Source organism: Microbacterium sp. NPDC089320 (assembly GCF_040684875.1).
In the GTDB taxonomy this organism is placed as follows: Bacteria; Actinomycetota; Actinomycetes; order Actinomycetales; family Microbacteriaceae; genus Microbacterium.
The window spans coordinates 167518-223376 of record NZ_JBFBGY010000004.1 but is presented as its reverse complement, the minus strand read 5'-3'; the positions used below and the strand labels follow the sequence as shown (position 1 = coordinate 223376).

The 55859-nt window shown below is 68.6% G+C and carries 59 protein-coding genes (1 of these 59 running past the window's edge); 40 read left to right on the top strand and 19 right to left on the bottom strand.

Annotation, left to right across the window (positions count from 1 at the left end; translation table 11 throughout):
• Positions 1–1129, top strand: partial view of an adenylosuccinate lyase gene (gene purB, locus AB0N61_RS12875; RefSeq protein ID WP_363364987.1) — the 3' portion only. Its footprint begins 254 nt before the window's first position; 1129 of the gene's 1383 nt are visible here — the last part of the coding sequence; its start codon lies off the left edge, out of view; the stop codon is at positions 1127–1129.
• On the opposite strand, the gene AB0N61_RS12870 is transcribed toward purB, so the two are convergent.
• The 3 genes from AB0N61_RS12870 to AB0N61_RS12860 all read right to left on the bottom strand — a co-directional run bounded on the left by AB0N61_RS12870 (position 1126) and on the right by AB0N61_RS12860 (position 3624).
• Entirely contained in the window at positions 1126–2559 is a 1434-nt protein-coding gene (locus AB0N61_RS12870; RefSeq protein ID WP_363364601.1) for an MFS transporter, read from the bottom strand. The genes purB and AB0N61_RS12870 overlap by 4 nt on opposite strands.
• A 64-nt stretch (positions 2560–2623) precedes the next feature.
• Entirely contained in the window at positions 2624–2977 is a 354-nt protein-coding gene (locus AB0N61_RS12865) for a hypothetical protein (protein WP_167948142.1), read from the bottom strand.
• The gene (locus tag AB0N61_RS12860) at positions 2974–3624 is read right to left on the bottom strand and encodes an acyl-CoA synthetase (RefSeq protein WP_363364599.1); all 651 of its coding nucleotides are present in this window, start codon (positions 3622–3624) and stop codon (positions 2974–2976) included. The genes AB0N61_RS12865 and AB0N61_RS12860 overlap by 4 nt, the downstream gene beginning before the upstream one ends.
• Positions 3625–3927: 303 nt before the next feature.
• On the opposite strand from AB0N61_RS12860, the gene AB0N61_RS12855 reads away from it, so the two are divergent.
• Positions 3928–4836 (top strand): hypothetical protein, encoded by a 909-nt coding sequence (locus AB0N61_RS12855; protein WP_167948140.1) that lies wholly within the window; start codon positions 3928–3930, stop codon positions 4834–4836.
• A gap of 18 nt (positions 4837–4854) precedes the next feature.
• Here AB0N61_RS12855 and AB0N61_RS12850 read toward each other — a convergent pair whose 3' ends face one another.
• Positions 4855–5691: a sulfurtransferase gene (locus AB0N61_RS12850; RefSeq protein ID WP_363364597.1), complete on the bottom strand. Its 837-nt coding sequence runs from the start codon at positions 5689–5691 to the stop codon at positions 4855–4857.
• 134 nt (positions 5692–5825) lie between these two features.
• On the opposite strand from AB0N61_RS12850, the gene AB0N61_RS12845 reads away from it, so the two are divergent.
• The 4 genes from AB0N61_RS12845 to AB0N61_RS12830 all read left to right on the top strand — a co-directional run bounded on the left by AB0N61_RS12845 (position 5826) and on the right by AB0N61_RS12830 (position 8378).
• Positions 5826–6713 carry a DMT family transporter gene (locus AB0N61_RS12845; protein WP_363364594.1) on the top strand — a complete coding sequence of 296 codons (888 nt, stop codon included), beginning with the start codon at positions 5826–5828 and terminating at the stop codon, positions 6711–6713.
• Positions 6714–6757: 44 nt separating this feature from the next.
• Complete coding sequence (gene ribA, locus AB0N61_RS12840) at positions 6758–7417, top strand: GTP cyclohydrolase II (RefSeq protein ID WP_363364592.1); 660 nt, start codon at positions 6758–6760, stop codon at positions 7415–7417.
• Positions 7418–7431: 14 nt separating this feature from the next.
• A complete protein-coding gene (locus AB0N61_RS12835) occupies positions 7432–7905 on the top strand; it encodes a MarR family transcriptional regulator (protein WP_363364591.1) in 474 nt (157 codons plus the stop codon).
• A gap of 107 nt (positions 7906–8012) precedes the next feature.
• On the top strand, positions 8013–8378 hold the full coding sequence (locus tag AB0N61_RS12830; RefSeq protein ID WP_167948136.1) for a helix-turn-helix transcriptional regulator: 366 nt from the start codon (positions 8013–8015) through the stop codon (positions 8376–8378).
• A gap of 173 nt (positions 8379–8551) precedes the next feature.
• Here the strand turns inward: AB0N61_RS12830 and AB0N61_RS12825 are convergent, their stop codons facing one another.
• Both AB0N61_RS12825 and AB0N61_RS12820 read right to left on the bottom strand, forming a co-directional pair.
• Entirely contained in the window at positions 8552–9145 is a 594-nt protein-coding gene (locus AB0N61_RS12825; protein WP_363364589.1) for an ATP-dependent Clp protease proteolytic subunit, read from the bottom strand.
• Complete coding sequence (locus tag AB0N61_RS12820) at positions 9142–9759, bottom strand: ATP-dependent Clp protease proteolytic subunit (RefSeq protein WP_167948134.1); 618 nt, start codon at positions 9757–9759, stop codon at positions 9142–9144. Before AB0N61_RS12820 ends, AB0N61_RS12825 begins: the two co-directional genes overlap by 4 nt.
• Positions 9760–9896: 137 nt before the next feature.
• Between AB0N61_RS12820 and AB0N61_RS12815 the strand changes: the two genes are divergently transcribed.
• Positions 9897–10364, top strand: a complete 468-nt coding sequence (locus AB0N61_RS12815; protein WP_167948133.1) for a hotdog domain-containing protein — start codon at positions 9897–9899, stop codon at positions 10362–10364.
• Positions 10365–10489: 125 nt separating this feature from the next.
• The gene (gene ccsB / locus AB0N61_RS12810; protein ID WP_363364585.1) at positions 10490–11377 is read left to right on the top strand and encodes a c-type cytochrome biogenesis protein CcsB; all 888 of its coding nucleotides are present in this window, start codon (positions 10490–10492) and stop codon (positions 11375–11377) included.
• 65 nt (positions 11378–11442) lie between these two features.
• Here the strand turns inward: ccsB and AB0N61_RS12805 are convergent, their stop codons facing one another.
• Both AB0N61_RS12805 and AB0N61_RS12800 read right to left on the bottom strand, forming a co-directional pair.
• The gene (locus tag AB0N61_RS12805; RefSeq protein WP_363364583.1) at positions 11443–11961 is read right to left on the bottom strand and encodes a hypothetical protein; all 519 of its coding nucleotides are present in this window, start codon (positions 11959–11961) and stop codon (positions 11443–11445) included.
• Positions 11962–12092: 131 nt separating this feature from the next.
• Positions 12093–13892: a hypothetical protein gene (locus tag AB0N61_RS12800; RefSeq protein ID WP_363364581.1), complete on the bottom strand. Its 1800-nt coding sequence runs from the start codon at positions 13890–13892 to the stop codon at positions 12093–12095.
• 184 nt (positions 13893–14076) lie between these two features.
• Between AB0N61_RS12800 and AB0N61_RS12795 the strand changes: the two genes are divergently transcribed.
• Entirely contained in the window at positions 14077–15786 is a 1710-nt protein-coding gene (locus AB0N61_RS12795; protein ID WP_363364579.1) for an AMP-binding protein, read from the top strand.
• A 76-nt stretch (positions 15787–15862) separates the two neighbouring features.
• Here the strand turns inward: AB0N61_RS12795 and AB0N61_RS12790 are convergent, their stop codons facing one another.
• Together AB0N61_RS12790 and AB0N61_RS12785 are read right to left on the bottom strand one after the other, a co-directional pair.
• Positions 15863–16255, bottom strand: coding sequence for a hypothetical protein (locus AB0N61_RS12790; RefSeq protein ID WP_363364577.1), 393 nt, complete (start codon positions 16253–16255; stop codon positions 15863–15865).
• A gap of 119 nt (positions 16256–16374) precedes the next feature.
• Positions 16375–17853 (bottom strand): MATE family efflux transporter, encoded by a 1479-nt coding sequence (locus AB0N61_RS12785; RefSeq protein ID WP_363364574.1) that lies wholly within the window; start codon positions 17851–17853, stop codon positions 16375–16377.
• Between the two features lie 146 nt (positions 17854–17999).
• Here AB0N61_RS12785 and cycA point away from each other — a divergent pair, with 146 nt between their 5' ends.
• The 9 genes from cycA to AB0N61_RS12740 all read left to right on the top strand — a co-directional run bounded on the left by cycA (position 18000) and on the right by AB0N61_RS12740 (position 28511).
• Complete coding sequence (cycA, locus tag AB0N61_RS12780; protein WP_363364571.1) at positions 18000–19460, top strand: D-serine/D-alanine/glycine transporter; 1461 nt, start codon at positions 18000–18002, stop codon at positions 19458–19460.
• Complete coding sequence (locus AB0N61_RS12775) at positions 19457–20107, top strand: YigZ family protein (protein WP_363364569.1); 651 nt, start codon at positions 19457–19459, stop codon at positions 20105–20107. Before cycA ends, AB0N61_RS12775 begins: the two co-directional genes overlap by 4 nt.
• A gap of 51 nt (positions 20108–20158) precedes the next feature.
• Positions 20159–21088 (top strand): DnaJ domain-containing protein, encoded by a 930-nt coding sequence (locus AB0N61_RS12770; protein ID WP_363364567.1) that lies wholly within the window; start codon positions 20159–20161, stop codon positions 21086–21088.
• A 203-nt stretch (positions 21089–21291) separates the two neighbouring features.
• Positions 21292–22284 (top strand): LacI family DNA-binding transcriptional regulator, encoded by a 993-nt coding sequence (locus AB0N61_RS12765; RefSeq protein WP_363364565.1) that lies wholly within the window; start codon positions 21292–21294, stop codon positions 22282–22284.
• A 35-nt stretch (positions 22285–22319) separates the two neighbouring features.
• Complete coding sequence (locus AB0N61_RS12760; RefSeq protein WP_363364564.1) at positions 22320–23588, top strand: extracellular solute-binding protein; 1269 nt, start codon at positions 22320–22322, stop codon at positions 23586–23588.
• Between the two features lie 91 nt (positions 23589–23679).
• Positions 23680–24558 carry a sugar ABC transporter permease gene (locus AB0N61_RS12755; protein ID WP_167948440.1) on the top strand — a complete coding sequence of 293 codons (879 nt, stop codon included), beginning with the start codon at positions 23680–23682 and terminating at the stop codon, positions 24556–24558.
• Positions 24559–24560: 2 nt separating this feature from the next.
• Positions 24561–25400: a carbohydrate ABC transporter permease gene (locus AB0N61_RS12750; RefSeq protein ID WP_363364563.1), complete on the top strand. Its 840-nt coding sequence runs from the start codon at positions 24561–24563 to the stop codon at positions 25398–25400.
• Between the two features lie 32 nt (positions 25401–25432).
• The gene (locus AB0N61_RS12745) at positions 25433–26458 is read left to right on the top strand and encodes a glycoside hydrolase family 130 protein (RefSeq protein ID WP_363364562.1); all 1026 of its coding nucleotides are present in this window, start codon (positions 25433–25435) and stop codon (positions 26456–26458) included.
• 4 nt (positions 26459–26462) lie between these two features.
• Entirely contained in the window at positions 26463–28511 is a 2049-nt protein-coding gene (locus AB0N61_RS12740) for a hypothetical protein (protein ID WP_363364560.1), read from the top strand.
• On the opposite strand, the gene AB0N61_RS12735 is transcribed toward AB0N61_RS12740, so the two are convergent.
• Positions 28498–29190, bottom strand: a complete 693-nt coding sequence (locus AB0N61_RS12735; protein ID WP_363364558.1) for a flavin reductase family protein — start codon at positions 29188–29190, stop codon at positions 28498–28500. The genes AB0N61_RS12740 and AB0N61_RS12735 overlap by 14 nt on opposite strands.
• Before the next feature lie 81 nt (positions 29191–29271).
• Here AB0N61_RS12735 and AB0N61_RS12730 point away from each other — a divergent pair, with 81 nt between their 5' ends.
• The 5 genes from AB0N61_RS12730 (at position 29272) to AB0N61_RS12710 (ending at position 33645) form a co-directional block, all read left to right on the top strand.
• Positions 29272–29973, top strand: coding sequence for a helix-turn-helix domain-containing protein (locus AB0N61_RS12730; protein WP_363364556.1), 702 nt, complete (start codon positions 29272–29274; stop codon positions 29971–29973).
• Between the two features lie 111 nt (positions 29974–30084).
• Entirely contained in the window at positions 30085–30744 is a 660-nt protein-coding gene (locus AB0N61_RS12725) for a histidine phosphatase family protein (RefSeq protein WP_363364554.1), read from the top strand.
• A gap of 69 nt (positions 30745–30813) precedes the next feature.
• Positions 30814–31236 carry a Fur family transcriptional regulator gene (locus AB0N61_RS12720; protein WP_167948120.1) on the top strand — a complete coding sequence of 141 codons (423 nt, stop codon included), beginning with the start codon at positions 30814–30816 and terminating at the stop codon, positions 31234–31236.
• A 64-nt stretch (positions 31237–31300) separates the two neighbouring features.
• Positions 31301–32752 carry a catalase gene (locus AB0N61_RS12715; protein WP_363364551.1) on the top strand — a complete coding sequence of 484 codons (1452 nt, stop codon included), beginning with the start codon at positions 31301–31303 and terminating at the stop codon, positions 32750–32752.
• A 92-nt stretch (positions 32753–32844) separates the two neighbouring features.
• Complete coding sequence (locus AB0N61_RS12710; protein WP_363364549.1) at positions 32845–33645, top strand: alpha/beta hydrolase; 801 nt, start codon at positions 32845–32847, stop codon at positions 33643–33645.
• Positions 33646–33703: 58 nt separating this feature from the next.
• On the opposite strand, the gene msrA is transcribed toward AB0N61_RS12710, so the two are convergent.
• Positions 33704–34249: a peptide-methionine (S)-S-oxide reductase MsrA gene (gene msrA, locus AB0N61_RS12705; RefSeq protein WP_363364547.1), complete on the bottom strand. Its 546-nt coding sequence runs from the start codon at positions 34247–34249 to the stop codon at positions 33704–33706.
• Positions 34246–34713 carry a peptide-methionine (R)-S-oxide reductase MsrB gene (msrB, locus tag AB0N61_RS12700; protein ID WP_167948116.1) on the bottom strand — a complete coding sequence of 156 codons (468 nt, stop codon included), beginning with the start codon at positions 34711–34713 and terminating at the stop codon, positions 34246–34248. Before msrB ends, msrA begins: the two co-directional genes overlap by 4 nt.
• Positions 34714–34864: 151 nt before the next feature.
• On the opposite strand from msrB, the gene AB0N61_RS12695 reads away from it, so the two are divergent.
• Complete coding sequence (locus AB0N61_RS12695) at positions 34865–35782, top strand: DUF808 domain-containing protein (protein ID WP_363364545.1); 918 nt, start codon at positions 34865–34867, stop codon at positions 35780–35782.
• Positions 35783–35794: 12 nt separating this feature from the next.
• Here AB0N61_RS12695 and AB0N61_RS12690 read toward each other — a convergent pair whose 3' ends face one another.
• Positions 35795–36535, bottom strand: coding sequence for a 3-beta hydroxysteroid dehydrogenase (locus tag AB0N61_RS12690; RefSeq protein ID WP_363364543.1), 741 nt, complete (start codon positions 36533–36535; stop codon positions 35795–35797).
• 158 nt (positions 36536–36693) lie between these two features.
• On the opposite strand from AB0N61_RS12690, the gene sigJ reads away from it, so the two are divergent.
• The 4 genes from sigJ to AB0N61_RS12670 all read left to right on the top strand — a co-directional run bounded on the left by sigJ (position 36694) and on the right by AB0N61_RS12670 (position 40588).
• Positions 36694–37638 carry an RNA polymerase sigma factor SigJ gene (sigJ, locus tag AB0N61_RS12685; RefSeq protein WP_363364541.1) on the top strand — a complete coding sequence of 315 codons (945 nt, stop codon included), beginning with the start codon at positions 36694–36696 and terminating at the stop codon, positions 37636–37638.
• 160 nt (positions 37639–37798) lie between these two features.
• The gene (locus AB0N61_RS12680; RefSeq protein ID WP_363364539.1) at positions 37799–38326 is read left to right on the top strand and encodes an N-acetyltransferase family protein; all 528 of its coding nucleotides are present in this window, start codon (positions 37799–37801) and stop codon (positions 38324–38326) included.
• Complete coding sequence (gene pnuC / locus AB0N61_RS12675) at positions 38323–39054, top strand: nicotinamide riboside transporter PnuC (protein ID WP_363364537.1); 732 nt, start codon at positions 38323–38325, stop codon at positions 39052–39054. The genes AB0N61_RS12680 and pnuC overlap by 4 nt, the downstream gene beginning before the upstream one ends.
• A gap of 148 nt (positions 39055–39202) precedes the next feature.
• Positions 39203–40588: an LLM class flavin-dependent oxidoreductase gene (locus AB0N61_RS12670; RefSeq protein WP_363364534.1), complete on the top strand. Its 1386-nt coding sequence runs from the start codon at positions 39203–39205 to the stop codon at positions 40586–40588.
• 19 nt (positions 40589–40607) lie between these two features.
• Here the strand turns inward: AB0N61_RS12670 and AB0N61_RS12665 are convergent, their stop codons facing one another.
• Entirely contained in the window at positions 40608–40787 is a 180-nt protein-coding gene (locus tag AB0N61_RS12665; RefSeq protein WP_363364532.1) for a hypothetical protein, read from the bottom strand.
• A gap of 146 nt (positions 40788–40933) precedes the next feature.
• Here AB0N61_RS12665 and AB0N61_RS12660 point away from each other — a divergent pair, with 146 nt between their 5' ends.
• Entirely contained in the window at positions 40934–41974 is a 1041-nt protein-coding gene (locus AB0N61_RS12660; protein ID WP_363364530.1) for an iron-containing redox enzyme family protein, read from the top strand.
• On the top strand, positions 41971–42177 hold the full coding sequence (locus AB0N61_RS12655; RefSeq protein ID WP_167948108.1) for a CDGSH iron-sulfur domain-containing protein: 207 nt from the start codon (positions 41971–41973) through the stop codon (positions 42175–42177). Before AB0N61_RS12660 ends, AB0N61_RS12655 begins: the two co-directional genes overlap by 4 nt.
• A gap of 16 nt (positions 42178–42193) precedes the next feature.
• Here the strand turns inward: AB0N61_RS12655 and AB0N61_RS12650 are convergent, their stop codons facing one another.
• Entirely contained in the window at positions 42194–42691 is a 498-nt protein-coding gene (locus AB0N61_RS12650) for a hypothetical protein (RefSeq protein ID WP_363364528.1), read from the bottom strand.
• A gap of 263 nt (positions 42692–42954) precedes the next feature.
• On the opposite strand from AB0N61_RS12650, the gene AB0N61_RS12645 reads away from it, so the two are divergent.
• From AB0N61_RS12645 to AB0N61_RS12620, 6 genes are all read left to right on the top strand, one after another.
• Positions 42955–43632, top strand: a complete 678-nt coding sequence (locus AB0N61_RS12645) for a response regulator transcription factor (RefSeq protein WP_167948106.1) — start codon at positions 42955–42957, stop codon at positions 43630–43632.
• 16 nt (positions 43633–43648) lie between these two features.
• Entirely contained in the window at positions 43649–44956 is a 1308-nt protein-coding gene (locus AB0N61_RS12640) for a HAMP domain-containing sensor histidine kinase (protein ID WP_363364525.1), read from the top strand.
• A gap of 23 nt (positions 44957–44979) precedes the next feature.
• Entirely contained in the window at positions 44980–46263 is a 1284-nt protein-coding gene (locus AB0N61_RS12635; RefSeq protein WP_363364523.1) for a glutaminase, read from the top strand.
• Between the two features lie 74 nt (positions 46264–46337).
• A complete protein-coding gene (locus tag AB0N61_RS12630) occupies positions 46338–47162 on the top strand; it encodes a hypothetical protein (protein WP_363364521.1) in 825 nt (274 codons plus the stop codon).
• A 191-nt stretch (positions 47163–47353) separates the two neighbouring features.
• Positions 47354–47671: a hypothetical protein gene (locus tag AB0N61_RS12625; RefSeq protein ID WP_363364520.1), complete on the top strand. Its 318-nt coding sequence runs from the start codon at positions 47354–47356 to the stop codon at positions 47669–47671.
• 33 nt (positions 47672–47704) lie between these two features.
• The gene (locus AB0N61_RS12620) at positions 47705–47932 is read left to right on the top strand and encodes an RNA-binding S4 domain-containing protein (protein WP_053098195.1); all 228 of its coding nucleotides are present in this window, start codon (positions 47705–47707) and stop codon (positions 47930–47932) included.
• Between the two features lie 18 nt (positions 47933–47950).
• Here the strand turns inward: AB0N61_RS12620 and AB0N61_RS12615 are convergent, their stop codons facing one another.
• Positions 47951–48508, bottom strand: coding sequence for a dihydrofolate reductase family protein (locus AB0N61_RS12615; RefSeq protein ID WP_363364518.1), 558 nt, complete (start codon positions 48506–48508; stop codon positions 47951–47953).
• Positions 48509–48660: 152 nt separating this feature from the next.
• Here AB0N61_RS12615 and AB0N61_RS12610 point away from each other — a divergent pair, with 152 nt between their 5' ends.
• Complete coding sequence (locus AB0N61_RS12610) at positions 48661–49557, top strand: SDR family oxidoreductase (RefSeq protein ID WP_363364516.1); 897 nt, start codon at positions 48661–48663, stop codon at positions 49555–49557.
• A 102-nt stretch (positions 49558–49659) separates the two neighbouring features.
• Complete coding sequence (locus AB0N61_RS12605) at positions 49660–50445, top strand: DNA/RNA non-specific endonuclease (protein ID WP_363364514.1); 786 nt, start codon at positions 49660–49662, stop codon at positions 50443–50445.
• A 214-nt stretch (positions 50446–50659) separates the two neighbouring features.
• On the opposite strand, the gene AB0N61_RS12600 is transcribed toward AB0N61_RS12605, so the two are convergent.
• Both AB0N61_RS12600 and dnaB read right to left on the bottom strand, forming a co-directional pair.
• Positions 50660–51574, bottom strand: coding sequence for a Fic family protein (locus AB0N61_RS12600; RefSeq protein ID WP_363364512.1), 915 nt, complete (start codon positions 51572–51574; stop codon positions 50660–50662).
• Between the two features lie 114 nt (positions 51575–51688).
• A complete protein-coding gene (gene dnaB, locus AB0N61_RS12595; RefSeq protein ID WP_363364510.1) occupies positions 51689–53062 on the bottom strand; it encodes a replicative DNA helicase in 1374 nt (457 codons plus the stop codon).
• 554 nt (positions 53063–53616) lie between these two features.
• Between dnaB and AB0N61_RS12590 the strand changes: the two genes are divergently transcribed.
• Complete coding sequence (locus AB0N61_RS12590) at positions 53617–54753, top strand: hypothetical protein (RefSeq protein ID WP_363364508.1); 1137 nt, start codon at positions 53617–53619, stop codon at positions 54751–54753.
• A gap of 109 nt (positions 54754–54862) precedes the next feature.
• Positions 54863–55859 (top strand): chaplin family protein (locus tag AB0N61_RS12585; protein ID WP_363364506.1); only part of this gene is annotated, 997 nt, incomplete at its 3' end.

Below are 55859 nucleotides of genomic sequence, written 5' to 3'. Positions count from 1 at the left end.
CGAGAAGGAAGCCGTCACGCAGCACGATGTGAAGGCCGTCGAGTACCTCGTGCGCGACCGCCTCAGCGCTCTGGGTCTCGACTCGATCGCCGAGCTGACGCACTTCGCGTGCACGAGCGAGGACATCAACTCGGCGTCCTACGCCCTGACCGTGAAGCGTGCGGTCGAGGAGGTCTGGCTGCCGGGTCTCGACGTCGTGATCACGAAGCTCCGCGAGCTGGCCGCCGAGCACGCCGACGCCGCGATGCTCTCCCGCACCCACGGACAGCCGGCGACCCCGTCGACCATGGGCAAGGAACTCGCCGTCTTCGCATGGCGTCTCGAGCGCGTGCGCGCGCAGATCGCGGCATCCGACTACCTCGCCAAGTTCTCGGGTGCGACCGGCACCTGGTCTGCGCACCTCGCCGCCGACCCCGACGCCGACTGGCCCACGATCTCGCGCGAGTACATCGAGGGTCTGGGCCTCGGTTTCAACCTGCTGACCACGCAGATCGAGTCGCACGACTGGCAGGTCGAGCTCTACGACCGCATCCGTCACGCGGGCGGGATCCTGCACAACCTCGCGACCGACATCTGGACCTACATCTCGCTCGGCTACTTCGCGCAGATCCCCGTCGCGGGTGCGACCGGGTCGTCGACGATGCCGCACAAGATCAACCCGATCCGGTTCGAGAACGCCGAGGCGAACCTCGAGATCTCGGGTGCCCTGCTCGCGTCCCTGGGTCAGACGCTCGTGACGAGCCGCCTGCAGCGCGACCTCACCGACTCGACGACGCAGCGCAACATCGGCGTCGCGTTCGGACACTCGCTGCTCGCGATCGACAACCTGCGTCGCGGCCTGAACGCCATCTCGCTCTCGCGCGATGTGCTGCTCGCCGACCTCGACGTGAACTGGGAGGTCCTCGCCGAGGCGATCCAGACCGTCATCCGCGCCGAGGTCGTCGCCGGCCGTTCCTCGATCACCGACCCCTACGCGCTGCTCAAGGAGCTCACCCGTGGGCACCGTGTCGGCGCCGCGGACCTGGCGTCCTTCGTCGAGGGACTCGAGATCGGGGATGCCGCGAAGCATCGCCTGCTCGCACTGACGCCCGCCTCGTACACCGGCATCGCCGAGCAGCTGGCGCGCTAGGGGCGCGATCCGCCCGAGTGCGCGCCGGCCGGATCGCGCGGCATGAAGGCCGCAGCGATCAACGTCAGCACCGCCACGATCGCGGCGGCGATGAAGACCCAGACGGATGCCGAGATGATGGTCGCCGGGTCCTCGGGACCCGCGCCCTGTGCGATGACCGAATTCGAGATGGCGCCGAACACGGCCACCCCGAGCGCGCTGCCGGCAGACCGGGCGAAGGCGTTCATGCCGGTCACGGCACCACGCTCGCCCCAGCCGACCGAGGCCTGAGCCGCGATCAGCGTCGGGGCAGCGCTCCATCCGAGGCCGAAGCCGAGCACGAACGCGACGGCCGCGATCATGAACGGGTTGGGCCAGGGCGAGACGACCGCCAGCGCGACAGCCGCGACGGCCGTGATCGACATCCCGGTGAGCGCCGTGCGACGGAATCCGATCCGCATGTAGAGCCGACCCGCATTCGCGGCGGCGAGCGGCCAGCCGAGGGTGAGGGCGGCGACCGCCAGACCCGACAGCAGCGGCGCGATGCCGATGGACCCCTCGAGATACGCGGGCGCGAAGCTCGTCACTCCGGTCATCAGAGCGCCGATGCCCAGCGAGACGATCGTCGTGGTGAGGATCAGCGGGCGCGCAGCGAGGCGCAGGTCCACGATCGGCTCCGCGGCTCGGCGCTCGACGAGTCCGAAGGCGACGAGCGCTGCGGCGCCGACCCCGAAGCAGACGGCACTGGGGATCGAGAGCCACGCCCAGGCGTTGCCGCCCTCCAGCATCCCGAGGATCAGCCCCGTGAGACCGAGCGTGAGCAACACGGCGCCGGCGTAGTCGATGCGATGACGCTGCGTCTGCTTCTCTTCGTGATAGCGCCGCAGCAGCATCCACCCCGCGATCAGACACAGCGGGATGTTGACCCAGAAGATCCACCGCCAGGCGTCGAGCTGGGCGAAGACGCCGCCGAGCGCCGGGCCGACGACCGACGAGATCGCCCACACGGATGCGATGTAGCCCTGCACCTTGGCGCGCTCCGCGACCGTGTAGATGTCGCCGACGATCGTCATCGACATCGGCGCGACGGCGCCGGCGCCGAGACCCTGGATGATGCGGAACACGATCAACGCCGTCATGCTCCAGGCGAAGCCCGACAGCACGGAGCCGAGCAGGAACAACGCGATGCCGAGCAGGATGATCGGCTTGCGGCCGACGGTGTCGGCGAAGCGCGAGTAGATCGGCACGCTGACCGCCTGCGCGAGCAGGTAGACCGAGAAGAGCCAGGGGAACTGCTGATAGCTGCCGAGATCGCGGACGATGCTGGGCACGGCGGTCGCGAGGATGGTCGCGTCGATCGCGATCAGGCCGGTGGCGAGCATGAGAGCCCCGAGCACCGGGCCTCGTTCCGATCTGAGTCCGATGGAGGCGCGGTCGATCGAGGCAGTCACTACAGTCACAAGCCGTCGCAGCTCGGGACTATTCCGATCGCGACGCGGAACCTCGGGGGCCGGATCAGGACGCTGCGGTGCGGCCCGTCTGATCTGCGTCGGGCTCGTCGGGCGTCTCGCGGTCGAACAGCACGGGACGGTCGACCTCCTTGGTGACCTCGGCCGGGTCGACCACGAGGATCAGCATCGCGAGGAACAGCAGGGTGACGATGAACGCGCCGCCTCCCACCACCAGGCCGAGCGCGATGGGCGTCAGACCCTCGTAAGTGCCGTTCGCGATCGCGGTGTTCACCCGCGCGGTGAAGGCGCCCGTCGACACGAGCGTCACCACGGCGGCGAAGACACCGCAGCCGAGGGCGATGCCCAGCAGGTGCAGGGGGCGCAGGATGTCGCGTCGGGTGGGCTTCTCGTCGCTCATCGCTCTCCTCCGTGCCCGGCGGGGGCCGGGTCGTTCTCGGTCGTGTGCCCGGCCTCGACAGCATCCGCTCGCTTCGGGGTGAGTCCGGCGATGCCGAGGAAGACCGCGACGATCGCCGCGTATCCGCCGAACATGCCGACGCCGAGGATGATGCCGGTCAGCTCGAAGGCGCCGGCTCCCTCGATCGCGTACGGCTGCACGAAACCGGCCGGGATCGCGATCAGGAGCACGGCGAGCAGCAGCCCGAAAGCGCCGAGGGTGATCGAGTCGCGCGCGGTCGCCTCGCCGGTTCTGCGCGCGCGGAGTCCGACGACGAGCTCGAGGATGCCGGTCGAGACCGCCCAGGCGATCACGACGACGAAGAAGAGGTCCTCGGTCCGCCACGCGGGAACACCGGCGGTCATGCCGGCGACGAAGCTCAGCAGAGCGAACACGACGGACGGCCAGCGCCCACCGGCCGGATAGACGAGCCATGCGGCGACGATCATCACGAGACCGGTCGTGAGCACGAAGCCGCTGAAGACGGAGAGACCGACGGCCGCCGAGTGGTCGGGCGAGAAGGTGATCATCACGGCAGCGGCGGCGGCGAAGAGCGCGCGCAGCAGCTGAAGGTGACGCACGGTGAACGCGCGGGCGGTGGCAGACATGACGATCGAGGGTCCTCCGGGGGTGTTGTTCCCAGTCTACGCGGGGGCGCTGAGTGGGCGCCGACACCGGAGAGGTGTTCGCGGGGCCTGAAGGATCTCCCCAGATCGATCGTCAGGCCCCGCGACAGAACGCAGCGACGGGGGCGACACTGCGTCGAGCCGAGTGGTCGCGAGATCGGGCACCCTGCCCACGACTGCTCAGCCGATAGACCCCAGAAATAGCACCTCGTCCCCTACGCGATGCTGGTGTGGTCGTATGCTCACTCTAGGGCTCGATTCTTCACATACCGAGGGGGTGCTGTGATGAGTGTCGAAAGTGGCATCCGCCGATATACCGATGTGTTCGCGGGGTCGTTCCGCGATGCGATCAATGCGCGTGGGTTGACTCTGGCGCGACTGCACGAGCAGCTGCGCGCTCGGGGCAACAGCGTGTCGATGGCGACGCTCAGCTATTGGCGCTCCGGAGCGCGTCGCCCCGAGGGAGCGCAGTCGATGGCAGCCCTCGGCGACATCGAGCAGCTGCTGCACCTCGAGCCCGGCTCTCTCACCGCGCTGCTGGGAACGACGAACCGCACCGGTCCGCTCGGACCCAATCTCTTCCCGCTCGACGAACAGGAGCTCGAGGAGGCGGTCAAAGACGCCTTCGCCGCTCTCGGCGCCGAGTATCCCGACACGTCGCGCGAACTGACCACGCACTCCGTGACGGACGTGGATGCCGCGGGCAACGTGTCGTACTCCATCACGCGCAGCATCGTGCAGTCGACGGTGGGGACGGTCACGTCGATCCCGTTCCTCGAGATGACGCCAGGCATCCGCACTCCCGCACCTTTCATCGAGGCCGTGGCCGGAGGGCACATCGCCGCACGGTATTCGCACCCCAACGGAGAGGTGCACGGCGTGCTGTTCGAACTCGACGTTCCGCTGACGGCACCGGCGACCGCGATGGTCGAGTGGTCGGTGTCGTACCCGCCTGACTATCCGCCGCAGCGAGAGACGGGTCACGCCGTCGCCCGACAGGCCAGGGAGCTGCTGGTGTGGACGCGATTCCACCCCGACGCTCTGCCCGACCGCATCGAAGAGCGCGTCGAGACGCCGGACGGCTCGACCCTCACCGAGCTGTCGCTCGAAGGCCGCACGTCGGTGCACCAGGTGCGACGCGCATTCGGCCCCGGACTCCTCAGTGTCGCCTGGAGCTACGCCGACGGGCGCTGAACTCAGGCGCCTGCACGCTCAGCCCGGCTGGTCGCCGACCGCGACCGGACGCCCCGGGGTGTTCGACCACTGACTCCACGAGCCGGGGAACACCTTCGCCTCGATGCCGATCTCCTCCAGCACCAGCGCGGTGTGCGCCGCGGTGATGCCCGAGCCGCAGTAGGCCGCGACGGGCGTCCCCTCCGTCACCCCGACGGCGGCGAAGGTCGCCTGGAGGGTGTGCGTGTCGAGGATCTTCCCCTCGGCATCCAGGTGAGCCGCCATCGGGACGTTGAGCGCCCCCGGGATGTGTCCGGCGATCGGGTCGAGCGGCTCGTTCTCTCCGCGATAGCGATCGGGCGCGCGCACGTCGAGAAGCACACCGGTGTCGGAGAAGGAGGCCGCCTCGTCGATCGAGATCGCATCGCCGCCGATCTCGTCGAGGATGACATCGCCCGGCTCCGCCTGCACATCATCGTCGGCGATCGGAAGCCCGGCGGCCGTCCACGCGCGGATGCCACCGTCGAGCACACGCACGTCGACGCCGCCCTGGCGCAGCAGCCACCAGGCCCGCGATGCGCTGAGCCCCTTCGCGTCGTCGTACGCGACGACGACGTCGCCCCGATTCACACCCCACCGCCGAGCGGCATCCTGCAGCGTCGCTGTGGAGGGCAGAGGATGACGGCCTTCCGTGGGCTCCCCGTGGGTGGCGAGCTCGGTCGCGAGCGGCACGAAGACGGCGCCGGGAATGTGACCGGCGAGGTAGTCCTCGCGGCCATCGGGCCGGTCCAGTCGCCACCGCACGTCGATCAGGCGCACGGGGGCGTCGGACTCCAGCAGGTCGTGCAGTTCGGCGGCGCTCACGAAGTTGCTCATGCTCCGAGGCTATCGAGGCGCCGTTCCCCGCACTCACCCGTCTGTCTTCCATCGACATATCCGGCGGTTCGACGATTCGAAACAGCGGTCGGCGCGGCGCTAGGCTCGACCCGGCCGCGTCGAGAAAGGACAGCATGTCCACTCGATTCCGCTTCATGAGCCTGCGCCCACAGGAGATCGCCCTGATCGCCGTGACGGCCGTCTGGGGCAGCACATTCCTCCTCGTGCACTGGGCGATGCAGCACTCGGGGCCGTGGTTCTTCGTCGGCATCCGATTCCTGGTCGCCGGCGCGATCAGCATCGTCATCTTCCGTCGAGCCCTGCGCGGCATCCGCTGGCGCGACATCGGCGCCGGAGTCGCGATCGGCGTGATGATCTACCTCGGATACGGTCTGCAGACCGTCGGGCTGCAGACCATCGACTCGAGCACCTCGGCATTCATCACCGCGATGTACATCCCTCTCGTGCCGCTCGCGCAGTGGGCGGTGTTCCGCAAGCGTCCTCCGGCCATGGCGTTCGTCGGCGCTGCACTCGCCTTCCTCGGCCTGCTGCTCATCGCCGGACCGGACGCCGTCGCCCTCACTCTCGGATCCGGCGAGATCCTGACGCTCGTCAGCACGCTGCCCATCGCCGCCGAGATCATTCTCATCAGCGTCTTCGCCGGACGGATCGATCTCGGCAGGATCACGATCATCCAGCTCCTCACCGCCGGGGTCCTCGGCATCCTGACCATGCCGGTCGTCGGCGAGAGCGTGCCCGAGTTCTCCTGGATCTGGGTCGGCTGCGCGGTCGGACTCGGCGCGGCGAGCTGCATCATCCAGCTCACGATGAACTGGGCGCAGAAGTCCGTCTCGCCGACTCGCGCGACGATCATCTACGCCGGCGAGCCGGTGTGGGCGGCCGCGATCGGGCGCGTCGCCGGCGAGCGCCTGCCCGTCGCCGCGCTCATCGGCGGAGCACTCGTCGTGCTCGGCATCCTGGCCAGCGAGCTCAAGCTCGTGCGCCGTCCCTCCTCGGACTAGTGCGCCGCAGGGAATACCGGCGGCGACGGCGCGTTGCACCCCACATGATTGAAACTTCAACCGTCGTTCCGGTCGCCTCAGAGCGCACGCGCGTGCGCGTGCCGATGCGCTTCGCGGACGGATTCTCGACCACGGCGGATGTCGTCACGTTCGACGGCCTGGTCGATGGCCGTGAGCACCTGCTGCTCGGGCTCGGCGACTGGAAGGCCGCCATGCAACGCGCGGCGAACGGCGGTGACGCACCCCTCGTGCGCCCGCACAGCGAGTGCCTCACCGGTGACGTGTTCGGCTCGGAACGCTGCGACTGCGGCCCGCAGCTGCGCGAGGCGGTCGAGCGCATCGCGGAAGACGGCGGGTTCCTCCTCTACCTGCGTCAGGAAGGTCGCGGCATCGGCCTCTACGCCAAGCTCGACGCGTATGCGCTGCAGGATGCCGGCCTCGACACCTATGAGGCGAACGTCGCGCTCGGTCGTGGTGAGGACGAGCGCGACTACACCGTGGCCGCGCAGATGCTCCAGGCGCTCGGTGTCGACAGCATCCGCCTGCTGAGCAACAACCCCGACAAGGGGGCGCAGCTCGAGGCGCTCGGCATCCGCGTCACCGAACAGGTGCGCACCGGCGTGCACCTGTCGGACGCGAACCACCGCTACCTCGAGGCCAAGCGCGACCACACCTCGCACACGCTCGACCTGTCTGCGGCGTGAGCGGAGCGGGCGTGATGAGCGAAGGGGCGATGAGCGATCGGCGGCTCGACGACGCCGAGATGCAGACGTGGCTTCCCGCCATCCGCTTCGTGCAGCTGCTGCCGCAGGTGCTCGATCGCACGTTGAAGGCCGAGACAGGTCTCAAGCACTCGCACTACGCGATCCTGGTGACGCTCGCGGGCCAGGGCGATCGCGCGATCCCGATGACCGAGCTCGCGCAGATAGCCGGGCTCAGCCGCTCGAGGCTCAGTCATGCGATCGATTCGCTGGAGGACCGCGGCTGGGTGACGCGCACCTCATGCAGCAGCGACAAGCGCACGCTGACGGCCGCACTGACGGATGCCGGTCGTGACCTGCTGCGGGCGGCGGCGCCCGTGCATGTGGCCCAGATCAGAGAACTGATCCTCGATCCGCTCACGCCCGACGAACAGCAGCAGCTCGGCACGATCCTCACCAAGCTGCTCCCCGGCGTCACCGCGGCCCTCTGAGTCAGCCGACGCCCCCGATCCGCACCCCGTCCGAACCCGCCGAGTCCCGTTTTCTGCTCTGAGCAGAACGCCTCGAGTCCGCCGTCGGCGTCGGATTATCGTGAGGCATGGCCGACCTCGTCCCGTTCCCCCGTGCACCTCGTCCTGCCCGACCTGCTCGCCCTCGTCGGAACGATCCCGAGCCCCTGTGGCGCCAGATGGTCGGCGACCAGCTGCGGCGTCGACGACACGACCGAGACGAGACCCTGACCGAGACCGCGGGGAACGCCGGAGTATCGCCGCAGTATCTGTCCGAGGTCGAGCGGGGACTCAAGGAGCCGTCGAGCGAGATGATCGCCGCGATCGCCGGCGCCCTCGACACCTCGCTGATCGAGCTGACGAGCGCCGTGGCCGACGAGCTGCGACGGTCGACGGCGGCTCCGGCATCCGCTGCGGTGTCCCTGGCCCGCGGGGCCTTCGCCCTCGCCGCCTGACGAGTCGTCCCGTCCGTCTGTCCGTCTGTCCGCCTGTCCGCCTGTCCGTCTGTCTGTCGGTCTGTCCGTCTGCAGGACCTCGGCACGGATGCCGGACCAGAACGGCCGAATCATCCCGCATCCGTGCCCCGATCCTGCAGACGTGCAAAGACCGAGACGAACACCGGGCCCGTTCAGGCAGCCCGCTCCCCCAGCAAGGTGTCGATCAGGCCGTAGTCACGGGCGGCGGATGCCGTGAACACGCGGTCACGGTCGGTGTCGGCGCGCAGCTCGATGAGCGCGCGTCCGGTATGCCTGGCGAGGATCGACTCCATGTCGGAGCGCACGCGCACGACCTCGTCGGCCGCGAGGATGAGATCGGGGATCGCACCGCGCGACTGACCCGCCGGCTGATGCAGCACGATTCGGGCATGAGCGAGAGCAGAACGCTGCCCCGGTGCTCCCGCCGCGACGAGCAGGGCCGCCGGGCCGATCGCCTGGCCGACGCAGGTCGTCGCGACCGCCGGACGCACGTGCTGCATCGTGTCGTAGATCGCGAGCGCCGCCCCCGGGTCACCGCCCTCGCTGTTGATGTAGAACTGGATGCCGGACTCCTGACTGTCGGCATCGAGATGCAGCAGCTGTGCGATCAGCGCATTCGCCACCCCCGCGTCGATGCCCGTGCCGAGATAGATGACCCGCTCGGCGAGCAGGTGGGAGTAGACGTCCATCACGCGTTCACCGCGCGGATGCTGGGCGATGACATTCGGGATCGTGTAGCCGCTCATGCGCTCGCCCCCAGTCCGACGCGGGCCCGCCGACGCGGCATGAGGTCGGCGAGCGAGTCGACGATCTCGTCGATGAAGCCGTACTCCTTCGCCTGCACCGCCGTGTACCAGCGGTCGTGCAGCGAATCGTCGAAGATGCGCTGCACGGGCTGGCCGGTGTCGGCGGCGATCAGCCCGAGCACCGTGTCGCGCATGTGACGCAGGTCGTCGGCCTGCGTCTCGAGCTCACCGGCCGAGCCGCCGATCCCCGCAGACCCCTGATGCATGAGGATGCGCGCGTGCGGAAGCGCCCTGCGCTTGCCCCTCGCGCCGGCCGAGAGCAGGAACTGCCCGGCGCTGCAGGCGAGTCCGAGAGCCAGGGTCGAGACGTCGTTGGGCACCAGCGACATGAGGTCGCGGATCGCGAGCATCGACGGCACCGAGCCGCCGGGCGAGTGGATCCACAGGGCGATGTCGGTCGTCGGATCCTCCGCCGAGAGGGTCAGCAGCTGCGTCATCAGCAGTGTGCCGTTGTCGTCGTCGAGGGCGCCGTCGAGCACGAGCACCCGTTCATGGAACAGTGCGCGACGCGCCTCGGGTCCGAACTGCGGGATGGGGTTGTTGTCTTCGCTCATGGCCCCAGCATCCGTCGTTCGGCGGCGGGCCGGGGGCCGATCCGCCCTGGGCAGATCAGCCCACGGCAGACGACGGATCGGCTGCACGGATGTGCATCCGTAACACCGCCGACTCACGAGGCTCCTACCCTCGAAGCATGGCGAAGCAGAAGACACCCGAGTGGCAGTGGTCCGAAGACGGCATCAACTTCCGCACCCGCAAATGGGTGAAGCCGGAAGACCTCAACGCGAACGGGACCCTGTTCGGGGGCAGTCTCCTGAAGTGGATCGACGAGGAGGCGGCGATCTACGCGATCGTGCAGCTGGGCAACTATCGCGCCGTGACGAAGCACATCTCGGAGATCAACTTCGAGGCCTCGGCCGTGCAGGGCGACCTGATCGAGATCGGCCTGCAGGCCACGCATTTCGGCACCACGTCTCTCACCATGCGCGCCGTCGCCCGCAACATGATCACCCGCAAGCGCATCCTCACGATCGAGAAGATCGTCTTCGTGAGCCTGGACGAAGACGGCACGCCGACGCCTCACGGCTACGAGGAGATCACCTACAACCGCGACCGGATGCCGACCGAGCGCATCGCCACGGGTACCATCCGCCTGCCCTAGCGCTGAACGCACCGAAGCCGACAGACAGCGCAACTTATCGTTTCACGAACGCATTCCGGAATACCGCGCGAGATAACCCCTGATCGGGGAAATCAGCCGTGACGTGATCCTAGGCTGGCCGAATCATGGTCGCCGAAAACCTGTCTCTTCTCTGCGTGTGGACGGCGATCGCAATCTATGTCATTGCATTTCTCTTCTACGGCGCGGACCTCGCGCGACGTGCTGATTCGAGCGCTCTCCGTTCTCTCGCGCTTTCGACGCCTGCAAGGATCGGGACCTCACTCACGGGGCTCGCTTTCCTGTGCCATGTCGCTGGAACCGTCCTTCGGGGGGTCGCCAGCGGCCGCGTACCCTGGGCGAACCTCTACGAGTTTGCGATGACGGGGACGCTCCTGCTGGTGCTGGTCTACCTCGTGAGTCTCACCCGAATGGATCTGCGATTCCTCGGCACCTTCATCACCGGATCGGTGGTGGCCCTGCTCGGCCTCGCGACCTCTGGGTTCTATGTCGAGGCCGGACCGCTCGCCGAACCGCTGAAGTCGGTGTGGCTCGTCATTCACGTGCTCGTCGCGTCTCTCGCGACCGCCATGTTCGCCATTGCCGCGTCATTGTCGGTCGTTCAGCTGCTCCAAGCTCGGCGCGAGACTGCCTTGTCCGCCGCCAACGGGCTCCTGGCGCGAGCGCTGCGAAGCGTACCGTCGAGCGCACGAATCGAGGGGCTCGCTTACCGGTGGACCGCCTACGGCTTCGTTCTCTGGACCTTCACTCTGATCGCCGGCGCGATCTGGGCGCAGAGCGCATGGACCCGGTATTGGGGCTTTGACGTGAAGGAGACCTGGACGTTCATCATCTGGGTGCTGTACGCCGGATACATTCATGCTCGATCGACTCGCGGATGGCGCGGCAGGCGGTCGTCATGGCTGTCGATCGTCGGCTTCAGCGCTGTTCTCTTCAACTACACGGTGGTGAATATCTTCTTCAAGGGTCTCCACGCCTACTCGGGTCTTTCGTGAATGTCAGACCCACGGAAGTATCAAGCAGGGTCCTCCGAGCAAATGCCCGGAGGACCCCTCAGAAGCTACGACCCGTTCGCCCACCCGCTGCAGGTCTTGGCTCCGCCACCCCCGAGGTCTTGAACACAGGCCCGGATCTGGTACGAGGCAGGCATCGACACAGTCTTCACGGATTGGTTGTTCACGCCTCGCGACTCTGTGACGGAATAGACCGTGCTACCCGCTGATGCCCTGATCTCGGCGATCGCGGACTTGCCGTCGGATTGCGTATCCGAGACCGAGAGTCGGTCGGAGCTCGTAATGTAGTAGGCCTGAGCTCCCACGATCGCATTCCCCTGATCGGCGGCCGCCGTCATCGCTGGCGCAACAATCAGCACGGCAATTGCACCGACGGCGACCAGGACATTTCTAATCGTCTTCATTTCTTCATCCTCTGTTCGATTCGCCCGAATGAGCGTGGTCGAATCATCAATCGAGGCATCCATAATGGCGATATGATTTCGATTTGCTTCCATACGAGGAACTAATGCACGCTGATCTACTGCCACATTGAGATATCGCCACACCTCACGGCTGCGGCGCACACAGCGAAGGAGACCTCCCGTATCGAAGGACCATCCGACGGATCGGGTCCTTCTGAACGAGAGATCTCCTTCTCAGCGCGCGTGATTCGTGCGGCGCCACGGCAGCGCTGCTGCGCCGCGGCGGGGCCGACTCAGTCCGTCGCGCGGCTGTGGCTGACCCGGTGGCCGATCCAGAAGCCCAGGGCGATGAGTCCGGCCAGAGCGATGCCGAGCATCCAGGGCAGCATCGAGGGCGCCGCCCCCGCCGTGGCGGTCGCGAGCGTGCCCGATCCATCGGCGATCAGGCCGTTGCCGTCAGCAAGGTCTGCGGCCCCCGCCTCCAGCGTGTCGCCGCCCGCGGCGAGATCGCCGGTGCCGGCAGCGACAGTCGCTGCGCCTTCCGAGAGTTCGCCGACGCCGGCGCTCAGATCGGATGCGCCGCGCGTCAGTGTGTGGGTGCCCTCAGCCAGGGCGGTCGCACCCTCGTCGAGGCTCGACGCGCCCGCACTGAGCCGCACCGAACCGTCCTGCAGCGTCACGGCGCCGTCGGCGAGGGTGTCGAGACCGGCGGCGAGCCGATCCGCACCGGCCCACAGCTCGGCGGTGCCCGACTTCAGGGGCTGCAGACCGGTGGCCAGCGCCAGCGCCCCGCCCGAGAGCTGGGACGCGCCCTCACTCAATGGCTGGACGCCGTCCGCCAGCTTCAGCGCCCCGGCGGAGACCGCCGAGGTGCCCGCCTTGAGCGCGCCGACGCCCGACTCCAGCGTCGACGCACCGGCGGCGAGACCCGAGGTGCCGGCCTTCAGCTTCTGCACGCCGGCGACGAATGCCGGGGCACCTGCGGCTGGGTCGGCGAGGGCGACCGTGCCGGGCCACCCCTGCGCGGGGTCGCCGTGGACCAGCGCGTTCGCACCGCCCGCGACGAGCTGCGCACCGGCCGCGGCCTGGATGGTCCCCTGCGCGAGAACGGGCGCTGCCGCGGCCGCTCCGGCGATCCCGTCGACCTGCGCGTCGACGCCGGCGGCGAGGGCCGCGAGCTGCTGCAGCTGGGCGTTCGCCGGCTCGGCGGCGGCGAGCTGCGCCAGCGCGTCGGCCAGCTGCTGGGCATTGGCCGGTGCGCCGTTCGCCGCCGCGGTGATCGCCGACACCGTCGCGGGGTCGGCGAGGGCCTGGAGCTGCGGGGTCACGGCACCGCTGATCGTCGAGCTGAGCCGGTTCGCCCCCTCGGAGACCTGTCCCGCGACCTGGTGGGCGCCGACGACCCCGGCGGCGAGGCTGGTCGCACCGTCGAGCACCGACTGAGCCCCCGCGTCGACCTGCTGCGCCCCGTTCGTGAGGTCCTGTGCGCCGACGACGAGCGTCTGGGCTCCGCCGTCGACCTGCTGAGTGCCCGCCGACACCTGCTGCGCACCGTCGAGCGCGGCCTGCGCACCGGAGTCGATCTGCTGGGCGCCCGCCGAGACACGCTGCGCACCGTCCAGGGCCGACTGCACGCCGGCATCCGCGGTCGCGAGCCCGGACTCGAGACGCTCGGCACCCGACAGTGCCGACAGAGAACCGGCGCTGAGTCGTGCGGCACCCGCCGCGGCGTTGGATGCGCCGATCGCGAGGGTGTCGGCGCCTTCGGCGAGCGCGGCGGCTCCGGTGGATGCGCTCAACGCGCCGGTGGCGAGCTTCTCGGAGCCGGCATGAGCGCTCGTGGCGCCGGCGGCGAGCCGCTCCGTGCCTGCGGCGAGTTCGTCGGCACCCGCCGAGAGTTCTCCGGCGCCGGCGGCGAGCTCGGTCGAGCCGTCACGGGCGGTCGTCGTTCCGTCGGCGAGCTCCGCGGCACCGGCCGCGATCTTGCCTGTGGTCAGGAAGAACAGGATCACCATCGCGGCCAGCAGCAGGCTGAGCACGATGACGGCGATGCGCATGCCGATTCCGTGCGCGTGGGGTTTTGCACTCGTCATTGAGGACTCCCGGGGTCAGTGGCGTCGTTGCCACCGGCGAGTGTATGGGCCGGTTCTCAGGTGCTACACAGGTTTGACGTGTGAAACCAGGTTCCAGCGATGGTGGCATCGAGTTTCTTGTCGGGTTCGCACAATCGCTGCCGGTGCGAAGATGGAACCCGTCTGTCGAGCAGAGGAGCCCAGAATGAGCCGCAGCGCCACCGCAGCCACGACCGCGATCAGAGAGATGCGTGACTTCCTCTTCGCGAACGCGACGGACTACGCCGCGGCACGCGAGGGGTTCGCCTGGCCGAGACCGGCGGAGTTCAACTTCGCGCTCGAATGGTTCGACGTGATCGCCGGCGAGAGTCCCGACCGCCCGGCCGTGCAGATCGTCTCGGCCGATCTGAGCCTGCAGTCGTGGACCTACGGAGAGCTGTCCAGCCGCTCCGACCAGGTCGCTGCCTGGTTGACGGACCTCGGCATCGGCCGCGGCGACCACGTCATCGTGATGCTCGGCAACACCATCGAGCTGTGGGAGGTGATGCTCGCCATCACCAAGATCGGCGCGGTGTCGATCCCGACCTCGACCCTGCTCTCGGCATCCGACCTGGCCTACCGCGTCGAGCACGGCCGCGCACGCGCCATCGTGACGCTCGGGAGCCTCGCCGAGCGCATCGTCGACATCGACCCCGGCGTGCTGCGCATCGGGGTGGGTGACGGCATCCCCACCGGGTGGACGCGCTTCGCCGACTCCGACCACGCCCCGACGACCTTCGAGCCGGATGCCGCCACGCCCGCCGACGACACGGCCCTGCTCTATTTCACGAGCGGCACGACCAGCCGCCCGAAACTCGTGCAGCACACCCACGTGTCGTATCCGATCGGCCACCTGTCGACCCTGTGGTGGCTGGGCGTGCGCCCCGACGACGTGCACCTGAACATCTCGTCGCCGGGGTGGGCGAAGCATGCGTGGTCGAGCTTCTACTCGCCGTTCCTCGCCGAGGCGACCGTGTTCGTCTACAACTACGACCGGTTCGACGCGAACACCCTGATGCAGGTCATGGACACGCATCACGTGTCGACCTTCTGCGCTCCTCCGACGGTGTGGCGGATGCTGATCCAGGCCGACCTCGGCCGGCTCACCCATCCGCCGCGCGAGCTCGTCGGAGCGGGCGAACCGCTGAACCCCGAGGTCATCGACCGGGTGCGCGAGGCGTGGGGCGGCACGATCCGCGACGGCTTCGGTCAGACCGAGATGACCGCGTGCGTGGGCAACTCGCCCGGTCAGGTCGTCAAGGTCGGATCCATGGGGCGACCTCTGCCCGGATACCCCGTCGTGCTGCTCGACCCCACCACCGGCGAGCTGGCCGAGCACGAGGGGGAGATCGCGCTCGACCTCGCGCACGCTCCCGTCGGGCTCATGGCCGGGTATTACGACGACCCCGAGAAGACCGCCGAGTCGCGCGCCGGCGGATACCACCACACGGGCGACATCGCTCAGCGGGATGCCGAGGGCTATCTCACCTACATCGGCCGCGCCGACGACGTCTTCAAGGCCTCGGACTACAAGATCTCGCCGTTCGAGCTCGAATCAGTGCTGCTCGAGCACGACCTGGTGATCGAGGCGGCGGTGATCCCCAGCCCCGATCCGATTCGACTCTCGGTGCCCAAGGCGTACGTATGCCTGCGACCCGACGCAGTCGACTCCGACGCCGAAGCCGCCCGCTCGATCTTCGCGTACGCCCACGACCGGCTGTCATCGCACCTGTGGGTGCGCATCATCGAATTCGTGCCCGAGCTGCCGAAGACGATCTCGGGCAAGATCCGCCGCGTCGAGCTGCGCGCCAGGGAGGCCGAGCGGGTCGCGTCCGGAGACGAGGCCGCCCAGCATCGCGACCGCGACTACCGCTGAGCGACCGCGACTACCGCTGAGCGACCGCGACTACCGCTGAGCGGCGGCGAATCGCCCCTCGGCTCGGCCGGGTCGCTCAGCCCGCGAGCGCGGGCAGGCTGCCGGTGCTCGGCGCCTTCGTGGCCTTCGGAGCGACGGCCGGTTCCGGGGCGTCGACGAGCGCCTGGATCCGCGCCGCTCGGGCGGACTCGCGCGCCGGTTCACCCGCGTTCACGACCCCGCGCACCACCGCTCCGATCACCAGCATCGCGACGAGCACGACGCCGGAGACGAGCAGCGGCGTCCACTGGTTCGCGAACGATGCGGTGAAGCTGAGCATCGCGCTCGGGATCCACAGACCCACCGCTCCGCCTGCGAGTCCTGCCGCTCCCCGCATGATCGCGACGCCGGCCACGATCGCGCACAGCGCCGCGAGCACGGCCCCCACCACTCCGATCGGCACCAGTATCGATGCCAGTTCGTTTGCCATCCTTGACGATGTCATGACGACCCCCCGGTCCGCGGAATCTCCGCATCACCAAGATTACGAAGTGGTGGCATTCCGGGCATCCATCTGAAGGATGATGTTCCCCAACCGTGACGCGTTGTTCAGCGGCGCGTCAGCCGCGCGAACCGCGACCTCCTGACCACTCGCACCGGCTGGGTGACGACCGCGTCGACGACCATCGAGCCGTCGGTCGGACCGATGATCGCCATCGCCGACGTCTCGGTCGACTCCACGGGGTCGACCGGCATCCGGGCGAGATCGCGGTGGGCGCGCACATAAGCCGGCACGAGCAGCACGATCGCGCCGAGCCAGGCCAGAGGGTTGCTGAGCGCGACGCCCTCGAATCCGATGAGGGCTCCGAGCACGACCGCGGCGCCCACGCGCATCACGAGCTCGATCACGCCCGTGACGGTGGGGATGAGGGTGTGTCCGAGACCCTGCAGCGCGCCGCGGAGCACGAACAGCACCCCGAGGGCCCAGTATCCGCATCCGTTGATGATCAGCATGAGGTGCGCGAGTCGCACGACCTCATCCGCTTCGGCCCCGTCGCCGACGAACAGCCGCACCAGCGGCGAGCCGAACGCGACGATGATGACGCCGAGTGCGATGCCCGCGGCGATCGCCATCCAGGTGGCCTCGACGACCCCCCGGCGGATGCGGTCAGGGCGGCGACCACCCAGGTTCTGCGCCGTGTACATCGACGACGCGAGACCGAGAGACGAGAGGAACGCGACCGCAAGGCCGTCGACGCGCGATGCCGTCGTATAGGCCGCGACGGCATCGGAGCCGAGGGTGTTGAGCGCCACCTGCACGACGAGGGTGCCGATCGCGATAATCGATGCCTGGAACCCCATCGGCAGACCGAGGCGCAGGTGCTCCCTGATGTCATCGCGGGTGACGCGCCAGTCGGGGCGACGCAGGTGCAGCATCGGCAGTCTGCGGCGCACGAACTCGAGGCACAGTGCGACCGAGACGGCCTGGGCCACCACGGTCGCGAGGGCCGCGCCGCCGACACCCCACTCGAGCGGGCCGACCATCAGGATCACGAGGCCGACGTTGAGCGCGCACGACACGGTCAGGAAGATGAGCGGCGTGCGAGAGTCGCCGATGGCGCGGATGATCGCCGAGAGGTAGTTGAAGAACATCGTCGCGCTGGCACCGAGGAAGCTGATCTGGGTGAAGACGATCGCCTCGGGCATGAGCTCGGGAGGGGTCTGCAGGAGCGTGAGCACGGGTTCCGCGATGAGCGGCGCGACGATCGTGAGCACGACGCTCGTGATGCCCGTCAGGATCACTCCGGTCGCGACCGAGCGGCGCACGGCCGCGCCGTCACCCGCGCCGAACGCCTGCGCGATGGGGATCGCGAAACCGCTGGTCAGGCCCCAGGCGAAGCCGATCAGTAGGAACAGCAGGCTGCCCGTGGCGCCGACGGCGGCGAGGGATTCGACGCCGAGGTGTCGGCCGACGACGACGGCATCGGCGAACTGGTACATCTGCTGCACGACGTTGCCGAGCAGCAGCGGGATGGAGAACGACAGGATGACACGCCACGGACGGCCCGTGGTGAGAGAGGTGGCCATGAGAGGAGCGGCTCGCAGAACTGGGGGATGATCGGGGGTCGTACCAGGATATCGAATCGATTCGGTTGGGACATAGGTCAGTTTGCGAAGTACCGTCGGAAGGATGCCGCAGCGGGACGCGGCACGGAACACCGGAGGTTCGAGCGATGACGACAGAGAAGACGGGTGGATCCGTCGGGGTGGATGCCACCGCCGACGGCGACGAGCAGCACCTGAAGCGAGCACTGAGCAACCGGCACATCCAGCTGCTCGCGATCGGCGGAGCGATCGGCACGGGCCTCTTCATGGGCAGCGGCAAGACGATCTCTGTCGCGGGCCCCTCGGTGATCTTCGTCTACATGATCATCGGCTTCATGCTCTTCTTCGTCATGCGGGCGATGGGCGAGCTTCTGCTGTCGAACCTCAAGTACAAGTCGTTCAGCGACTTCGCCAGTGATCTGCTCGGTCCGTGGGCGGGGTTCTTCACCGGCTGGACGTACTGGTTCTGCTGGGTCGTGACCGGGGTCGCCGATGTCATCGCGATCGCCGGGTACACGAACGTCCTGATCCCCGGCATCCAGCTGTGGATCCCCGGCGTGCTCGTCGTCGTGATCCTGCTCGCGCTCAACCTGCCCACGGTCGCCGCCTTCGGGGAGATGGAGTTCTGGTTCGCGCTCATCAAGATCGTCGCGATCGTCGCCCTCATCATCACCGGCATCGTGATGATCGTCACCGGCTTCCAGCACGACGCGGGCACCGCGAGCCTGTCGAACCTGTGGGACCACGGCGGGATGTTCCCGCACGGCTTCATGGGCTTCGTGGCCGGATTCCAGATCGCCGTCTTCGCGTTCGTGGGCGTCGAGCTCGTCGGCACCGCCGCGGCCGAGACCAAGGATCCCGAGAAGAACCTGCCCAAGGCGATCAACGCGATCCCCATCCGCATCCTCCTCTTCTACGTGGGCGCCCTGGTGATCCTCATGGCCGTCACCCCGTGGACCGAGTACGTCGCCGACGAGAGTCCCTTCATCGCGATGTTCGCACTCGCGGGTCTGGGCATCGCTGCGACCGTCGTCAACCTCGTCGTGCTGACCTCGGCCATGTCGAGCGCGAACTCCGGCATCTACTCGACCTCGCGCATGGTGTTCGGCCTCGCCCAGGACGGCGACGCGCCGCGCCTCTTCGGTCGCCTGTCCAAGCGCCGCGTGCCGCAGAACGCCCTGTTCCTGTCGTGCATCCTGCTGCTCTCGGGGGTCGTGCTGATCTATGCGGGCGACAACATCATCACCGCGTTCTCGATGGTCACCACGGTCTCGGCGCTCTGCTTCATGTTCGTGTGGACGATCTTCCTGTGCAGCTACCTCGTCTACCGGCGCCGGCGGCCCGAGAAGGTCGCGGCGTCGACCTTCCGGATGCCGGGCGGCATCGTCATGGTCTACGTCGTGCTCGCGTTCTTCGTGTTCATCGTGTGGGCTCTCACGACGCAGCCCGACACGCTCACCGCGCTTCTCGTGACACCGATCTGGTTCGTGCTCCTCCTCGTCGCGTGGCTGTTCGTGCGGAAGTGGCAGAACCACCTGACCCGTCACGCCGCGCACATCGCGTACCTGCGCGACGACTCGACGGAGTGAGCGCGCGAGCCTACCCGGCGACGATCGCGGCGCCCGTGGAGCACGAGCTCGTCATCAAGAAGTCGCGGTTCATCGCGACCGTCGAGCCGGTCTCCTCGGTCGACGACGCGGATGCCGTCATCGCGCGCGTGCGCAAGCAGTGGTGGGATGCCAGGCACCACTGCACCGCGATGGTCACCGGCCTGCTCGGCGATCAGGCACGATCATCCGATGACGGCGAGCCGTCGGGAACCGCGGGGGTGCCGATGCTCGAGGTGTTGCGCCGGCGCGAGCTGACCGACGTGGTGGCGGTGGTGACGCGGTACTTCGGCGGGGTGAAGCTCGGCGCCGGCGGACTCGTGCGCGCGTACTCGACCGCGGTGTCGGAAGCACTCGATCGCGCGGCGGCGGTGCACAGGCGGTCGCTCACCCAGGTGACGTTCGACGTCTCGCACGCGGATGCCGGGCGGTTCGACAACCTGCTGCGCGAGTGGGTGCTGCATCACGGAGCGACGCTCGGCGACCCTCGGTACGGGGCGCTGGTCACACTGGAGGCCTGGGTTCCTGCCGACGAGCTCGGCCGGCTCGCCGACGACATCGCCGCGGCATCCGCCGGGTCGGTGGTGCCCGTGACCGGCGCGGAGCGCATCGTCGACGTCCCCGGCTGATCCACAACAGCGCCCGGATATTCTGGATGCCGCGATCTCGGAAGGAGAGCGATGTTCGACAGCCCGCTCTCGGCCTCCGCCTACGAGATCCTCGGCGTGGACCCGACCGTCGATGACGGCGAACTGCGCCGCGCGTATCGTCTGCGACTGCGCCAGACCCATCCCGACACCGGCGGGGACGCTGCCGTGTTCATCCAGGTGCAGCGCGCGTGGGAGCTGATCGGCACTCCCGAAGGCCGCGCGGCATACGATCGTCGCTCCGGCGCGCACCCCGGCATCCCGGCAGAACCGGCGTGGAACGGCTGGCGGCCGCAATCGGCGACGCGCACCGATACACGGCCCCGGGCGCGCTCGTACGGCCACCCCGGCGGTTGGCGCCGTGAGCGCTACCTGTCGCTGATCCGCGAGTGGGCCGGCCGCGGCGTCGAGGTGCCCGACCCCTACGACCCGGCGCTCGTGCGGTCGGCGCCGCGCGACCTGCGCCGCCTGCTCGCCGACGCTCTCGCCGAAGAGGCGACCGCCCGCACCGTGAGCGCCCTCGGCATGGGCTTCACGGTGTGGCACGACGTCGCGACGGGCGCGGATCCCGACGACAAGCTCGACCATGTCATCCTCAGCCCCTCGGGTCTCTACGGGGCCATGTCCGAGGACTTCGGCGGTGTCGTCGGATTCCGCCGCGGCGAGATCACCGGCCCGAGCCTCGGCACGCGCGCCCCCGTCACCGCGGCGCTCGCCCGCATGCGTGCTGTCGCGAAGGCTGCGAGGGTGAAGTTCGGCGGCCTCATCATGGTGCTGCCCGATGACGACCTCGCGCAGGCCGTGACCCCGCTCGGCAGCAGCCGGGGAGTTCCCGTCGTGGTCGTGCGGCGCAGTGCGCTGGCCATGGTGCTGCGTCAGGGCGTGCCCGGCGCGCGCGCGATCGGCGGCAACGAGCTGTTCGACGTCCGCACCCGGCTGCAGCAGACCGTCTCGTTCGTCTGACGGGAGCTCCCCCCCCGGTTTCAAATCGCGCACTTTGCAAATGCGGGGGCGGGATTTCTGCAAAGTGCGCGATTCGAAAGGCGGGAGGGGCGTTGACGGATGCCGTCAAACCGGTTTACACTCGGTGCACGCGCATTCGTCAAACCGGTTAGATCCGTCATCGCCGAATGCCTACGATGAACGACGTTCCACGAGGAGGTGGCATGAGCCGCACGACGATCGCCGACGTCGCCCGCGAGGCCGGCGTCACCAAGGCCACCGTCTCGCACGCCATGAGCGGCAAGCGGCCCATCTCCGACGACACCCGGGCCAAGGTGCTCGCTGCGGCCGAGAGGCTGAACTGGGTGCCCAGCCAGAGCGCCCGTGCCCTGGCCACCCAGAAGGCCAACGCCCTCGCCGTGGTGCTGGCCCGCGACCCCGAGGTCATCGCCAACGACTCGTTCTTCCCCGCATTCATCGCGGGCGTCGAGTCGGTGCTCGCCGAGACCGAGACGGCCCTGATCCTGCAGGTGGTGCCCGATCGCGCAGCCGAAGAGCGCGCCTATCGCTCGCTCAGCCACGGCCGCGCCGACGGTGCCCTTCTCCTCGATCTGCGCAACGACGACTGGCGCGTGCCGCTGCTCGAAGAGCTCGACCTGCCCGCCGTGCTGGTGGGCGCCTACGAGCAGCCCACCCGGTTCTCGTGCGTGCGCACCGACGACGCCGCACCCGTGCGCGAGATCATCGCCCACCTGCGCGCCGACGGGCACGAGCGCATCGCGCACGTCTCGGGCCCGCTCGACTACGTGCACTCCCGGGTGCGAGCGGATGCCTACACCGACGCCGTGGGCGGTGACGCGCTGCTGCGCGAGGGCGACTTCACCGCATCGAGCGGTCGCGAGCGCACCGCCGAACTGCTCGCGCTGCCCGACCGCCCCACCGCGATCCTCTACTCCAACGACACGATGGCGATCGCCGGCCTGTCGTATGCACGCTCGAGCGGCCTCAGCATCCCCCGCGATCTCGCGATCGCCGGCTTCGATGACGACCATCTCTCCGCCCACCTCTCCCCTGCTCTCACGAGCGTCTCGTCGGGCCCTGCCGCGCGTGGTCGTGCGGCGGCCCGCCTGCTGCAGGCAGACATCCTCGGCGCCGAGCCGCGCACCGAGGTCGTCGACTGCAACGTCGTGCACTTCCGGGAGAGCACCACCCGCTAGACGATCACCCGAACCATCGCGTCAAGGAGGACAACATGAAGAAGCAGATCCGCGCAGCAGCACTCGTGGGAGCCGTCGCGCTCGTCGCCACCGGATGCTCGTCAGGAGGCGGGGGCGGCGACGCCTCGGCCGACGGCACCGGATCCATCGACATCTGGCTGTCGAACAACGAGCAGGAGGTCGCCTGGGGCACCGCCGTCGTCGACGCCTGGAACGCCGAGCACCCCGACGAGAAGGTCAACGCTCAGGAGATCCCCGCGGGCTCGTCGTCGGAGGAGGCCATCACCGCCGCGATCACCGCCGGCACCGCGCCTTGCCTCGTCTACAACGTGGCTCCGGCAGCGGTCTCGGGCTGGGTCAAGCAGGGCGGACTCGTCGACCTCAGCACCATGGAGGGCGGCAGCGACTACATCACCGAGCGCGGGGGCGACGTCGACTCGTATGCGACCGACGGCAGCTTCTACCAGCTGCCGTGGAAGTCGAACCCGGTCATGGTCATGTACAACAAGGCGCTGTTCCAGGCCGCCGGCATCGATCCTGAAGACCCGCAGATGAACACGTACGACGCGTTCCTGGAGGGCTCCCGCAAAATCGTCGACTCCGGCGTGCAGAGCGCGATCTGGCCCGCTCCGACCAGCGAGTTCTACCAGCCGTGGTTCGACTTCTACCCGCTGTACCTCGCCGAGACCGACGGCACGATGCTCGTCGAAGACGGCAAGGCGACGGTCGACTCGGATGCCGGCCGCACGGTCGCCGAGTTCTGGAAGACCTTCTACGACGAGAAGCTCTCGCCGAACGAGGCGTCGACCGACGACGCGATGTCGGCCGGCACCACAGCCATGCAGCTCGCGGGTCCGTGGGCGATCCCCTCGTACGCCGAGACGGTCGACGTCGGCTTCATGCCGGTTCCGACCAGCGACGGCCGCGAGAACCCGACGACCTTCGCCGACTCGAAGAGCGTCTCGATGTTCACCGCGTGCGAGAACCAGGGCACGGCGTGGGAGTTCCTGAAGTTCTCGACGAGCGTCGACAGCGACGGGCAGCTGCTGGAGGCCACAGGACAGATGCCGATGCGCACCGACCTCACCGAGACGTACGCCGACTACTTCGACGCGAACCCGAACTACGTCGCATTCGCCGAGCAGGCCGAAGCGACGGCTGATGTGCCCAGCATCCCGAACTCCGTCGAGGCCTGGCAGGCCTTCCGCGACGAGTACTCCGCCTCGGTGATCTTCGGCAAGGAGTCGATCGACGACTTCCTGAAGACCGCGAGCACGAAGATCGACGACCTCGTCGCCGAGTGACGTCGTGACGCTCCGAGACGACGCGGTCGCGGACGTGGCCGGGGGCACTGCCGCCCCGGCCGCGCCGCCCCCGCGGCCACAGAGGGGTCGGCTGCGCACCCGCATCCTGGGCGCGCAGCCGATCGGCGGCCTGTTCGCGCTGCCGTATCTGGTGTTCGTGCTGGCGATCTTCGCGTTCCCCCTGGGTTTCGCGGTGTACATCGCCTTCCACGATTACTTCTTCACCGCCCCCAACGTCGAGGTCGATCGCCCGTTCGTGGGCTTCGACAACTTCGTCACCGTGCTCACGGATCCTCGCGTGCTCGGGTCGTTCCGCAACACGCTGGTCTTCCTCGTCATCAACGTGCCCCTCACCGCGGTGCTGGCCCTCGTGCTCGCCGCGGCGCTGAACACCGGCATCCGCTGGGTCGCCGCCTACCGCGTGGCGTTCTACGTGCCGTACCTCACGGCGAGCGTCTCGCTCGTCGGCGTGTGGATGCTGCTCTTCTCGGGCAACGGTCTGATCAACACCATCCTCGGCCCGCTCGCCCCCGATCCGTCGTGGCTCGTGAACAGCGGGCTCGCGATGCCGATGATCGCGCTCTACGTCACCTGGAAGCAACTGGGCTTCTACATCCTGCTGTACCTCGCGGCGCTGCAGAACGTGCCGAAGGAGCTGTACGAATCGGCCGAGACCGACGGCGCGGGGGCCTTCTCACGCTTCTGGAACGTGACGGTCCCCGGCGTGCGCAGCGCGACGACGCTGGTGCTGATCCTGTCGATCATCACGGGAGCCAACCTCTTCACCGAACCGTACCTGCTGACGAACGGCGGCGGCCCCGACGGCGCCTCCTCGACACCCGTGCTGCTGATCTATCAGCTCGGCATCCAGCAGCAGAACCCCGACACAGCGGCAGCGATCGGCATGATCCTCGTGGTCCTCGTCGGCCTGCTGTCGCTCGCCGCCAACCGCGCCACCAGGGAGCGATGACCATGAGACGCACGCGTTCACTGCCCCGCATCCTGAGCATCATCCTGCTCACGGTCGCGGCCATCGGCTTCGCCTTCCCGTTCTACTTCATGCTCGTCGGGGCGTTCCAGGCGAACCCGACGAACTCCCCGAGCGAGCTCTTCCCGACGAGCGGGTGGACGGTCGACAACTTCCTCGCGATCGACTCCCGCATCGATCTCGTCGGCTCGCTGCTGAACTCCCTGATCTTCACCGCGGGAGTGCTGCTGGGCACCGTCGTCTTCGGACTGCTCGCCGGCTACGCGATCGCGCGACTCGACTTCCGTGGTCGAGGCGTGATCTGGGTGCTGATGCTGCTCGTGCAGATGGTGCCGTTCCAGCTGCTGATGATCCCGCTCTATGTGCAGATCACCCGCAACTACGGCCTCGGCGACTCGTACATGGGCATGATCCTGCCGTTCCTCATCAACACGACGGCGGTGTTCATCTTCGTGCAGTTCTTCAAGGCGCTGCCCGTCGAGATCTTCGAAGCGGCGCGCATCGACGGCGCCGGCGAGATCCGTCTGCTCACCTCGGTCGCGATCCCGCTGATCAAGCCCGTGCTCGTGACCGTGGTGCTCGTCACGTTCATCGGTCCATGGAACGAGTTCCTCTGGCCGTTCCTCATCACGAAGGATGCGTCGCTGCAGCCGCTGGCCGTGTCGCTCGCGAACTACATCTCCAACGTCGCGCAGTCGACGGCGAACCCCAACGGCGCGATCCTCGCGGGGGCCACGGCACTCGCGTTCCCCGTCGTGATCCTGTTCATCGTGTTCCAGCGCTTCTTCCAGGCCACCGACCTCGGCGCAGCCGTCAAGGGCTGACCCGACCCCTCAGACCACTCGAAAGGACCCCCATGTTCACCGGAGCATCCTTCCCCCTCGGACCCTTCACGCCCTACGAGGGCAACCCGATCCTGCGTCCCAAGGGCGACAGCTGGGAATCCGCGAACCTCTACAACCCGGCAGCTCTCGTCGACGGAGACGAGGTCGTGCTGCTGTACCGCGCGCACGCCGACGACATCGTGTCGCACATCGGCATTGCGCGGTCCCGCGACGGCGTGAACTTCGAACGCGAGGACGCGCCGATTCTCTCGCCGTCAGAGGACTACGAGACCTTCGGATGCGAGGACCCGCGCATCGCCCTGATCGACGGCACGTACTACCTGACCTACACCGGGTGGGATCGCCGCAGCGCGCAGCTGTGCCTCGCCACCTCGACCGACCTGCGCACCTGGACCAAGCACGGCCCGCTGTTCGACGACTTCGACACGTTCAAGACCATGGACCCGCGCGGTTTCAACTGGTCGAAGGCCGGGGTCATCGTGCCGCAGAAGATGCACGGAAAGTGGTGGATGTACTTCGGCGAGGGCGGCATCTACTGGGCGACCAGCGACGACCTCATCCACTGGACGCCGGGCACGCCCGACACCGAGCCGATGTACTCCCCCACCCCCGGCACCTGGGACGAAGCCCTCGTCGAGATCGGCACCTCGCCTGTGGTCACCGACAACGGGCTGCTCGTGATGCTGACGAACGGGGCGACGCGGACGATCAACGACGACGGCTCGGTCGACGTCGACTACCGGTGCGGTCAGATCGCGATCGACCCGGACGAGCCGACGAAGGTGATCGCGCGACTGCAGGAGCCCTGGCTGCGGCCGCAAACGTTCGAGGACCTCAACGGACTCGTCTCGAACGTGACGTTCGTCGAGGGTCTCGTGAAGTTCCGCGGCAAGTGGTTCGCGTACTACGGGCAGTCCGACACGACGCTGGCTGTCGCGATCCACGACCCCGCAGAGCCGTGGGGCCGGGCGCTACGGGATGCCGGCGGCTCGGGCGCCGGCTCGGGCGCCGTCGATCCGGGCGCCCGCGAGGAGTGATGACATGGCCATCTCGCGTCGCACGTTCCTGACCGCCGCGGCCGCCACGTCCGCACTCGCCCTGCTGCCGACGGATGCCGCGGTCGGCCAGGCCGCCGCATCCGCGCGACCGCTCGGCCTGTCCGGCTGGCCGAGCGCCACCGGATCGACGGGTGCGCGGCTCACGAACCTCGCCCATCTGCGGTTCCTGCTCGCGGAAGTGCCCGTGGTCGCCTCGCCCACGCACACGACGTTCGCGATCGAGACCTCGCCGACCGTGCGGGCTCCGTGGACGTATGCCGACACCGACGGCGCCGGCGGCTACCGACCGGTCGGCGGCGGAACCCGTGACGCCGCGACCGGGCACTGGACCCAGGGCGCCTACAACGCCGACGACATCGCCCGCGCGGCCGTCGTGTTCCTCCGAGAATGGACGGCGACCGGTGACGTGCAGTCCCGCGATGAGGCGCGCGATGTGCTGAGGTCGCTGGCCTTCCTACAGACCACGAGCGGACCGAATGCCGGCCGCGTGGTGCTGTGGCAGCAGGAGGACGGCACCCTGAATCCCAGCGCGATACCCGTCGAGCTGCCCGACCCGTCGGACTCCGCGGAGTCGTACTGGCTCGCCCGCTCGGTCTGGGCGTTCGGCGAGGGATACGCGGCGTTCCGCCGGGAGGACGCCGAGTTCGCGGCATTCCTGCTCGGGCGGCTGCACCTGGCCCTCGATGCGCTCGGACGCGAATCGCTGTCCCGGGCCGGACAGCGGGTGCGCAGCGACGGACGCGACCTGCCCTCCTGGTTGATCGCCGGCGGAGCAGATGCCACGGCCGAGGCCATGCTCGGGCTCGCCGCCGCGACGGAGGCCGGCGACGCGCGCAGCCGTTCGGCGCTGCAGACCTATGGCGAGGGGGTCGCCGCGATGGCCACCGACCCGACGAAGGGCTGGCCGTTCGGCGCCGTGCTGCCGTGGACGGGGTCGCTCGGCTTCTGGCACGCCTGGGGCGCTGCCGCGCCGGAAGCCCTGGGTCGCGCGGGTGCGCTGCTGGGTCGTCGAGAGTGGACGGCGGCGGCGATCGCGGATGCCGGGACGTTCACGCCGCAGGTGCTCGCCTCGGGCGGACCGCACAACGCGTGGGCGCCACTGCCCGCCGAGGCGCAGATCGCGTACGGCGCGCATGGACGGGTGGCGGGGGCCGTCGCCGCGGCTGCGGTGGGCGGCGAAGGGCTGCGTGTGCTCGCGGGGCTCGCCGCCGGCTGGTTCTTCGGCGCGAACACCGCCGGGATCCCCGTCTACGATCCAGCGACCGGCGTGACGTTCGACGGCGTCGAGACCGATGGTCGGGTGAACCGCAATTCGGGAGCCGAGTCCACGATCCACGGCCTGCTCACGATGCAGCTGCTCGACGCGAACCGCGACATCGCACGCATCGCGACGTCGATCACCGGACTGCCGTCGTTCGCGGGACTGCGGGTCATCGACGCCGAAGGCGCGCGACTCTCGGCGGGCTGCGAGGTCGTGCGGCCCGAGGGCGGCGCGTGGACCGGCGAGGGCAACCTCTCGGGCGGCGCGTACGTGCACGTGCCTGCGGGCGAGTCGGTGGAGTTCGACGTGACCGAGGCCGGCGGCATCCTGCACGGTCTCGTCTGGAGGCAGAAGCCGGATGCCGGGGACGCGGTGTGGGAGGTGTTCCGGGGTCGCAAGCGCCTGTGGAGCACACGCACCTGTTCGGGCGGAACCGGCGATCGCGGGCTCACCGAGGCCGACGGGATGCTGGTGCCGCAGCTGCTCGGCGGCGACCTGCCCGCCGACGCAGTGACCGTCCGGTGTACGAGCACCGGCGATGTACGACTCGACGCCCTCGTGATCCAGCCGGCGGTGTCGACCGCCGTGTATGCCACGGCATCCGGCTCGGCCGTGCTCTATGCGAACGGCACGCGGCGCGATCAGAGGGTGGCGGCGCTCGCGCCCGGTTCCGGCCGCGCGTACGAGGCCGACGGCTCGCAGCGCGGTCAGGCGGTGGGCGGCGGGAAGGTGCGGGTGCGAGGCGGCGGGTTCACGATCACCCGGGCGTGAGCGGCTCTTCCTCTCGTTTCGAATGGCGCACTTTGCAGTTTTCGGGTTCCGATTTCTGCAAAGTGCGCGATTCGAAAGCCGAGGGGACGTCCGCGTGAGGCGCCACACCCCGGCGGACACCCAGCCCGAAGTAGTGACGGAAGCTGTAGATCAGCGGCCGCCAGAGCTGAGGGTCGACATGCGAGGTGCCCTCGACGACGATCCGCTCGTCCGCGTGGACGACTCCGGCACGGGCACGCACCACGACCAGACCTCCCTGCTCCTCGTCGATGGCCGAGACGGATGCGGCGATGTGCACCGACGCTTCGGCGATGCGCGCGGGTCGGCCCGGGGATGCCTCCACCGGCTTCCACCCGACCGCGGCGAACTTGTCGGCCTCGAACCGGCAGTCCGGGCGCTTGTCCGCCGGAACGGGATGGGTTCCGGTCAGGCGTCCCAGCGCGTCGATCTGCTGCCACGCGTCGTCCTCGAAGAGGTTCACGATGAGGTCCGGACGCTCACGCAGGTTGCGCGCTGTCTGCCCTGACGCGCCGAGACCGATCACAACCAGGTCGTCGAGCGCCCAGTAGGAGGAGATCGGGGCGAGGTTCGTTGAACCGTCGCCGTTGACCGACGAGACGACCGCGACGGGGGTGCCGAAGTAGAGCACGGAAGGGGTGATAACCCGGTGTTCACGCATCGTCCGATCCTCCCGCTCGGACGCTTCGGCGACGACCGAACGATGCGGCCCGTATCGTGAGGAGGTGAGGTGTGTGCGCGCGTGAACGACAGAGCCAATGGCGCCGTCCTGGCGTCGCGGGCGGCGGCTCTCGCAGACACGAGCCGGGCGACCATGCTGCTCGGCATGCTCGACGGGCGCGCCTGGACGGCGACCGAGCTGGCCGCGCACGCAGGGATCTCCCGATCGACCGCTACGGAGCACCTGCACGTTCTGCGCAGCGCGGACCTCGTCGAGGATCGGCACCAGGGTCGGCACCGCTATGTCCGCATCCGCGATGAGCATACTGCGCACCTCGTCGAGACGCTGGCGGCGCTGGGGATGCCGGCTGCACCGCAGGCGAGCTGGCGGGCGGTCGACGCGGATCGTGCGCTCGCCTTCGCCCGCACCTGCTACGACCACCTGGCGGGTCGCGTCGGTGTGCGCGTCGCCGAGGAATTCACCGAGCGCGGCCTGATCGACCCGAGTGAGCCGACCAGGCTGACGTCCGCCGGAGAGAAGTGGTGCGAGGAGTTCGGCATCGATCTCGTCGCGCTCCGGCGGTCGGCACGGCACGAGATCGTGCCGTGCCTCGACTGGACGCAGCGCCGAGATCACCTCGCCGGCGGCCTGGGCGCGGCCTTGCTCGACCGCTGTGTCGACCTCGGGTGGATCGTGCGCCGCGACGGCACCCGTGCCGTGCGCTTGACCTCCGAGGGTCGCACCGGACTCGAGGCGGTTCTCGGCATCCGGGATCTGGCCTGACAGCATCCACCGCCGCTCCGCCCCTCGTTTCAAATCGCGCACTTTGCAACTTCGGTAGCCACATTTCTGCAAGGTGCGCGATTCGAAAGCCCGGGGGCATACGGTTGCGGTGTGCCCGCGATCAACGACCCACTGCCCGACCGCCCTGCGCCCGACAACCCGTCGGGCAAGCTCGTCCTGCTGCGCCACGGCGAGACCGAGTGGTCGCGCGAAGGTCTGCACACGGGGCTCACCGACGTGCCCCTCACGGCACGGGGCGAAGACCTCGCACGCGGAGCCGGCCGACTGGTCGCGGATTACGACTTCTCGCTCGTGCTCTGCTCGCCCCTTGAACGCGCTCGGCGCACCGCCGAGCTCGCCGGCCTGCACGCCGAGGTCGATCCGCTACTCGTCGAGTGGGACTACGGCGGATACGAGGGGCGCACCACGAAGGACATCCGCGCCGAGCTCGGCTACGACTGGAGCGCTTTCACGCACGGCGTCATCCGCGGTGAGACGCCGGGTGAGACCGTCGAGGAGGTCGCGGCCCGCGCCTCACGGGTGCTGACGCGCGTGCTGCCGGTCCTGACGGAGGGCGATGTGGCGCTCGTCGCCCACGGCCACTTCCTCCGCATCCTCACCGCCGTGTACCTGCGACTCGCACCGCGCTTCGGGGCGCAGATCTCGCTCGACGCCGGATCCGTCTCGGTGCTGAGCTTCTACCGCGAGCAGCCCGCCATCCTGTCGTGGAACTACGGCCTCGAACTGCCTCTCGCACCGTCGGAGTCCTGAGACCCCACCGCGAAACGCCCACTGACCACCGCTCTTTTGAATAACTCAAAACAAGGGTATGGTGGAAGCATGGACACCGACTTCGACACCGCGCTTCGTGGTGCCGGACTGAAGGCGACCGCGGGCCGCGTCGCCGTTCTCGAGGCGATGGAGTCCATGGCCCACACGGATGCGGAGCGGGTCTACCGTGCTGTGTCCGAGGTGCTTCCGACGACGTCGATCCAGTCGGTGCACAACATCCTCGCGGACCTGACGACGGCGGGGCTGCTGCGCCGGATCGAACCGGCAGGCTCCGCGGCGCTCTACGAACGGCGCATCGGCGACAACCACCACCACATCGTCTGCACCGCCTGCGGTGCGATCGGCGATGTGGACTGCGTGGTCGGCGAAGCGCCGTGCCTCACCCCGTCTTCGACCGGGGGATTCACCGTCCAGACAGCCGAAGTCACCTTCTGGGGCCTGTGCCCCAGTTGCCAGAACGCCGCGCAATAGCATCCGCCGTGCGATCCCGGGCACCCGGGATGATCGTCGTGCCTGCGCGCAGAAGGAGAAGAACATGACCGACCCATCGACCACCACCCAGACGGGCACGCCCGTCGCGAGCGACGCCCACTCGCTCACCGTCGGCGCGGACGGGCCCACCGTCCTGCACGACCGCTATCTCGTCGAGAAGCTGGCCTCGTTCAACCGCGAGCGCGTGCCGGAGCGCAACCCGCACGCGAAGGGCGGCGGAGCCTTCGGAACCTTCACCGTCACCGAGGACGTGTCGGCCTACACGCGCGCGGCGGCCTTCCAGCCGGGCGCTCAGAGCGAGACGCTGCTGCGCTTCTCGTCGGTCGCCGGCGAGCAGGGCTCCCCCGACACGTGGCGTGACGTGCGCGGCTTCGCGCTGCGTTTCTACACCTCTGAGGGCAACCTCGACATCGTCGGCAACAACACCCCGACCTTCTTCCTGCGCGATGCCATGAAGTTCCCCGACTTCATCCACTCGCAGAAGCGCCTCGGCGACTCGGGTCTGCGCGACGCCGACATGCAGTGGGACTTCTGGACCCTCTCCCCCGAGTCCGCGCACCAGGTCACCTACCTGATGGGCGACCGCGGCCTGCCGCGCAGCTGGCGCCACATGAACGGCTACGGCTCGCACACGTACCAGTGGGTCAACGCCGCCGGCGAGCGCTTCTGGGTGCAGTACCACTTCCTCTCGAAGCAGGGCGTCGAGGCGATGAGCGCCGAAGAGGCCGAGAAGCTCGCAGGGTCGGACGCCGACTACTACCGTCGCGACCTGTTCGACGCGATCGCCAGCGGCAACGCCCCCTCGTGGGACGTCTACGTGCAGGTCATGCCCTACGACGAGGGCAAGACCTACCGCTTCAACCCGTTCGACCTGACCAAGACGTGGTCGAAGAAGGACTACCCGCGCATCAAGGTCGGCACGTTCACGCTCGACCGCAACCCGCAGAACTTCTTCGCCGAGATCGAGCAGGCCGCCTTCTCGCCCGGCAACCAGGTTCCCGGCACGGGCATCTCGCCCGACAAGATGCTCATGGCCCGCGTGTTCGCCTACTCGGATGCGCAGCGCTACCGCATCGGCGCGAACTACAACCAGCTGCCGGTCAACCAGCCGCACGCGGCCGAGGTGCGCAACTACATGCACGAAGGCCAGATGCAGTACAGGTTCAACCCGGCTGAGCACCGCGTCTACACGCCGAACTCCTTCGGCCCTGCAGGCGGACCCACGGCTGACCCGGCTACCGGTGTCGAGGCGAGCTGGGAGTCGGACGGCGAGCTGATCCGCGCCGCGGCGACCCTGCACCTCGATGACGACGACTTCGGCCAGGCCGGAACCCTGTACCGCACGGTCTTCGACGACGAGCAGCGCGCGCGCTTCCTCGACACGCTGACCGGTCAGGGCCAGGGCATCACGATCGACGCGATCCGTGAGCGCTTCTTCCAGTACTGGACCAACGTCGACGCGTCGCTCGGCGACGCACTGCGCGCTCGCTTCTGAGTCGCCGTCCCTGACGACCGAGACCCACCGTCCCCTCGCGGCCGGTGGGTCTCGGCGTCTCCGGGCACCGCAGGGGGAGCACAATGGATGCCGTGGCTGTTCCTCTCTCCGACCTCACCAACATGCCCGAACCCCAGCAGGTGCATGCCGCCGACGGCACTCGCCTCGCGACCTACACGTGGGGCGACGTCGACGCTCCCGTGGCGGTGATCGTGCACGGATTCGCGTCGAGCGCCCGTGACACCTGGGTGCTCACTGGGTGGGTGCGTGAGCTCACCAGGGCCGGATACCGGGTGCTCGCCCTCGATCAGCGCGGTCATGGGCTCAGTGAGAAGCCGCATCAGGCCGATGCTTACGGCATCCGCACTCTCGCGACAGACGTCGAGACGGTCATGGACATGTACCTCGTCGACGAAGCCGTCTACGTGGGGTACTCGCTCGGCGCCAGGGTCGGATGGGAGGTCGTGCGCGATCTTCCGCACCGCATCGGTCGCGCGGTGCTCGGCGGGGTGCCGGACGGCATCCCTCTGGCGCGACTCGATCTCGATCAGGTGCGCGCCTATCTCTCCGACGGCACTCCTGTCGCCGATCCGACGACGCAGAACTACATCGCACTCACCGAACGCGTGCCGGGCAACGACCTGGGGGCGCTGGTCGCGCTGGCCGAGGGGATGCGGTCGTCGCGGACGATCGACCCGGATCCGTCGAACGCACCGGCGAGTCCCATCCTGTTCGCGACGGGGTCGAAGGACGCGATCATCGAGGGCTCTCGGGCCCTGGCGTCGGCTGCCCCGCAGGGACGGTTCTTCGAGATCCCCGACCGCAACCACTTCAACGCACCGGGATCCCGCGCCTTCAAAGAGGCCGCGCTCGCCTTCCTGTCGGAGGACTGACCGCAGACACGAGAAGAGCCCTCCGTCTCAGGGAGACGAAGGGCTCTCGGCGTGACGGTCAGACCGTCGCGTTCTCTTCGCGCTTCGGCAGCACCCATCCCGCACGCGGGAAGTGGCAGGTGTAGCCGTTGGGGTACTTGATCAGGTAGTCCTGGTGCTCCTCCTCGGCCTGCCAGAACGGACCCGCGGGCTCGATCGTGGTCACGGCCTTGCCCGGCCACAGACCGGAGGCGTCGACGTCGGCGATGGTGTCGCGCGCGACGGTCTCCTGCTCGGGGCTGAGCGGGAAGATCGCCGAGCGGTAGCTCGAGCCGATGTCGTTGCCCTGACGGTCCTTGGTCGACGGGTCGTGGATCTGGAAGAAGAACGCGAGGATGTCGCGATACGTCGTCTTCGCGGGGTCGAACACGATCTCCACAGCCTCGGCGTGACCCGGGTGGTTGCGGTACGTGGCGTGGTCGTTGCTGCCACCGGTGTAGCCGACACGGGTGTCGAGCACGCCCGGCTGGCGGCGGATGAGGTCTTCCATGCCCCAGAAGCAGCCGCCGGCGAGCACGGCCGTCTCGGTGCCGGGGGTGCGGGTGATGGTTCCGGTGTCGGTCATGACTGCTCCTCAGAGGTGTTGATCGGGAAGAGGTGACGGTAGCGACCGTACCCCTCATCTTCCAGGCTGTCAGCCGGGATGAAGCGCAGGGCGGCGGAGTTCATGCAGTAGCGCAGCCCACCGGCGTCTCGGGGTCCGTCGTCGAAGATGTGCCCGAGGTGGCTGTCGGCACCGCTCGATCGCGCCTCGGTGCGCTTCATCCACAGCGTGCGGTCGGTGCGCGTGGTCACCGCATCCGCCTCGATGGGCTTGGTGAAGCTCGGCCACCCGGTGCCGCTGTCGAACTTGTCGGTGGACGCGAAAAGCGGCTGGCCCGAGACGACGTCGACGTAGATGCCGTCGTCGTGGTTGTTCCAGTACGCGTTGCGGAAGGGCGGCTCGGTCGCATCCTCCTGCGTGACCTCGTACTGCAGATGCGTGAGGTCGCTGACGGCCTCGGGGGTCTTGCTGTACTCGTTCGACATGGTCTGTCTCCTTGTCCGACGCGGCTGGCTGCAGCGTCATAGGGGAGAACCAGGAGGATGCCGGATTTGGTCCCGTGGGACTGTGAGCGCGCTGTGAGTTTGTGCGAAGTCGATAGAGTTGCTCCGCTACATACACACCAGGGAGACGCACATGTCGGTTGGACTGCTCGCCGTCGTCGATGACATCCTCAGCGCGGCGATGAAGGCCTCGGCCAAGGCCGCCGGCGTCGTGATCGACGATGCCGCCGTCACCCCGCAGTACGTGCAGGGCATCACACCCGCGCGCGAGCTGCCCGTCGTGGCGAAGATCGCCGTCGGATCTCTGGCGAACAAGTTCGTGATCATCATCCCGATCGCTCTGCTGCTCACCGCCTTCGCACCGTGGGTGCTGCCGTATCTGCTGATCCTCGGCGGCGCGTACCTGTGCTTCGAGGGCGCCGAGAAGGTGCTCGAGTGGTTCGGGGTGCAGCACGGCCACGCCGACGAAGGTGCCCGCAACGAGAACAAGCTCGTGTGGGGGGCGGTGCGCACCGACCTGATCCTGTCGACGGAGATCATGCTGATCTCGCTGGCGAACCTCGAGGCGGGTCTCGACATCTGGACCACCCTCGCGATCCTCGCCGTGATCGCCCTCATCATGACCGGTGTCGTCTACGGCGCGGTGGCCCTGCTGGTCAAGATCGACGACATCGGCCTGAAGATGGCCAAGAACCCCTCGCAGCGCGTGCGCCACACGGGCACCCGGATCGTTCGGTCGATGCCCGCGGTCTTCCGATTCATCAGCATCCTCGGCACGGTCGCGATGCTGTGGGTCGGTGGCCACCTGCTGCTGGTGAACCTCGGCGAGGTCGGCGTGCACTTCGGTGCCGACATCCTGCACGGCATCGAGCACGTCCTCGAGCCGGCCGGCGGCGTGATCGTCTGGATCGGCGACACCCTGTTCTCGGCCATCGCGGGCCTCGTCGCGGGTCTGATCATCGTCGGGATCATCCTCGGCATCGGTCGCCTGGTGGGCAAGAAGCCCAGCTTCCACGAGGGCGAGGAATCGCCCGCCGACGTGCACGTCTGACGCGAACGCGCCCTACGCCGGCGTGTGGTCCCCGCTGCGGAGCCATTCGTCGAACGTGACCTCACCCTGCAGCGCATCCGCTCCCCCGCGCAGCGACCCCGACGCCAGCCCGCGCCCGTACGCCCCCGGCAGGCGCACCGCCAGCACCCGCCGTCGCACTCCGTCGAACGCCAGCTGCCTGCGCGCGGCATCCGCGAGGACCTCGTCTCGCGGCCCGACGAGGTCGCGTGCACGTCCGACCGCCGCGCCCGCGGCGACCCGCACCAGATGGGCACCCACCTCCCGAGCGGCCACGGGCCGCATGAGCAGCTTCGGCATCACCGCCACCGGACCGCGCATGCCTGACAGCAGCTGCCCGGCGAACTCGTGGAACTGCGCGGCCCTCGCGACCGTGAACGGCACCGGCCCGGCAGCCACGGCTCTCTCCTGCGCGAGCTTGCCCGCGTAATAGGAGGCGTCGATCCCGTCGATCCCCACGATCGACAGGGCGACATGATGACCCACTCCGGCGGCCTCCTCCGCCGCGAGCAGAGTGCGCGTCGCGGTCTCGAAGAACTCGATCGCCTTCGCGGCCGATAGGGTGGTCGTGTTCGTCACGTCGATCACGGCATCCACGCCCTGCAGCGCCCCGGCGAGCCCGACACCCGTCAGCACGTCGACGCCCGCCGAACGCGAGAGCACGACGACATCATGCCCCGCGTCGCGTGCGGCCGTGACCGTGTGCCGGCCGACCACGCCCGTTCCTCCTGCCACTGCGATCCTCATCCGGTTCCCTCTCGACTCCGCGGGCGCTTCTGCACCTCTGAACATGATGACGAGACAGCCGGCGAAAGTGTGAGGCCTCACACGCCGGGGGCGCTGCGTCGTCGTATTCTGCGAAGGCATCCACGCATCATCGGAGGGGACATCCCATGGACGACGACCTCGACGACGTCTTCCGCGAGCGGCGACGCCTCCTCGCTCTCGGCTACCGGATGACGGGCACGCTGGCGGATGCCGAGGATGTCGTGCAGGAGACCTACCTGCGGTGGTATCGACTCACCGAGGCGGAGCGCGATGCGATCGCGAACCCCGCGGGCTGGCTCACCACTGTCGCCGGGCGTGTGGCACTCGACCTCCTGGGTTCCGCGCGGCGCCGGCGCGAACAGTACGTCGGTCAGTGGCTGCCCGAACCGGTGCCGTCCGATGTCTTCGCCGGAGCACTCGCTTCGCGTGGGACACAGGCGCCTGAGGACCCGCTCGATCGCATCACCCTCGACGAGGACGTCTCGACGGCACTCCTCGTCGTGCTCGAGGCGATGACCCCGGCTGAGCGCGTGGCGTTCGTGCTGCACGACGTCTTCGCCGTGCCGTTCGACGAGATCGCTCGGGCGGTCGGGCGCTCCTCGGCCGCGGTGCGACAGCTCGCGGCATCCGCGCGTCGTCGCGTGCGCGAGAACCGCGCCGCCGTCGTGCCCCGCGCCGAGCACGACCGCGTCGTCCGCGCCTTCCAGCAGGCGACGCGCACAGGTGATGTCGTGTCACTCGCGCGGTTCCTCGCGCCTGATGTCGAACTGCGCAGCGATGGCGGCGGCGTGGTCAGCGCGGCCCGCAACGTCGTGAGCGGCGCCGACAACGTGGCGCGCTTCCTGCTCGGAATCGCCGCCAAGCGTCCCGACATGAGCATGGAGGAGCAGCAGTTCGGCGACGGCCTCGGCTTCGTCTTCCGCGAAGGCGACGACGTCGTCTCGGTCATGAACCTGCACGTCGAACGCGGGGCGATCACACAGCTGTGGATCGTCCTCAACCCCGCCAAGCTCACATCCTGGCGATCCACCTCTGATCCGACGTGGATGCCCGAGGCCGGGGCCCGCTGAACCCGCACCGTGTGCAGGATCGACGCACGGATGTCGGAGGACCCGGGGGATCCGGTCCTGCAGACGTGCCTCGGTCCTGCAAGCGACACGCGAACGACGCCCTGCCGGCATCCTGCTACCGTCGTCCAGTGCGCACCCGAGCGCGGATGCAGGAGACCTGATGAGCGACCACCAGATCCGGGATGCCGAGACCGCCGACGTGCCGGCGATCACGGCGATCTACAACGATGCGGTGCTGACCACGACCGCCATCTGGAACGAGGAGGCGGTGACGGTCGACGACCGCACCTCCTGGCTGGCTGAGCGCATCGAGCGCGGCTACCCGGTGCTCGTCGCCGTCGATGACACCGGCGTGCTCGGATACGCGACATTCAGCGACTGGCGCCCGCACAGCGGGTACCGCCACACGGTCGAGCACTCGGTCTATGTGCGTGACGGGCAGCGCGGGCGCGGCATCGGCAAGGCGCTCATGATCGAGCTCATCGACCGCGCGCGCAGACTCGGCAAGCACGTCATGGTCGCGGCGATCGAGAGCAGCAACACGGGGTCGATCATCATGCACAAGCGCCTCGATTTCATGCAGGTCGGCCGGATGCCGCAGGTCGGCGCCAAGTTCGATCGCTGGCTCGATCTCACCTTCCTGCAGCTGGTGCTCGACGAGCGCCCCTTCCCCGACGAGATCCGATGAACCCGCTGCTCTGGCTCGCCGACGCGTTCAACTCGCAGTGGGTGCTCCCCGGCGGCCAGGTGCTGCTGATCCGGGAGGTGGTCGGCAATGCGTTCGGTCTGGCGAGCGCCCTCGGCGGCATGCAGCGCAAGATCTGGGCGTGGCCTGTCGGCATCATCGGCAACCTGCTGCTGCTCACGGTGTTCCTCGGGTCGATCCTGAACCCCGACCACGAGCTTCCGCATCTGCTCGGTCAGGCGGGCCGGCAGGTCATGTTCATCGTCGTCGCGATCTACGGCTGGGTGCGCTGGCGGCAGGCCGCGGCCGACGGCGGGCGAGTGACCCCGCGGTGGGCGCCGAACAGCGCACGAGTCGGCCTGGTGCTCGCGATGGTGATCGGCACGATCGCGCTGACTCCCCTCTTCCGTGCCCTCGGCTCGTGGGAGCCGGTCTGGGCCGACGCGTGGACCTTCGTCGGCTCGCTGCTCGCCACCTACGGCATGGCGAAGGGCTGGACCGAGTTCTGGCTCATCTGGATAGCCGTCGATGTCGTCGGCGTGCCCTTGCTGTTCAGCTCGGGCTTCTACGCGACCGGGCTGATGTACGTGTTCTACGGCGTGTTCACCGCGGTCGGGTTCGTGGTCTGGTGCCGCGCGCAGGCGAACGCCAAACCGCAGGTCGACACGATCATGCCCGATCCTCGGCCGATCACCTCGACCGTGAGGACGGTCGAGGGCGACCGCCCCTGACCCTTTAGAATCGCGCACTTTGCAGGTCCAGCCCCGCCAAAACTGCAAAGTGCGCGATTCGAAAGCCGGGGGACGGCGGCGCCCGAATGTGTCGGCGCATGTCAGCGAGGGTGGCCGCGACCGGCGCCGACGGGTTTTGCTTGACGGCATGACCCGTCAGATCCGCTTCAACGCCTTCGACATGAACTGCGTCGCTCACCAGTCGTCCGGGCTGTGGCGGCATCCTGACGACCGGTCGCGCCAGTACAACACCATCTCGTACTGGACCGACCTCGCGAAGCTGCTCGAGAGCGCCACCTTCGACGGCATCTTCATCGCCGATGTGCTCGGCACCTACGACGTCTACGGCGGCACGAACGAGGCGGCGATCCGCAACGGCGCTCAGGTTCCCGTGAACGACCCGATCCTGCTGGTGAGCGCGATGGCGGCTGTCACCGAGCACCTCGGATTCGGCATCACGGCGGGCACAGCCTTCGAGCACCCCTACCCGTTCGCGCGCAGACTGAGCACTCTCGACCACCTCACGAACGGGCGCATCGGCTGGAACGTCGTCACCGGCTACCTGCCCAGCGCCGCACGCAACATGGGCCAGGAAGACCAGCTCGCGCACGACGACCGCTACGACCACGCCGACGAGTACGTCGAGGTGCTCTACAAGCTGTGGGAGGGGTCGTGGGAAGACGACGCCGTCGTCGAGGACCGCGAGCGCGGAATCTTCACCGACCCGTCGAAGGTGCACCCGATCGGCCACGAGGGAAAGCACTTCAGCGTTCCCGGCATCCACATCTCCGAGCCGTCGCCGCAGCGGACTCCCGTCATCTACCAGGCCGGTGCCAGCCCCCGTGGCGTGAAGTTCGCGGCCGAGAACGCCGAGGCGATCTTCGTCGCGGCGCCGTCGAAAGAGGTGCTCGCCGGCACGGTGAAGCGCATCCGCGACGCGCTCGAAGAGGCCGGACGCGACCGCTACGACGCGAAGATCTACACGCTGCTCACGGTGATCACCGGAGCGACGAGTGAGGATGCGGCGGCGAAGCACGCCGAATACCTCTCCTATGCCAGCCCCGAGGGCGCACTCACGTTCATGTCGGGCTGGATGGGCGTCGACCTGTCGCAGTATGCCGAGGACGAGCCGGTCGGAAACGTCGAGTCGAACGCCATCCAGTCGGTGCTGCAGCACCTGAAGGAGGAGGCCGACCTCGGACGCGAGTGGACCGTCGGCGACTTCGGACGCCACAACGCGATCGGCGGCCTGGGCCCCACCATCATCGGTTCGGGCGTCGAGATCGCCGACGAGCTGCAGTCGTGGGTCGAGGAGACCGACATCGACGGGTTCAACCTCGCCTACGCGGTCACCCCCGGCACCTGGCAGGACGTCATCGAGCACGTCATCCCCGTGCTGCGCGAGCGCGGCGTCTACCCGGAGGAGTACGCGCCCGGGACTCTCCGCAACAAGCTGCAGGGCAAGGGCGACCGCGTGCAGGACACGCATCGCGCCGCACGGTATCGGATCGGGGTTAGCGTCTCGGTCGCCTGATCCGCGGCCGGCGTGCGTGTCAGTCGGCCTTCGAGGTGAACAGTCCCCGCAGCACGAGGAACACGATGACCGCGACGACGAGCACGATCGCGAGCTTCGCGATGAACCACAGGATCGAGAACAGCGCGCTGACGATCCACCAGGCGATCACCACGGCGAGGACGACGCCGACGATGGTCCAGAGCGAGTTCTTGTTCATGGTTCCAGCCTAGGCGGCGCGGCGACGTCGCAGATCCGGATGCCGCGGCATGCGCCCTTCCGCATCCGGTGCGTCGCGTCAAGTCCCTTTCCGTGCGCTGACCGCCGGGGTGAGACTGCGAGCATCCGATCTTTGGGAGCATCTCCATGTCTGCGCCAGCACTCACTCCGTCCGCCGTCCACGGCATCACAGCGAGAGGTCCACTCAGCGACGCCGTCATCCGTCGACTGACCGGCGACGACGCCGACGACCTCGGTGCCAGGGCCGAGGCGGCGCTCGCCTCGACCGACGATGTCGTGCGCGACGACGACGTCCAGCTCGCGCTCTTCGTGCTCTATGCCTCGTCGTACGGGTCGCTTCCCGAACTCGACCCGGCCCTCGAGTGGGACGCGGCGTTGATCACCACGCGGGGAATCCTCGAGCACGCGTTCGAGCGCGCGCTGCGGGCGTCCGTGCCGATGCCTGAGCTTCCCGAGCCGACCGTCGACGCCGTCGGCCGCTCTCTCTTCGCCCTGGCCGAGGCCGACACGGGTCCCAGCCTGTCGCGCTACGTCGCCAAGAAGGCGACGGAGGAGCAGATGCACGAGTTCTTCATGCAGCGCTCGATCTACACGCTGCGCGAGGCCGATCCGCACTCATGGGCGATCCCCCGCCTGCACGGACGCGCGAAGGCCGCACTCGTCGAGATCCAGTCCGACGAGTACGGCGGCGGCAGGCCCGACCGCGTGCACGCGACGATCTTCGCTCGCGCGATGCGCGGCGCCGGGCTCGACGACACCTACGGCGGGTACGTCGACGACGTGCCGGCCATCACGCTCGCCTCACTGAACTCGATGTCGATGTTCGGACTGAACCGGCGCCTCCTCGGCGCCATCGTCGGTCATCTCGCCGCGTTCGAGATGACGTCGTCGATCCCGAACCGGCTCTACGCCGACGGCCTCCGGCGACTCGGCTTCGGTGAGGACGTGACCGACTACTTCGACGAGCACGTCGAGGCGGATGCCGTGCACGAGCAGATCGCGGCGCGCGACCTCGCCGGAGGGCTGGCCGAGGATCACCCCGAGCTGCTGCCCGACATCATGTTCGGAGCGGCGGCCTGCCTGACGGTCGACGGCTGGGCAGCGGGACACATGCTCGACTCGTGGATGCGCGGAGAATCCTCCCTGCGGCCGAGGGACGCGCGATGAGTGAGCGCGAGGATGCCGTCACCATCACGGCCTACCCCGACGGACCGCTGCTGGTGCGGGGCGCCGCCGTGCTCGAGACCTCCGACGGCGAGCCGATCGAGGTGAAGCGCCGCACGGTGGCGCTGTGCCGCTGCGGCCTCTCGACGATCAAGCCGTTCTGCGACGGCACCCACAAGGCGGCGGGGTTCCGCACCGACGCCTGAGCGACGAGCGCACGGTTCAGTGGCCGACAGCCGGAAGGCATCCGCCGTCCATGATGACCCCGCCGATCTCGACGCTGAGCGTGTCTGCCGAGACCTCGCCGAAGATGCATCCGCCCTCCGGCGCCGCAGCCCCGAAGGCCACCGCCCGGGCGTCGCCGATGGTCTGCACGTCGGTGAGGCCGGCGGCGGCGAACACCTCCTCCACCGCGGCGACCGACAGGTCTCCGGAGGCGCGGAGCGTCTCGAGACCTGTTCTCACAGACGCGGCGGGTTTCTCGGCGGCGGCCCGGCTCTCCTCGGACGGCTCAATACGGTCGCGATAGCGCTCGTTCTGCGCCATCGCGTGGTCGGGGTCGTACGGTGCGCAGTCGGGTGGCAGGTCGACGCCTTCGATCTGCGGGCAGGCCGCGGTGGGAGTCGGGCTCGGGGATGCCGTGGGCGATGCGTCCGCCGACCCCGGAGTCGCCGTCGCACAGCCCGCGAGCAGTGCCGTCGTCGCGATGACGAGAAGCAACCGCGAGCCCCTCGACCTGTCCCCCCGGATCCTGGTCATCGCCTCATGCAACCACACGGCGCCGACAGTGCCAACCCTCCGTCGCACGCGTCCTCGCGCACACACCGCCTGGGGAGGAGATCTGCGTCCCGGGAGGAGCATCTACGGCGATCGGTCCTCCCGGCGAGCAGTCCTCCTCCCGAGGGCGAAGGCAGGATGCGGGCATGAGGCGCGACGGTGCCCGCTTCAGCGCGGATTCAGCGTGCTCCCGCCACACTGGAGGAATGCGGATCCTGGTGGTTGACGACGAGGCGCGGTTGGCCGACGCCGTGCGCCGGGGACTCGAAGCGGAGGGCTTCGCTGTGGACGTCGCACACAACGGCGTCGACGGACTCTGGCGTGCACGCGAGACCCGCTACGACGCGATCGTGCTCGACCTCATGATGCCCGGCATGAGCGGATGGAAGGTGTGCGAGGCGCTGCGCGCTGAGGAGAACTGGACGCCCGTGCTGATGCTCACCGCCAAGGACGGCGAGTGGGACCAGGTCGAGGCCCTCGAGACGGGCGCCGACGACTACGTGACCAAGCCGTTCTCGTTCGCCATCCTCGTCGCCCGCATCCGCGCCCTCGTGCGTCGGGGCGCCGTCGCCCGGCCGGCCGTGCTCGAAGCCGGGGATCTGAAGCTCGACCCCTCGTCGCACCGCGTCTGGCGCGGCGAGACCCCGATCACGCTGACGGCTCGTGAGTTCGCGGTGCTCGAGCACCTGATGCGTCATCGGGGCCAGGTGCTCTCGAAGCGCTCGCTGATCGAGGGCGTGTGGGACGACGACTTCGACGGCGACCCCAACATCGTCGAGGTCTACGTGGGCCACCTGCGTCGCAAGCTCGACAAGCCCTTCGGACGTGAGGCTATCGAGACGATCCGCGGCGCCGGCTACCGGTTGGCGGCCGACGGTGGCTAGGCGCTCCTTCAGGTCGGTGCGCGCCCGGACGACCCTCGGCGCTACTCTCGTCGTCGCCGTCGCGCTGCTCATCGGGGCGTTCTCGTTCTACGGCATCCTCAGCTCGAGCATCCATGCCAGCGAAGAGCGTGCGGCGGAGCAGCGGCTCGACGAGCTCGCCGAGCGATTCGACGGCCCCGGCGGCGGACCAGGCGGCGAGCGCGGCATCGACACCCTCGACGACGAGATCGTGCAGATCATCGGCAAGGACGGCACGGTGCGCGCCGCCAGCGAGGATGCCCGCGACGAGCTGGGATCATCCGCGCTGCCGACCTCGGGTGATGCACGACGGATGACGGTGGGCGGCGATCCCGTGCTGGTCGTCTCGGAGGGCATCGACGACGGCCAGACTCTCGTGCTCGCGGTGCCCGTCGATGACGGCGCCGAGACGCTGTCGACCGTCGCCGTGCTGCTCGCGGTGGCCGTGCCATTGCTGCTGCTGCTCGTCGCCGCGACGACCTGGCTGGTGGTGGGTCGGGCGCTCAGGCCCGTGACGCGCATCCGCGAGGAGGTCGACGGGATCACCGCCGAGCACCTGCATCGGCGCGTCGAGGTGCCGCCGTCGTCGGACGAGATCGCGGCGCTCGCGACGACCATGAACCGGATGCTCGATCGACTGGACGCCTCAGCGGCGGCGCAGCGCCGGTTCGTCTCGGATGCGTCGCACGAGCTGCGCTCCCCACTCGCGACGATCCGACAGCATGCCGAGCTGGCTCAGGCGCACCCCGCGACCACCAGCATCGACGAGTTGGCCGAGGTGGTGTCCGACGAAGGACTCCGCCTGCAGGGGATCGTGGAGTCGCTGCTGCTGCTCGCCAGGCTCGACGAGGGCGGCGGCACGCATGACGAGGCCATCGACCTCGACGACATCGCACTGGGTGAGGTGCGGCGACTGCGGTCGCAAGGCGTCGATGTCGACGGCTCCGGTATCCGTGCGGCGCGCGTCACCGGAGACCCCCGCCTGCTCGGTCAGCTGCTGCGCAATCTCGCCGACAACGCCGTCCGACACACTGCGGGCCGGGTGGCGATCAGCGTGATCCCGCAGGACGCCTGGGTGTTCGTGACGGTCGAGGACGACGGCGCGGGAGTGCCGCCGGACGAACGCGAGCGCATCTTCGAACGCTTCGTGAGACTCGACGAGGCGCGCAGCCGAGACGCCGGAGGCAGCGGTCTCGGTCTGGCCATCGTGCAGGGCATCGCGGCGGCCAGCGGCGGCACGGTCTCGGTCGACGACTCCCGCTGGGGTGGCGCCCGCTTCGTGGTTGCGCTCCCGATCTCCGGCTGACCTCGCATGCGAGCATGGTGGGTATGCAGACCCCCATGATCGACTACCTGAACGTGCTGCTCGAGTCGTGCGGGGAGGATGCCGGAGAGGTGGCCTCGTACATCCCCGAGCTCGCGCAGGCCGACCCCGACCGACTCGCCATCGCCGTCTCGACCCTTGACGGCGAGGTCTATGTCGCGGGCGATGCCGACGTGGAGTTCACGATCCAGTCGATCTCGAAGCCCTTCACCTACGCACTGGCCATCGCCGATCAGGGCCTCGACACCGTGCTCGAGCACATCGATGTCGAGCCGTCGGGCGATGCGTTCAACGAGATCTCGCTCGAGCGCGAGACCGGTCGTCCGCGCAACCCCATGATCAACGCGGGGGCGATCGCGGCCCACGCGCTCGTGGACGGCGAGAAGGCCGACGCCCGCGTCGACCGCATCCTCGACCTGTACAGCCGTCTCGCGGGACGGGAGCTCTCGATCGCGGAAGACGTCTTCGAATCCGAGCTGTCGGCCGCCGACCGCAACATGGCGCTCGCCTACATGCTGCGCACCGTCGGCACGCTCGACGCGGATCCCGCCGATGTCGTCCGCGGCTACACGCGACAGTGCTCGGTGTCGGTCACGGTGCGCGATCTGGCCCGCATGGGCTCGGTGCTCGCGGCGGGGGGTCGTACCCCCGACGGCACGCAGGTGATCGATCCGGCCGTCAACCGACAGGTGCTGAGCGTCATGACCACCTGCGGCATGTACGACTCGGCGGGCGACTGGCTGACCTCGGTCGGCATCCCCGCCAAGAGCGGCGTCGCGGGCGGTCTCATGGGCGTGCTGCCCGGGCAGGTCGGCATCGCCGTCTTCTCGCCGCGGCTCGATCCGCACGGCAACAGCACCCGCGGAGTGCGGATGTTCGAGCGGATGAATCACGACCTGGGTCTGCACCTCATGACCTCGACCGACACGGCGCGCTCGGTGTCGCGACGGGTCGAGCACGACGGCGCGACAGTGCACGAGATCGCGGGCGATCTGCACTTCATGGAGGCGGAGCGCGTGCTGCGCGGCTTCGCCGAGGAACCCGCAGGCGACGAGCCCGTGATCGTCGACCTCGATCGGGTGCAGCGCGCCAACGACATCGCCAAGCGCATGCTCCTCGAGGGCGTGCGTCGTCTGCACCTCGACGGGCACGACGTGCGGATCGTCGACCCGTGGGGTGTGCTCGGCCGTGCCGAGACCGGATCGGGCGAGCTCGTGCACGGCGAGAAGGCGCACGGCGGCTATGTGCCGGCATCCTTCTCCGACGTGGCGAGCGCGGTGCGCGGCTGAGCCTCCACTGGTTCCTGAAGGCGGCTTCAGGACGCTTCAGGGTGGCTTCAGCACTGCCGCGAGAGCATCAAGACATGAACGACAAGAGCCCTACCCCTGACCAGACCCCCGAGAACCTCCCGACGAACACGACCCCGCCCCCTCCCCCCGCGCCGACGCCGACGCACGATGGCGAGACCGTGCCCGTCGCGCCGCTCGCGGCTGAGAACGCCGCCCCGGCATCCGATACCGCAGTCCCCGCGAAGCGCGGTCGCAAGCGCGCTCTGCTGATCGGCGGTGGAGTCGCCGCCGCCCTGATCCTCGTCGGTGGTGGAGTGGCTGTCGGAGCAGCCATCGGAGACGACCTCGGCGACGACGACGACCGCCCCTCTGTCTCGGACGGTCCCCGCGGCGATGACGGAGACCACGGTGGACAGCCCGGCGACGACCGCGATGACGACGGCGACGACCGAGGCGCTCCGCAGGGCGGGGGCCCGGTGACCGGCATCGGCACCGACTCCGCCGACGAGCTCGTCGAGATCGCGGATGCCGCCCGCGGAGCCGCGGAGGGCGATGTCACCTCGATCGATGCGAAGCGCGATGGGACCTGGGAGGTCCAGCTGACCGCCGCGGACGGCAGCGAGACGGAGGTGCGGGTGGATGCCGACCTCGCCGCGACCGTGATCTCGACAGAGCAGGAAGACGACGACACCGCTCCCGCGCACATTCTCGACGAGGCCGCGATCCGCGCGCTCGTCGATGCCGCCCTGGCCGAGGCCGACGGGATGATCACCGACCTCGACACCGACAACGACGAGGTCAGCCCCTACGATGCATCGGTGGTCACCACCGATCGCCGCTCGATCGACATCGACTTCAGCGCCGACTACGCCGTGGTCGGCACCGACATCGGCGACTGAGCGACCCGCGTCGTTCTTCGAGCCGCCGGCCCCACGGGGTCGGCGGCTCGACGCGTCTTCCGGATGCCGGCGCAGCCGAGGCGCGAGTCTGCGGTGTTCACGTGGCCGCGTCATGATCCGTCGCCCACCGGGTCTCTCTGTGCGAGTTCGGTCGCCGTCGCGCACCGACGATGCGGTCACCGGGGGGATCCATGCCGACCACGGCGCACACCTACTTCTACACATCCGTCCGAGCGGACTCCGTCGTGCAGGCGCTTCAGCACGTCGTGACCGATCTGAAGCATGTCGAGTGGCGCGTCTTCGACAGCCGCTCGGTCGCATTCGGCACCCGCGGATCGCTGTTCGAGGCACCGGCCGACGTGCGGATCGTCACCACTGCGCTCGCCGCCGGCGGATCGGACGTGAGGATCGCCGTGCAGTCGACGACCCGTCGGTCCACGACCCGACGGACGATGACCACCAGGGCGGCCGACCGACTCAGCCTGCGGATCCAGAAGGCGCTCGGCTGACCGCGGGACAGACCGGCGGATACCATCGGAGTCATGACGAATTCCGGTCCGATCGACGATGTCTCCATCGGCGGCGAGATGATCCGCCTCGGCCAGTTCCTGAAGTACTCGGGACTGCTCGATTCGGGCGGCGACGCCAAGGAGGTCGTGATCGACGGATTCGTGAAGGTCAACGGAGAGGTCGATCGTCGACGAGGACGCCAGCTGCACGACGGCGACCTGGTGACGTTCGAGGGCCGCACCGTTCGCGTGCGCCCCTGATCACCCGGCTGCCGTCCGTCACCGCCGCGTCGTGTAGCGGAGGAACATCACGCCGCTGTCGAAGCGCCGATGCTCTGCGAGCTCGAGGTCGACGTGCACACCGTCGGGGAAGAACGGCTTGCCGCCCCCGACGATCGCCGGTCCGATGAAGAGGCCGAACTCATCCACCAGTCCCGCCCGCATCGCCTCAGCCGCGAGCGTGGGGCCGTCGACGGAGAAGTCGCTGTCGGACTCCGCCTTCCATCGCTCGATCACCTCGGGATCGAACGTGCGCTCGAGGCGCGTTCGCTCGCTCGACACCTCGGCCAGGGTCTTCGAGAAGACAACCTTCTGCGCTGCTTGCCAGACCCGTGCGTAGTCGATGCCGACCTGCGGCTGGTCGGGCTCGAGGTGAGCGGTCTCCCAATAGACCATGGTCTCGTACATCCGCCGCCCGTAGAGATAGGTGCCGACGTCTGCGAACTGCTCGGTGATGAAGTCGTGCAGATCTTCGTCGAGCGCCCAGTCGAAGCCGCCGTCCGGGCCGCTGACGTATCCGTCGAGCGACGTGATCATGGAGTAGATAAGCCGGGCCATGCGGCGAGGCTACTCCGGGCATCCGGGCGGGTCGACCCCTTTCGGCGGTCTCCCTAGCGACCCTCGGCGCGAGACGCAAGGCGCTGGCCGACATTCGCGCGTGCGCGCACGCTGGAGCCATACCCCCAGACCAGCGACCGAGAGGAACCCCCATGTCTCGCGACCAGTACACCTTCACCAACCCGGCCGAGCTCTACTCCGACATCGAGCCCCAGAAGCAGCACATGCCCGAGCCCGGCCTCGATGCCGACCTCGCGCCGAAGGCCGACCTCGGCGAAGACAGCTACCGCGGCACCGGCCGGCTGACCGGACGCAAGGCCCTCGTCACCGGCGGCGACTCCGGCATCGGCGCTGCGACGGCGATCGCCTTCGCGCGCGAAGGTGCGGATGTCGCACTCTCCTACCTCCCTGAAGAGGAAGAGGATGCTGCCCGCATCGCCGGCATCCTCCGCGAGGCGGGAGCCACCGTGGCGCAGATCCCGGGCGATCTGCGTGACCCCGAGTACTGCCGCACGCTCGTCTCGGAGGCGGTCGGCGCACTCGGCGGCCTCGACATCCTCGTCAACAACGGCGGCAAGCAGGTCTATCAGGAGTCCCTGACCGACATCACCGACGAGCAGTTCGACGACACCTTCAAGACCAACGTCTACGCGATGTTCTGGATCACGAAGGCCGCACTGCCGCACCTTCAGGCGGGCTCGACCATCATCAACACCACGTCGATCCAGGCCTACTCCCCGTCGGGGATCCTCGTCGACTACGCGTCGACCAAGGCCACGATCAACGCCTTCACGAAGGGCCTCGCCGAGCAGCTCGCTCCGAAGGGCATCCGGGTGAACGCCGTGGCGCCGGGACCGATCTGGACGCCGCTGCAGCCGAGCGACGGCCAGCCGCAGGAGAAGCTGCCTGAGTTCGGAGAGGACACCCCGCTCGGTCGCATGGGCCAGCCCGCCGAGCTGGCACCGGCCTACGTCTTCCTCGCGTCGCCCGAGTCGAGCTACGTCGCGGGCGAGACGCTCAACGTCAACGGCGGCATGCCCACGCCGTGAGTCGCTGACCGCGAACGCCCCCTCCCGAGCTCGACTCGGAGGGGGCGTTTCCGCGCACGGCGACGCCCGGCTGATGTCGGAGCCGCGAGGCAGTATGTCGGTATGGCAGACGGATACGACCTCGACTTCCTTGCGACCCGGGTGCCCCTGCCCCGACCGGCACAGGATGCGACAGAGCTGTCATACCCGCGGTTCAGCGTGCTACTCGACGGCGACCGCCGTCTGGCCGCCGTGACGGGAGTGAACATCGACGGCGCGCTCCTGCGTGAGCTGCCCCGCACCGGCGAGTGGCGGTTGGACCCGCGAGTCGACGCAGATCTGCAGACCGGACCCGAGGTGTATGCGCGCAACGACCTCGATCGCGGACACCTCGTGCGCCGGCGCGACCCCGGCTGGGGTGACATCGACGATGCCCGAGCAGCGACCGAGGCGACGTTCTTCTATCCGAACGCCGCCCCGCAGGCCGCCGGGTTCAATCAGTCCGCAGAGCTCTGGCTGGGTCTGGAAGACCACGTTCTCGAGTATGCCGAGGCGACCGATCAGCGCATCTCGGTGTTCACCGCTCCCGTACTCGGAGAAGACGACCCGCCCTACCGCGGCATCCGCATTCCCCTCCTCTTCTGGAAGATCGCGGCCTGGCAGGGGCCCGACGGTCTGGCTGCCGCCGGGTTCGTGCTCGATCAGGCAGAGCTCATCGACACGGCCGACGGTCTGCTCGCCGCGCCGCCGCTCGGCGCCTTCCGCACCTTCCAGGTTCCGATCGCCGAGATCACCCGCATGACGGGTGTCGACGTCGGCCCGCTGCTCGACGCCGATGTCCTCGCCCACCGCGGCGCCCGGTCGTCCGAATGGCGGCCGCTCACCGCGGCATCCGACATCACGCTCTAGCCGTCGTCGCCGCGCGGGGTGAAGTCGTCGCAGTATGCCGGTCAGCAGAAGGTCTTGCGCGGCGCATCGGCCGGTGTCACGCTTGCGACACAGCTCTGTCGCGCTGTAACGCGACGGCTGGGGTGCCGCGCAGCGGCATCGGATGGGGCGCCCTTTCTGCTACCTCCCCCGTGGTGGGGGCGTCCCGTCCTCCCTCGACCTGGTTCGGTCGGCATCAGCCGCGATGGTCGGCAGCGATCATCCAGCTGTCCCTCACCCTGAACGCGGGGAGCGTCTGTCGCTTGGCGCGGTTCGCCGCGACGTTGCCGCGCATCCCGACGTTCCGCGCCCACTGCGAGAGCCGGATGACCTCTGGACTGGTGAGGAGGGCGATCCTCTTGTGAAGCGCCTCCAGCACCAACAGCGCGAGCAACCTCGTCATCTCGTCATGGCGATTCGCGCGCGAGTAGGCGTCGAGCGCCGGGTAGTACTCGACGCGCCTGTTCCGCGCGCGGACGATGACGGGTGGTAGTCCCTGTCCGAGTAACTGATGGTTCATCAGGACTCGACCGATTCGCCCATTGCCGTCGACGAACGGATGAATCACCTCGAACTCGCAGTGAAACCAGGCGATCCTCTCGATGGCATTCATCGGTGGGCCGGTCACGTACCGATCGAGCGCCCGATCTACGAGCTCTTTCACGAACAAGGGATTCGCACCGAGGTGGCTGCCGACCCGTACCCACTCGTCTCCCTGGCGGAACCGTCCCGCTACGTCATCGCGAATGCCCCTCAGGAGGGAAGCATGCCAGCGGAGGATGCGGTCGACGGTCAGCGTGCCGCCTGCGTCTTCTGCTGTCGGTTTCAGGAGGTCCTCTGTGACGCTGGCGAGGTTGCTCGCCTCGAAGACCTCTCGGAGGTCGTGCGTCGCGGAGGGCAGTCCCCCGGCGAGGATCTTCTCGGTGTCCTCGAGACTGAGGGTGGAGTTCTCGATCGCGTTCGATTGATGAACGGACTCCGCTGTCTCACCCCGCGCGATCTGCTCGAGCGCCTCAGGATGCCGCGCTGTCAACTCCCGATAGTGCGTGCGAAGCGATTCGATGCGTTCGATAGTCACTTGATTGATCATCTGGCCTCCTCGAGGCCCCAACTTACCGTGAATAACGGTAGGAGGTTAGCCAGATTCACGCATACTGGCATCCTTCGTCGGCGCACGTCGGGCCTGGGTGCCGTGCAGCCGCGGCGGTCGACGCGAAACCTGCACTCAGTTGAAGTCGCCGCCGGGTGCCATGTCGTGGAAGCGCGAGTAGTGGCCCTGGAAGGCCACGGTGATCGTCGCGGTCGGACCGTTACGGTGCTTGGCCACGATCAGGTCGGCCTCACCGGGACGCACGTCCTTGTCGTAGACCGAGTCGCGGTGCAGCAGGATCACCATGTCGGCGTCCTGCTCGATCGAGCCGGACTCGCGCAGATCGCTGATCGCGGGCTTCTTGTCGGTGCGCTGCTCAGGACCACGGTTCAGTTGCGACAGTGCGATGACAGGAACCTGCAGCTCCTTGGCGATGAGCTTGAGGCTTCGCGAGAACTCCGAGACCTCCTGCTGGCGCGACTCGACGCGCTTGCCCGACGTCATCAGCTGCAGGTAGTCGATGATGACCATCCGCAGACCCTCGCGCTGCTTGAGTCGACGGCACTTCGCCCGGATCTCGACCAGGGTCATGTTGGGGCTGTCGTCGATGTAGAGAGGAGCGTCGTTGATGCGTCCGCGGGTCGCCGCGACCGTGGTCCAGTCCCGCGGGTCGAGGTTTCCCTTGCGCATGTTCTGCAGGGGGATCTGCCCCTCGGCGCTGAGCAGACGCATCGCGATCTCGCTCTTGCCCATCTCGAGCGAGAAGAAGACCGACGGGAGGTTGTGGCTGATCGAGGCGGCGCGGGCGAAGTCGAGCGCGAGCGTCGACTTACCCATGGCGGGTCGGGCGGCGACGACGATCATCTGCCCGCCGTGCAGGCCGTTCGTGAGCTCGTCGAGCTCCTTGAAGCCAGTCGGGACACCCGTCATCGAGCCATCGCGACCGCTGGCCGCCTCGATCTCCTCGAGCGCGGCATCGACCGCGATCTGCAGCGGCACGTAGTCCTCGGCCGTCTCGGATCCGGTGATCGCGTAGATCTCGGCCTGGGCGTTGTTGACGAGGTCGGTCGCGTCGCCCTGCCCGTCGTACCCGATCTGCACGATGCGCGTGCCCGCATCGACCAGACGACGCAGGATCGCCCGCTCGGACACGATCCCCGCGTAATAGCCGGCGTTGGCGGCGGTGGGGACGATCGAGGTGAGGGTGTGCAGATAGTCGGCACCGCCCGCCCGGCTCAGCTCCCCCGTCTTGATGAGCTCGTCGGTGACGGCGACGACGTCGGTCGGCTCGCCGTGCGAGTAGAGCGACAGGATGGCTTCGAAGATCAGCTCGTGCTTGGGGATGTAGAAGTCGGCGCCCCTGAGCGTCTCGATCACATCGGCGACAGCATCCTTCGAGAGGAGCATTCCGCCCAGCGCGCTCTGTTCGGCGAGCAGGTCGTGCGGGGGCGTTCGCTCGGGCGGACGCTTGCTTCCGAGGCGCTCCTCTGAGATGTCGGCGATCGACACGCTGCTCCCTTCGATGCGACGTTTCTTGCGGTGTGCTCGATGCCGACTGCGTCGGTCACGCGATGCGAATCGGCTCGAGAAGGCCGTTCGCACAGCAAACCAGGCACTTCCGACATCGGGTCGCTGGACCACGCTACGAGCGGGGGTTTTCGGTCGCAACACGCCCTGTGGATAACTGTGTGGAAAGCGTGCGAACAAGTCCGGAGAGTCTGTGCAGAACGCATGTGGATAAGTCGGTGGAGTACCGTGAGACCGTGATTTTTTATTGCTGCTGACCTGGGAATTGTGGTTTCCCCACCCTGTGGATGAGAACGTGGTTCAACCGGGCGTTGAAGGTTCGTCGAATCCGGGATGGGATGTGCAGAACCTGGGGAAAGTCAAGCCGGGATTCCACCGGGCGCGTCACAGTGCGCAACCCTGCGAAGTGTGCGCGATATGTCATCGTTTTCGAGCAGAACCCTCTAGACACGGCGATATACCGGGAGTAACGTCACCCGCTATCGACGTGATGTGCGTCGAGGACGAACGATCGCTCTCGGGGGAGGGAAGTCGACGTGAACGCTCAGGCAACCCGGCGCGGCCTACCGGCCGTCGCCCTCTGGGGTGGACTGGGCGCGCTCGCGTGGGCGACGGTCACGATCTTCACGGGCGGATCCTCTGCGCACGCGGATGACGGCTCGCATGACTCGCTGCTCGACGGGGTCTCCTCGATAGTGAGCGAGACGGTCTCGACCGTCGAAGAGACGGTGACCTCGGCGACCTCCCCGATCGTCGCCCCGGCCGCACCCGTCGTGACCGACGTCGTTCAGCCCGTCGTGACCGAAGTCGTCCAGCCCGTCGTCACTCAGGTCGTCGCCCCGGCTGTCACTCATGTCGTCAAGCCGGTGCAGCAGGCGGCTCCTCCGGTCGTCGAGCAGATCACCGAGACCGTCGCGCAGGTCCCCGTCGTCGGACCCCCGGCATCCGCGATCATCGACACCGCCGGCGACACCGCCGAGGCCGTCGTCACTCCGGTGACCGATCTGATCGACGGATCCCCTGTCGCCGAGATCGTGGCACCCGTGAAGGACGTGATCGCGGAGCTGCCCATCGTCGGAGGGGTGGTCGACGACCTCGGGGTTCTCCCCGTGATCGACGATGTCGTCGACGTGGCCACGCCGATCGTCGACCGGGTGGTGCCGATCGTCGACACGGTGGCGCCGATCGTCGACACGGTGGCGCCGATCGTCGACACGGTGGTGGAGACCACGCTTCCGCCGGTCATCGGCGTCGTCACGCCTTCTCGGCCCGGCTCTCCCGGTTCGGCGGCTGACTCCAGCCCTCAGGGAACGGCGCCGCTCGGCTCCATCCCGGACGTGGTCGATTCGTCGGCTGGCGGACACTTCGCCCCCTCGCGCCACCTGATCCCGGCTGCGTCGGCGGTGCCCGTCTCCCAGGCCGTGGCCTCTGACGCCGGCCCCGAGACGGGTGCTCCCGCATCCGATGGCGAGCACTTCCCCTCCGCCCCTCCCGCCGGAGCCCCCTCCGCACCCACTTCCTCCGCCGGTTCGAGCGGAGCATCCTCGTTCACCCCCGCACGCCTCGGCGATGTGGGAGCTCCCGCGCTTCACGGCGTGGAGCGCACCCCCGGTGCACCCGATGACGTCCTGCCGACGTCTCTGGTCGCCGACACCGACGTCTCTCCTGACTGACGGGTTGTCCGGTCGTTCTTCGTGAACGACAGATGCCGTGCTGCGCGCGCACATGCTCTTCGCGTGCACCCATCCAGACACACCCAATTCCAGTCAGGAGAAGGTCATCATGCGTACATACATCAAGCGAGCCCTGTGGGGCACGCTACTCGCCGGCGGGATCACCCTGCTCGGCGCGACTGCCGCCACCGCGGCAGACACCTCAGGAGAAGACGGGCTGCTCTCGGGAACCCAAGCGGATGCGCCGATCTCGGTGCCCGTCACGGTCGTCGGCAACGCGGTCTCAGTGCTCGGAGACACCTCCGCACAGCAGGCTCCGGCCCCCGCGCCCGCCCCGGCACCCGCGACCGCACCGGGCGCCACCACGAGCGGCGACTCCGGCACCGCGTCAGGCACTCAGGCCGTGGTCGACGTCGTCGTACCTGTCACGGTGACCGGCAACGCGATCACCCTGCTGGGAGACTCGTCGAGCCAGGCTCCGGCAGAGGCTGCCCCGGCACCCGCACCCGCAGCCGCTCCCGCGGTCACGACGAACGGAGATGACGGCGTGCTCTCAGGCACCCAGGCGCTGGTGGACGTCGACGTTCCGATCACCGTCTCGGGCAACTCCATCGCCGTGCTCGGCGACAGCGAGGCTGTCGGGCAGGATGCCGGTGCGCCGGCATCCTCGAACGACAGCGGCGCGGGTGCTTCCGAAGCGACCACATCGGGTGACGACGGGGTCGCGAGCGGCACCCAGGTGACCGCGCCGATCACCGCACCGGTCACGATCGGCGGCAATGCCATCTCCGTCCTCGGAGACAGCGAGTCCACCGGCACCACCGGCGGAACCACCGCCCCGGCCAGCGGAAGCAGCACCGGAGCGGAGACCTCCGGTGACGACGGCATCCTCGGCGGCACCCAGGTGACCGCGCCGGTCGCCGCACCGATCGATGTCACCGGCAACGCCATCTCCGTCCTCGGAGACAGCGAGTCCACCGGAACCACCAGCGGCGGCACCGCCCCGGCCGGCGGAAGCAGCACCGGAGCGGAGACCTCCGGTGACGACGGCATCCTCGGCGGCACCCAGGTGACCGCGCCGGTCGCCGCACCGATCGATGTCACCG

Coding starts and splice junctions, on each gene's coding strand:
- msrA (WP_363364547.1), bottom strand. CDS start 34,249: ATGACCGACACCGGAACCATCACCCGCACCCCCGGCACCGAGACGGCC.
- sigJ (WP_363364541.1), top strand. CDS start 36,694: ATGGACGACGACCTCGACGACGTCTTCCGCGAGCGGCGACGCCTCCTC.
- AB0N61_RS12665 (WP_363364532.1), bottom strand. CDS start 40,787: ATGAACAAGAACTCGCTCTGGACCATCGTCGGCGTCGTCCTCGCCGTG.
- AB0N61_RS12745 (WP_363364562.1), top strand. CDS start 25,433: ATGTTCACCGGAGCATCCTTCCCCCTCGGACCCTTCACGCCCTACGAG.
- AB0N61_RS12855 (WP_167948140.1), top strand. CDS start 3,928: ATGAGTGTCGAAAGTGGCATCCGCCGATATACCGATGTGTTCGCGGGG.
- AB0N61_RS12785 (WP_363364574.1), bottom strand. CDS start 17,853: ATGGCCACCTCTCTCACCACGGGCCGTCCGTGGCGTGTCATCCTGTCG.
- AB0N61_RS12835 (WP_363364591.1), top strand. CDS start 7,432: ATGAGCGAAGGGGCGATGAGCGATCGGCGGCTCGACGACGCCGAGATG.
- AB0N61_RS12825 (WP_363364589.1), bottom strand. CDS start 9,145: ATGAGCGGCTACACGATCCCGAATGTCATCGCCCAGCATCCGCGCGGT.
- ccsB (WP_363364585.1), top strand. CDS start 10,490: ATGGTCGCCGAAAACCTGTCTCTTCTCTGCGTGTGGACGGCGATCGCA.
- AB0N61_RS12845 (WP_363364594.1), top strand. CDS start 5,826: ATGTCCACTCGATTCCGCTTCATGAGCCTGCGCCCACAGGAGATCGCC.
- AB0N61_RS12735 (WP_363364558.1), bottom strand. CDS start 29,190: ATGCGTGAACACCGGGTTATCACCCCTTCCGTGCTCTACTTCGGCACC.
- AB0N61_RS12630 (WP_363364521.1), top strand. CDS start 46,338: ATGAACGACAAGAGCCCTACCCCTGACCAGACCCCCGAGAACCTCCCG.
- cycA (WP_363364571.1), top strand. CDS start 18,000: ATGACGACAGAGAAGACGGGTGGATCCGTCGGGGTGGATGCCACCGCC.
- AB0N61_RS12750 (WP_363364563.1), top strand. CDS start 24,561: ATGAGACGCACGCGTTCACTGCCCCGCATCCTGAGCATCATCCTGCTC.
- AB0N61_RS12800 (WP_363364581.1), bottom strand. CDS start 13,892: ATGACGAGTGCAAAACCCCACGCGCACGGAATCGGCATGCGCATCGCC.
- AB0N61_RS12660 (WP_363364530.1), top strand. CDS start 40,934: ATGTCTGCGCCAGCACTCACTCCGTCCGCCGTCCACGGCATCACAGCG.
- ribA (WP_363364592.1), top strand. CDS start 6,758: ATGATTGAAACTTCAACCGTCGTTCCGGTCGCCTCAGAGCGCACGCGC.
- AB0N61_RS12645 (WP_167948106.1), top strand. CDS start 42,955: ATGCGGATCCTGGTGGTTGACGACGAGGCGCGGTTGGCCGACGCCGTG.
- AB0N61_RS12635 (WP_363364523.1), top strand. CDS start 44,980: ATGCAGACCCCCATGATCGACTACCTGAACGTGCTGCTCGAGTCGTGC.
- AB0N61_RS12670 (WP_363364534.1), top strand. CDS start 39,203: ATGACCCGTCAGATCCGCTTCAACGCCTTCGACATGAACTGCGTCGCT.
- AB0N61_RS12865 (WP_167948142.1), bottom strand. CDS start 2,977: ATGAGCGACGAGAAGCCCACCCGACGCGACATCCTGCGCCCCCTGCAC.
- AB0N61_RS12830 (WP_167948136.1), top strand. CDS start 8,013: ATGGCCGACCTCGTCCCGTTCCCCCGTGCACCTCGTCCTGCCCGACCT.
- msrB (WP_167948116.1), bottom strand. CDS start 34,713: ATGTCGAACGAGTACAGCAAGACCCCCGAGGCCGTCAGCGACCTCACG.
- AB0N61_RS12720 (WP_167948120.1), top strand. CDS start 30,814: ATGGACACCGACTTCGACACCGCGCTTCGTGGTGCCGGACTGAAGGCG.
- AB0N61_RS12850 (WP_363364597.1), bottom strand. CDS start 5,691: ATGAGCAACTTCGTGAGCGCCGCCGAACTGCACGACCTGCTGGAGTCC.
- AB0N61_RS12655 (WP_167948108.1), top strand. CDS start 41,971: ATGAGTGAGCGCGAGGATGCCGTCACCATCACGGCCTACCCCGACGGA.
- AB0N61_RS12790 (WP_363364577.1), bottom strand. CDS start 16,255: ATGGCAAACGAACTGGCATCGATACTGGTGCCGATCGGAGTGGTGGGG.
- AB0N61_RS12715 (WP_363364551.1), top strand. CDS start 31,301: ATGACCGACCCATCGACCACCACCCAGACGGGCACGCCCGTCGCGAGC.
- AB0N61_RS12760 (WP_363364564.1), top strand. CDS start 22,320: ATGAAGAAGCAGATCCGCGCAGCAGCACTCGTGGGAGCCGTCGCGCTC.
- AB0N61_RS12815 (WP_167948133.1), top strand. CDS start 9,897: ATGGCGAAGCAGAAGACACCCGAGTGGCAGTGGTCCGAAGACGGCATC.
- AB0N61_RS12795 (WP_363364579.1), top strand. CDS start 14,077: ATGAGCCGCAGCGCCACCGCAGCCACGACCGCGATCAGAGAGATGCGT.
- AB0N61_RS12605 (WP_363364514.1), top strand. CDS start 49,660: ATGGCAGACGGATACGACCTCGACTTCCTTGCGACCCGGGTGCCCCTG.
- AB0N61_RS12740 (WP_363364560.1), top strand. CDS start 26,463: ATGGCCATCTCGCGTCGCACGTTCCTGACCGCCGCGGCCGCCACGTCC.
- AB0N61_RS12615 (WP_363364518.1), bottom strand. CDS start 48,508: ATGGCCCGGCTTATCTACTCCATGATCACGTCGCTCGACGGATACGTC.
- AB0N61_RS12765 (WP_363364565.1), top strand. CDS start 21,292: ATGAGCCGCACGACGATCGCCGACGTCGCCCGCGAGGCCGGCGTCACC.
- AB0N61_RS12820 (WP_167948134.1), bottom strand. CDS start 9,759: ATGAGCGAAGACAACAACCCCATCCCGCAGTTCGGACCCGAGGCGCGT.
- AB0N61_RS12680 (WP_363364539.1), top strand. CDS start 37,799: ATGAGCGACCACCAGATCCGGGATGCCGAGACCGCCGACGTGCCGGCG.
- AB0N61_RS12695 (WP_363364545.1), top strand. CDS start 34,865: ATGTCGGTTGGACTGCTCGCCGTCGTCGATGACATCCTCAGCGCGGCG.
- AB0N61_RS12620 (WP_053098195.1), top strand. CDS start 47,705: ATGACGAATTCCGGTCCGATCGACGATGTCTCCATCGGCGGCGAGATG.
- AB0N61_RS12770 (WP_363364567.1), top strand. CDS start 20,159: ATGTTCGACAGCCCGCTCTCGGCCTCCGCCTACGAGATCCTCGGCGTG.
- AB0N61_RS12860 (WP_363364599.1), bottom strand. CDS start 3,624: ATGTCTGCCACCGCCCGCGCGTTCACCGTGCGTCACCTTCAGCTGCTG.
- pnuC (WP_363364537.1), top strand. CDS start 38,323: ATGAACCCGCTGCTCTGGCTCGCCGACGCGTTCAACTCGCAGTGGGTG.
- AB0N61_RS12625 (WP_363364520.1), top strand. CDS start 47,354: ATGCCGACCACGGCGCACACCTACTTCTACACATCCGTCCGAGCGGAC.
- AB0N61_RS12610 (WP_363364516.1), top strand. CDS start 48,661: ATGTCTCGCGACCAGTACACCTTCACCAACCCGGCCGAGCTCTACTCC.